At 61.4% G+C, this 55,520-nt stretch carries 54 protein-coding genes, 1 pseudogene and 1 riboswitch; of the genes and pseudogenes, 23 read left to right on the forward strand and 32 right to left on the reverse strand.

The annotated features are described in order from the left end of the window. Positions 1–72: 72 nt before the first annotated feature. Positions 73–352, forward strand: a pseudogene (locus RCCGE510_RS34660) (transposase); the annotation flags it as partial. Positions 353–1,119: 767 nt separating this feature from the next. Here the strand turns inward: RCCGE510_RS34660 and RCCGE510_RS04485 are convergent. Beyond that, positions 1,120–2,901 (reverse strand): hypothetical protein, encoded by a 1,782-nt coding sequence (locus RCCGE510_RS04485; RefSeq protein ID WP_007627561.1) that lies wholly within the window; start codon positions 2,899–2,901, stop codon positions 1,120–1,122. A gap of 80 nt (positions 2,902–2,981) precedes the next feature. Between RCCGE510_RS04485 and RCCGE510_RS04490 the strand changes: the two genes are divergently transcribed. Then, positions 2,982–3,494 carry a hypothetical protein gene (locus RCCGE510_RS04490; RefSeq protein ID WP_037077776.1) on the forward strand — a complete coding sequence of 171 codons (513 nt, stop codon included), beginning with the start codon at positions 2,982–2,984 and terminating at the stop codon, positions 3,492–3,494. Positions 3,495–3,733: 239 nt separating this feature from the next. Here the strand turns inward: RCCGE510_RS04490 and RCCGE510_RS04495 are convergent, their stop codons facing one another. After that, complete coding sequence (locus RCCGE510_RS04495; RefSeq protein ID WP_007627563.1) at positions 3,734–4,921, reverse strand: acyl-CoA dehydrogenase; 1,188 nt, start codon at positions 4,919–4,921, stop codon at positions 3,734–3,736. Between the two features lie 175 nt (positions 4,922–5,096). Here RCCGE510_RS04495 and RCCGE510_RS04500 point away from each other — a divergent pair, with 175 nt between their 5' ends. Beyond that, entirely contained in the window at positions 5,097–5,435 is a 339-nt protein-coding gene (locus RCCGE510_RS04500; protein WP_007627567.1) for a cupin domain-containing protein, read from the forward strand. On the opposite strand, the gene RCCGE510_RS04505 is transcribed toward RCCGE510_RS04500, so the two are convergent. Beyond that, positions 5,436–6,389 carry a LysR family transcriptional regulator gene (locus tag RCCGE510_RS04505; protein ID WP_007627569.1) on the reverse strand — a complete coding sequence of 318 codons (954 nt, stop codon included), beginning with the start codon at positions 6,387–6,389 and terminating at the stop codon, positions 5,436–5,438. Positions 6,390–6,563: 174 nt separating this feature from the next. On the opposite strand from RCCGE510_RS04505, the gene RCCGE510_RS04510 reads away from it, so the two are divergent. From RCCGE510_RS04510 to mmsB, 7 genes are all read left to right on the forward strand, one after another. Further along, the gene (locus RCCGE510_RS04510) at positions 6,564–7,769 is read left to right on the forward strand and encodes an ABC transporter substrate-binding protein (protein WP_007627571.1); all 1,206 of its coding nucleotides are present in this window, start codon (positions 6,564–6,566) and stop codon (positions 7,767–7,769) included. A 5-nt stretch (positions 7,770–7,774) separates the two neighbouring features. Then, on the forward strand, positions 7,775–8,557 hold the full coding sequence (locus RCCGE510_RS04515) for an ABC transporter ATP-binding protein (RefSeq protein ID WP_007627573.1): 783 nt from the start codon (positions 7,775–7,777) through the stop codon (positions 8,555–8,557). Next, on the forward strand, positions 8,557–9,258 hold the full coding sequence (locus tag RCCGE510_RS04520) for an ABC transporter ATP-binding protein (RefSeq protein WP_007627575.1): 702 nt from the start codon (positions 8,557–8,559) through the stop codon (positions 9,256–9,258). The genes RCCGE510_RS04515 and RCCGE510_RS04520 overlap by 1 nt, the downstream gene beginning before the upstream one ends. 211 nt (positions 9,259–9,469) lie before the next feature. Next, the gene (locus tag RCCGE510_RS04530) at positions 9,470–10,357 is read left to right on the forward strand and encodes a branched-chain amino acid ABC transporter permease (RefSeq protein ID WP_007627578.1); all 888 of its coding nucleotides are present in this window, start codon (positions 9,470–9,472) and stop codon (positions 10,355–10,357) included. A 1-nt stretch (position 10,358) separates the two neighbouring features. Beyond that, positions 10,359–11,348 (forward strand): branched-chain amino acid ABC transporter permease, encoded by a 990-nt coding sequence (locus tag RCCGE510_RS04535; RefSeq protein WP_007627580.1) that lies wholly within the window; start codon positions 10,359–10,361, stop codon positions 11,346–11,348. Positions 11,349–11,413: 65 nt separating this feature from the next. Further along, complete coding sequence (locus RCCGE510_RS04540; protein WP_007627581.1) at positions 11,414–13,009, forward strand: GMC family oxidoreductase N-terminal domain-containing protein; 1,596 nt, start codon at positions 11,414–11,416, stop codon at positions 13,007–13,009. Positions 13,010–13,018: 9 nt separating this feature from the next. Continuing rightward, positions 13,019–13,900, forward strand: coding sequence for a 3-hydroxyisobutyrate dehydrogenase (mmsB, locus tag RCCGE510_RS04545; protein ID WP_007627582.1), 882 nt, complete (start codon positions 13,019–13,021; stop codon positions 13,898–13,900). Positions 13,901–13,906: 6 nt separating this feature from the next. Here the strand turns inward: mmsB and RCCGE510_RS04550 are convergent, their stop codons facing one another. The 9 genes from RCCGE510_RS04550 to RCCGE510_RS04590 all read right to left on the reverse strand — a co-directional run bounded on the left by RCCGE510_RS04550 (position 13,907) and on the right by RCCGE510_RS04590 (position 22,859). Then, positions 13,907–14,686, reverse strand: coding sequence for an ATP-binding cassette domain-containing protein (locus RCCGE510_RS04550; protein ID WP_007627583.1), 780 nt, complete (start codon positions 14,684–14,686; stop codon positions 13,907–13,909). Positions 14,687–14,791: 105 nt separating this feature from the next. Next, complete coding sequence (locus tag RCCGE510_RS04555; protein ID WP_007627584.1) at positions 14,792–15,550, reverse strand: fumarylacetoacetate hydrolase family protein; 759 nt, start codon at positions 15,548–15,550, stop codon at positions 14,792–14,794. Between the two features lie 89 nt (positions 15,551–15,639). Beyond that, positions 15,640–17,019 carry an FGGY-family carbohydrate kinase gene (locus tag RCCGE510_RS04560; protein WP_007627585.1) on the reverse strand — a complete coding sequence of 460 codons (1,380 nt, stop codon included), beginning with the start codon at positions 17,017–17,019 and terminating at the stop codon, positions 15,640–15,642. After that, on the reverse strand, positions 17,016–17,336 hold the full coding sequence (gene rhaM / locus RCCGE510_RS04565; RefSeq protein WP_007627586.1) for an L-rhamnose mutarotase: 321 nt from the start codon (positions 17,334–17,336) through the stop codon (positions 17,016–17,018). The genes RCCGE510_RS04560 and rhaM overlap by 4 nt, the downstream gene beginning before the upstream one ends. Continuing rightward, positions 17,333–18,340: an ABC transporter permease gene (locus tag RCCGE510_RS04570; RefSeq protein ID WP_007627587.1), complete on the reverse strand. Its 1,008-nt coding sequence runs from the start codon at positions 18,338–18,340 to the stop codon at positions 17,333–17,335. Before RCCGE510_RS04570 ends, rhaM begins: the two co-directional genes overlap by 4 nt. After that, a complete protein-coding gene (locus RCCGE510_RS04575; protein ID WP_007627588.1) occupies positions 18,337–19,353 on the reverse strand; it encodes an ABC transporter permease in 1,017 nt (338 codons plus the stop codon). Before RCCGE510_RS04575 ends, RCCGE510_RS04570 begins: the two co-directional genes overlap by 4 nt. A 42-nt stretch (positions 19,354–19,395) precedes the next feature. After that, positions 19,396–20,931, reverse strand: a complete 1,536-nt coding sequence (locus RCCGE510_RS04580; RefSeq protein WP_007627589.1) for a sugar ABC transporter ATP-binding protein — start codon at positions 20,929–20,931, stop codon at positions 19,396–19,398. A 73-nt stretch (positions 20,932–21,004) separates the two neighbouring features. Then, positions 21,005–22,000, reverse strand: a complete 996-nt coding sequence (gene rhaS, locus RCCGE510_RS04585) for a rhamnose ABC transporter substrate-binding protein (RefSeq protein ID WP_007627590.1) — start codon at positions 21,998–22,000, stop codon at positions 21,005–21,007. A 46-nt stretch (positions 22,001–22,046) separates the two neighbouring features. Next, the gene (locus tag RCCGE510_RS04590) at positions 22,047–22,859 is read right to left on the reverse strand and encodes a DeoR/GlpR family DNA-binding transcription regulator (RefSeq protein WP_007627591.1); all 813 of its coding nucleotides are present in this window, start codon (positions 22,857–22,859) and stop codon (positions 22,047–22,049) included. 197 nt (positions 22,860–23,056) lie between these two features. On the opposite strand from RCCGE510_RS04590, the gene RCCGE510_RS04595 reads away from it, so the two are divergent. Together RCCGE510_RS04595 and rhaI are read left to right on the forward strand one after the other, a co-directional pair. After that, positions 23,057–25,153 (forward strand): bifunctional rhamnulose-1-phosphate aldolase/short-chain dehydrogenase, encoded by a 2,097-nt coding sequence (locus RCCGE510_RS04595; RefSeq protein ID WP_007627593.1) that lies wholly within the window; start codon positions 23,057–23,059, stop codon positions 25,151–25,153. 211 nt (positions 25,154–25,364) lie between these two features. Next, on the forward strand, positions 25,365–26,657 hold the full coding sequence (gene rhaI / locus RCCGE510_RS04600) for an L-rhamnose catabolism isomerase (protein WP_007627595.1): 1,293 nt from the start codon (positions 25,365–25,367) through the stop codon (positions 26,655–26,657). 160 nt (positions 26,658–26,817) lie between these two features. On the opposite strand, the gene RCCGE510_RS04605 is transcribed toward rhaI, so the two are convergent. Next, positions 26,818–27,276, reverse strand: coding sequence for a carboxymuconolactone decarboxylase family protein (locus RCCGE510_RS04605; protein WP_007627597.1), 459 nt, complete (start codon positions 27,274–27,276; stop codon positions 26,818–26,820). Between the two features lie 127 nt (positions 27,277–27,403). Between RCCGE510_RS04605 and RCCGE510_RS04610 the strand changes: the two genes are divergently transcribed. Both RCCGE510_RS04610 and RCCGE510_RS04615 read left to right on the forward strand, forming a co-directional pair. Further along, complete coding sequence (locus tag RCCGE510_RS04610; protein WP_007627599.1) at positions 27,404–28,273, forward strand: sigma-70 family RNA polymerase sigma factor; 870 nt, start codon at positions 27,404–27,406, stop codon at positions 28,271–28,273. A gap of 171 nt (positions 28,274–28,444) precedes the next feature. Then, positions 28,445–29,653, forward strand: coding sequence for an amidohydrolase/deacetylase family metallohydrolase (locus tag RCCGE510_RS04615; protein ID WP_037077793.1), 1,209 nt, complete (start codon positions 28,445–28,447; stop codon positions 29,651–29,653). Between the two features lie 22 nt (positions 29,654–29,675). Here RCCGE510_RS04615 and RCCGE510_RS04620 read toward each other — a convergent pair whose 3' ends face one another. The 3 genes from RCCGE510_RS04620 to RCCGE510_RS04630 form a co-directional block, all read right to left on the reverse strand. Continuing rightward, positions 29,676–30,515, reverse strand: coding sequence for an IclR family transcriptional regulator (locus RCCGE510_RS04620; protein ID WP_007627601.1), 840 nt, complete (start codon positions 30,513–30,515; stop codon positions 29,676–29,678). Positions 30,516–30,675: 160 nt separating this feature from the next. Further along, positions 30,676–31,098, reverse strand: coding sequence for a type II toxin-antitoxin system VapC family toxin (locus tag RCCGE510_RS04625; RefSeq protein WP_007627602.1), 423 nt, complete (start codon positions 31,096–31,098; stop codon positions 30,676–30,678). Between the two features lie 7 nt (positions 31,099–31,105). After that, the gene (locus RCCGE510_RS04630; RefSeq protein ID WP_037077777.1) at positions 31,106–31,354 is read right to left on the reverse strand and encodes a type II toxin-antitoxin system prevent-host-death family antitoxin; all 249 of its coding nucleotides are present in this window, start codon (positions 31,352–31,354) and stop codon (positions 31,106–31,108) included. Between the two features lie 115 nt (positions 31,355–31,469). On the opposite strand from RCCGE510_RS04630, the gene RCCGE510_RS04635 reads away from it, so the two are divergent. Beyond that, entirely contained in the window at positions 31,470–32,327 is an 858-nt protein-coding gene (locus RCCGE510_RS04635; RefSeq protein WP_007627605.1) for an SDR family oxidoreductase, read from the forward strand. 78 nt (positions 32,328–32,405) lie between these two features. On the opposite strand, the gene RCCGE510_RS04640 is transcribed toward RCCGE510_RS04635, so the two are convergent. Beyond that, positions 32,406–36,017 (reverse strand): hydantoinase B/oxoprolinase family protein, encoded by a 3,612-nt coding sequence (locus RCCGE510_RS04640; protein WP_007627607.1) that lies wholly within the window; start codon positions 36,015–36,017, stop codon positions 32,406–32,408. Between the two features lie 87 nt (positions 36,018–36,104). Between RCCGE510_RS04640 and RCCGE510_RS04645 the strand changes: the two genes are divergently transcribed. Next, positions 36,105–36,632, forward strand: a complete 528-nt coding sequence (locus RCCGE510_RS04645; RefSeq protein WP_007627614.1) for a winged helix DNA-binding protein — start codon at positions 36,105–36,107, stop codon at positions 36,630–36,632. A 55-nt stretch (positions 36,633–36,687) separates the two neighbouring features. Here the strand turns inward: RCCGE510_RS04645 and RCCGE510_RS04650 are convergent, their stop codons facing one another. Further along, the gene (locus RCCGE510_RS04650; RefSeq protein WP_007627616.1) at positions 36,688–36,903 is read right to left on the reverse strand and encodes a hypothetical protein; all 216 of its coding nucleotides are present in this window, start codon (positions 36,901–36,903) and stop codon (positions 36,688–36,690) included. Between the two features lie 127 nt (positions 36,904–37,030). On the opposite strand from RCCGE510_RS04650, the gene RCCGE510_RS04655 reads away from it, so the two are divergent. Next, positions 37,031–37,654, forward strand: a complete 624-nt coding sequence (locus RCCGE510_RS04655) for a TetR/AcrR family transcriptional regulator (RefSeq protein ID WP_007627618.1) — start codon at positions 37,031–37,033, stop codon at positions 37,652–37,654. A 70-nt stretch (positions 37,655–37,724) separates the two neighbouring features. Continuing rightward, on the forward strand, positions 37,725–37,919 hold the full coding sequence (locus RCCGE510_RS04660; protein WP_007627621.1) for a hypothetical protein: 195 nt from the start codon (positions 37,725–37,727) through the stop codon (positions 37,917–37,919). A 1-nt stretch (position 37,920) separates the two neighbouring features. On the opposite strand, the gene RCCGE510_RS04665 is transcribed toward RCCGE510_RS04660, so the two are convergent. Together RCCGE510_RS04665 and RCCGE510_RS04670 are read right to left on the reverse strand one after the other, a co-directional pair. Next, positions 37,921–38,352 (reverse strand): DUF1810 domain-containing protein, encoded by a 432-nt coding sequence (locus RCCGE510_RS04665; protein WP_007627623.1) that lies wholly within the window; start codon positions 38,350–38,352, stop codon positions 37,921–37,923. Between the two features lie 93 nt (positions 38,353–38,445). Further along, the gene (locus tag RCCGE510_RS04670) at positions 38,446–38,724 is read right to left on the reverse strand and encodes a hypothetical protein (RefSeq protein ID WP_192815275.1); all 279 of its coding nucleotides are present in this window, start codon (positions 38,722–38,724) and stop codon (positions 38,446–38,448) included. A gap of 273 nt (positions 38,725–38,997) precedes the next feature. On the opposite strand from RCCGE510_RS04670, the gene RCCGE510_RS04675 reads away from it, so the two are divergent. Next, a complete protein-coding gene (locus RCCGE510_RS04675) occupies positions 38,998–40,380 on the forward strand; it encodes an amidase (protein ID WP_007627627.1) in 1,383 nt (460 codons plus the stop codon). Between the two features lie 53 nt (positions 40,381–40,433). After that, positions 40,434–41,294: a TIM barrel protein gene (locus RCCGE510_RS04680; protein WP_007627633.1), complete on the forward strand. Its 861-nt coding sequence runs from the start codon at positions 40,434–40,436 to the stop codon at positions 41,292–41,294. 9 nt (positions 41,295–41,303) lie between these two features. On the opposite strand, the gene betC is transcribed toward RCCGE510_RS04680, so the two are convergent. Beyond that, positions 41,304–42,818: a choline-sulfatase gene (betC, locus tag RCCGE510_RS04685; RefSeq protein ID WP_007627634.1), complete on the reverse strand. Its 1,515-nt coding sequence runs from the start codon at positions 42,816–42,818 to the stop codon at positions 41,304–41,306. A gap of 94 nt (positions 42,819–42,912) precedes the next feature. Between betC and RCCGE510_RS04690 the strand changes: the two genes are divergently transcribed. The 3 genes from RCCGE510_RS04690 (at position 42,913) to RCCGE510_RS04700 (ending at position 45,074) form a co-directional block, all read left to right on the forward strand. Further along, positions 42,913–43,818 carry a LysR family transcriptional regulator gene (locus RCCGE510_RS04690; protein WP_007627635.1) on the forward strand — a complete coding sequence of 302 codons (906 nt, stop codon included), beginning with the start codon at positions 42,913–42,915 and terminating at the stop codon, positions 43,816–43,818. Positions 43,819–44,021: 203 nt separating this feature from the next. Next, positions 44,022–44,222, forward strand: a complete 201-nt coding sequence (locus RCCGE510_RS04695) for a hypothetical protein (RefSeq protein ID WP_007627636.1) — start codon at positions 44,022–44,024, stop codon at positions 44,220–44,222. Between the two features lie 60 nt (positions 44,223–44,282). Continuing rightward, the gene (locus RCCGE510_RS04700; RefSeq protein WP_007627637.1) at positions 44,283–45,074 is read left to right on the forward strand and encodes an aldolase/citrate lyase family protein; all 792 of its coding nucleotides are present in this window, start codon (positions 44,283–44,285) and stop codon (positions 45,072–45,074) included. Between the two features lie 3 nt (positions 45,075–45,077). Here RCCGE510_RS04700 and RCCGE510_RS04705 read toward each other — a convergent pair whose 3' ends face one another. The 11 genes from RCCGE510_RS04705 to thiM form a co-directional block, all read right to left on the reverse strand. Beyond that, positions 45,078–45,758 (reverse strand): spermidine synthase, encoded by a 681-nt coding sequence (locus RCCGE510_RS04705; protein WP_007627640.1) that lies wholly within the window; start codon positions 45,756–45,758, stop codon positions 45,078–45,080. Positions 45,759–45,828: 70 nt separating this feature from the next. Continuing rightward, on the reverse strand, positions 45,829–46,728 hold the full coding sequence (locus tag RCCGE510_RS04710) for an ATP-binding cassette domain-containing protein (protein WP_007627641.1): 900 nt from the start codon (positions 46,726–46,728) through the stop codon (positions 45,829–45,831). After that, a complete protein-coding gene (locus RCCGE510_RS04715) occupies positions 46,725–47,528 on the reverse strand; it encodes an ABC transporter ATP-binding protein (protein WP_007627642.1) in 804 nt (267 codons plus the stop codon). The genes RCCGE510_RS04710 and RCCGE510_RS04715 overlap by 4 nt, the downstream gene beginning before the upstream one ends. Then, a complete protein-coding gene (locus RCCGE510_RS04720) occupies positions 47,525–48,403 on the reverse strand; it encodes an ABC transporter permease (protein WP_007627643.1) in 879 nt (292 codons plus the stop codon). Before RCCGE510_RS04720 ends, RCCGE510_RS04715 begins: the two co-directional genes overlap by 4 nt. A 1-nt stretch (position 48,404) precedes the next feature. After that, positions 48,405–49,382, reverse strand: coding sequence for an ABC transporter permease (locus RCCGE510_RS04725; RefSeq protein WP_007627644.1), 978 nt, complete (start codon positions 49,380–49,382; stop codon positions 48,405–48,407). Between the two features lie 57 nt (positions 49,383–49,439). Beyond that, positions 49,440–51,086 (reverse strand): ABC transporter substrate-binding protein, encoded by a 1,647-nt coding sequence (locus tag RCCGE510_RS04730; protein WP_007627645.1) that lies wholly within the window; start codon positions 51,084–51,086, stop codon positions 49,440–49,442. Between the two features lie 42 nt (positions 51,087–51,128). Further along, positions 51,129–52,151, reverse strand: a complete 1,023-nt coding sequence (locus RCCGE510_RS04735; protein ID WP_007627646.1) for a glycoside hydrolase family 3 N-terminal domain-containing protein — start codon at positions 52,149–52,151, stop codon at positions 51,129–51,131. A 24-nt stretch (positions 52,152–52,175) separates the two neighbouring features. Beyond that, positions 52,176–52,655 (reverse strand): GNAT family N-acetyltransferase, encoded by a 480-nt coding sequence (locus tag RCCGE510_RS04740; protein WP_007627647.1) that lies wholly within the window; start codon positions 52,653–52,655, stop codon positions 52,176–52,178. Between the two features lie 219 nt (positions 52,656–52,874). Then, on the reverse strand, positions 52,875–53,708 hold the full coding sequence (gene thiD, locus RCCGE510_RS04745) for a bifunctional hydroxymethylpyrimidine kinase/phosphomethylpyrimidine kinase (RefSeq protein ID WP_007627648.1): 834 nt from the start codon (positions 53,706–53,708) through the stop codon (positions 52,875–52,877). Beyond that, positions 53,705–54,340: a thiamine phosphate synthase gene (thiE, locus tag RCCGE510_RS04750; protein ID WP_007627650.1), complete on the reverse strand. Its 636-nt coding sequence runs from the start codon at positions 54,338–54,340 to the stop codon at positions 53,705–53,707. The genes thiD and thiE overlap by 4 nt, the downstream gene beginning before the upstream one ends. Next, positions 54,337–55,140 (reverse strand): hydroxyethylthiazole kinase, encoded by an 804-nt coding sequence (gene thiM / locus RCCGE510_RS04755; RefSeq protein WP_037077780.1) that lies wholly within the window; start codon positions 55,138–55,140, stop codon positions 54,337–54,339. The genes thiE and thiM overlap by 4 nt, the downstream gene beginning before the upstream one ends. Positions 55,141–55,190: 50 nt before the next feature. Further along, a riboswitch (TPP riboswitch) is annotated at positions 55,191–55,287 on the reverse strand. Positions 55,288–55,520 lie beyond the last annotated feature (233 nt).

Consider the following 55,520-nt stretch of genomic DNA (forward strand, 5'->3'; position numbering starts at 1 on the left):
TCCGTGCACTCATGCACCGGTTCACATACGCGGATGATTTTGATCCACTAGGGTTTGATTTGGAGACCTCGGATGACGCGTCGCCGGTTCGACCTGACGGATTTCGAATGGAGTATTATCCAGCCACTTCTTCCGCCAAGCCTCGGAGTGTCCCCGCGTTGATGAGCGACGTGTGATCAACGGATTTCACACCGGCTCACCGTGGGTCGATCTTCCTGAGCGATATGGCCCTTATACGATCTGCTACAATCGTTTCGTCAGGTGGCGAAAGGCAGACGATGCCGATAGCAGATCGATCGTTGGTCGACAGTGCATACGATACCAACATTCCTCGAGACTTCGCAAAAGAGAACATTCCCGCAAAGCGAAACCGCAAGGAAGGCTTCTCCTTCAGCCTGAGTTTATCGCCGGCATAACCTCGTGGAGCGCTTCTTCAACAAACTCAAATAGTTCAGGGATATTGCGACTCGCTGAACTTTCTTGCCGCATCAAGCTTCTCGCAACCCGTATCTGGATCAAATCGCTATGAGTCTACCGTCTAGTATTTAACGCTTTGCGCGCAACTGCCGCACACTAGCCTCAGCACCCATGTAACTGCTTTCAGTGTCATAAAATTGGAGTAGCAGTTGAGAAAAATAAATTATCCAGTCATTTGGAGTAAGGTCCACCGGCATGTACGCCACCCCGCATTCAGGGCACCGTTTTCTAATGCACGATATCATATCTGCGGTTGGAGAGCAGACGGAAAGTTCCAATATTCCCTCAAAACCGCGGGGCATTCCTTTGAGAACGCGCTCGAACGGAAGCATTCCGCCACGAAATTCAATTGAGAAGATGTTGTGATGAGAGAAGAGGACGACTGCTCTTCTCTTTCGGAAAGCGATACGAAAATCCCGAATGGAAGCATGTCTATATATAAGTAGACCATGATGTTCCATCGGTATTATAAGTTCATCGAACGCGTCGATCACTTTTGTTCTGTAATCTTCCCAATTATTAAATTGGGAGCAGAACTCGCTCCAGGCGTGGAACCGTTCAAATGAGAGACGGTCTGACGGAAACGCAAACACGAATGCCCATTCCGTCAACCGAAGATTTGCTCTCCAAATGGAGCTCACGCTATAAACCTCCGCTAGTCGCTATCACAAATTTTGGCGAAGACATCGGAAAAATCTCGACATAGCGCCGGCTTGAAAGGACGCTGTCCAGATTAAATTCAACTATCGCGGCGTCCGGAGGTAGTGTTGTAATATTTCTTTCGACTTTTTCTTGATTTATGCGTTTCTGGATATGTCTATTGATAGATTCCTCAAGGTCATCGCGGGACATAGTAGATGCGCCTGGCTCATCTTTTGCATCTTCAACGCCGATGCTCATCGCAGCAAGTAGTGATTGCCACTTGCTTACAACGAAAGCTGAGACAGATATACTTATCTCGCCGCGATTTAAAAATTTAAGCAACTTCGAACGTTTTCCGCTAGCGTAATATGCTATTGGCAGATCATCAGGCGTTTTTTCGGAGTAGTTCCATCCCCCTCCGCCGCCTGGTGGAAAATCGTCCGGCAATCCAACAAACGCTAGGGGCACTTTCGCGCCACCGCCACCTGCGTCAGTTGTTAGTACGGTCATCTGAACCGCGTCGAAGTCACGTTGTTGGCCATCCCCAATCAAAATCACCTGAGGCGATCGGCTGTCGTCAGCTGCTATGCCAACTTCGCGGATACGAATGCCGACTTCGTTTAAATTATGATTGCCTTCCACGTAGAGAGCCGAGTGGTCTGAGGAGAACAATATGTAATTTGAAAGGCCGTCGACAAGAACGCGTTGAAGGGAGAACAGCCGTCCATCGGATGAGTTTTGACCTTTGAGCACTGTCCACTGTGCTAACTTGGCGCTATCTTCAATATGGTTGCGAACCCTATACACTTGTTCCGCTGAAAGCCCGGCCTCCGCCAATTCGACCGCTGCGTCGATATGAGTTTGAATTAATTTTACCTCATCGACGGTCCATCCCACTCGCGCCAGCCGTGCGGCCTGCGGAACGTTGTTCTCGACGGATTTTACGTCCTCGCGTGTCCAGCCAGTCATCGCTAAATCAGCGACCGTGTTGATGTCGTCTTTTAGTCCTTCTATCTCATCTTTGGTCCATTGCGCTCTTGTGAGCCCTATAATAGGCAGAAGGCTTCCCGAAAAGTTTTTTATAGAATCTTTATCCCACCCAAGCTCGCTGAGCGCCATAGCCAGCCGAATTTCATCACCTAATGAAATGATTTCATTCTTCGTCCATCCTGCGTCATGGAGTGGCAGTATATCTTCCGCCGAGAAGCCACCATCTAGGACTTCAGCAAACTCTTGGTCTTGCCACCCGTAGTGCGTCAGTCGTGCCTGATGCGTGGTCTCCCAAAGCTGGTCCTGTGAAAACGACGGGTTTTGCTGATTAATTAAGTCTAGATTTGTTAAATCGTCTGTTTTGGAGAAGTCCTGAGGCGCAATCACACTTGTGGATGCAATATTAATTGTCAAAGGTTGCGAGACAAGGCTTGTTACTGCCACGCTTCCGTGACTTCCATCGCCGTGTAATTCTAAGATATTTTTATCGATTGCTTCTTGCAGTGGAATAAACGGCGCCCCGCCTACCTTGACTGTTGCAGAGCCCAAATTGCCGGGAGCTTTAGAAAATTGATCCTCGGGCTGTGGATTGTCACGGTAGCTGTCAAGACACATCGCATGTATCTTGTTTGTCCCCCCAGCGCCGACGGTTATCGAGCCCCCATCTGGTAACAACAGCATTCTCTGCGCAGCCGCATCTGCATCACCGCAAGATTGCATGAAGATAATCGCGATGAAAAACAATGCGATAAATATCTTGCCTCGCTGAATAACCCAAATAAGCAAAGACATATCTGCGCCCCCCCTTGAATGATGACGTGCAATACTACACTGTTACCCCATAAAATTGAACCATGTATTTGGAGGGCGGAATGGATCGCAATGTCATTACTGCAAAAGATGCGTTGAAAGCTAACGCGCGTGCAAGAGCCGCTGTGGATGAAAAAAGGAAGGCCGAGGGTCTGTCAGAACGCAACCCAAGGATGGGCGCACTACCACCTTCAGTGAAGCCAGATCAAGCTCTCGCACGCTTGGTAAAGTTTATTCCCGCAGAGGCTTTAAGCCTTTATATGGCTTTAGCCGGAATAGCTGCTACTGCTCAGCCAGCTGAAAATCAGGCATTGTACTGGCTAACATTTCTGTTGTTCGTCACGGCGATTTTCAATGCTCTTTACCTGTACATAATATGGAATGTGCGAAGAGGTTCACAGATATTCGTGTCAACTATCTCATTGATTGTTTACGCGGTGGCTACCAATGGCCCCCTTGTACAGCAGCTAAAGTTTCCTCCAATTGGATCGACGCTCGCGCTTACGCTGGTGACGGCTTTCCTCTGCTTCTTCCAGCCACCAGAAGATGCACGCGAAAAAATTCCAAAAAGATGAGGACCTGAATATTGATGCCGTCCGTTTAAACTTTTCTACACGCTGCCGTCCGTGCACTCATGCACCGGTTCACATACGCGGATGATTTGATCCAGCCTGAGTTTATCGCCAGCATAACCTCGTGGAGCGCTTCTTCAACAAACTCAAATAGTTCAGGGATATTGCGACTCGCTGAACTTTCTTGCCGCGTCAAGCTTCTCGCAACCCGTATCTGGATCAAATCGCTATGAGTCTACCGTCTAGTTCGCAAAGGCGGCGATGCCGGTGATCGCCCGACCGATGATCAGCGCGTGGATGTCGTGTGTGCCCTCATAGGTGTTGACCACTTCGAGGTTGACGAGATGACGGGCGATGCCGAATTCGTCGGAGATGCCGTTGCCGCCGAGCATGTCGCGGGCCGCCCGCGCGATCTCCAGCGCCTTGCCGCAGCTGTTGCGCTTGAGGATCGAGGTCAGTTCCACCGGCGGATGGCCTTCCTCTTTTATGCGGCCAAGCCGCAGGCAGCCCTGAAGGCCGAGCGAGATTTCCGCCGCCATGTCGGCGAGTTTCTTCTGGATGAGCTGGTTGGCAGCAAGCGGCCGGCCGAACTGCTTGCGCTCGAGCGTGTATTGCCGGGCTCTTGCATAACAATCCTCGGCTGCACCGAGTGCGCCCCAGGCGATGCCGAAACGGGCCGAGTTGAGGCAGGTGAACGGTCCCTTGAGGCCGGTTACATCAGGCAGAAGGTTTTCCTCAGGCACGAAGACCCCGTCCATCACCACTTCGCCGGTGATCGAGGCGCGCAAGCCCACCTTGCCGTGAATGGCGGGAGCCGAAAGCCCCTTCCAGCCCTTTTCGAGGATGAAGCCGCGGATGAGGCCGTCCTCGGTCTTTGCCCAGACGACGAAGACATCGGCGATCGGGGCGTTGGAGATCCAAGTCTTCGAGCCGGTGAGGCTGTAGCCGCCGTCGACCTTTTTGGCGCGTGTCGCCATCGAGCCGGGGTCGGAGCCGTGATCGGGTTCGGTCAGGCCGAAGCAGCCGATCCATTCGCCGCTGGCAAGTTTCGGCAGGTATTTCAGTTTCTGCGCCTGCGACCCGAAGGTGTCGATCGGCACCATGACCAGCGACGACTGCACGCTCATCATCGAGCGGTAACCGCTATCGACCCGTTCGACTTCACGGGCGATCAGGCCGTAGGCGGTGTAACCGAGGCCGGCCCCGCCATACTCAGGCGAAATTGTCGGGCCGAGCAGGCCGAGTTCGCCCATTTCGCGGAAGATTTCGGGATCGGTCTTTTCATTGCGGAAGGCGTCGAGAACGCGGGGCGCAAGCTTCTCCTGCGCATAGGCATGGGCCGTATCCTGCACCATGCGCTCCTCGCTGGTGAGCTGCTCCACCAGGCGGAACGGGTCGGCCCAGTCGAAAACCTCGCGCGTATGCTGCATGTCGGCGTCTCCTCACCCACGATTCAAGCTTGCCTCGCTCAAGGTCGCATAGACCCGCCAGCCGATTGCGTCAACAGAAGGCGGCCGTATCGAAAAGACAGCGCCCGCCATCTTTTCAAAAGCGTCGGCATGATCCACTTTGGCCCGCGATCGATTCTGGAACGAGGAGACGGAAATGTCGTCAAGCGATCTGTTCGTATCGGCCGAAGGCGCCGAATGGGTCAACCCCGAGCCTGGCGTCGTCAGGCGCATCATGACTTATCTGCCTGAGATGATGATGGTGGAAGTGACCTTCGAAAGCGGCGCCGTCGGTGCTGCCCATTCGCATCCGCACATTCAGGCAAGTTATGTCGCCGAGGGCAGCTTCGAAGTGACGATCGACGGCCGGACCGAGGTGCTGCGCCAGGGCGGCAGCTTCATCGTGCCGCCCAACCTCGTCCACGGCGTCAAGGCGCTGGAAAAGGGCCGGCTGATCGATGCATTCACCCCGCACAGGGCCGAGTTTCTCAAATAGTCAGGTTGCGGCTTCTGGCCGGCGCGGTGCGCCCGCTGGAGTGACATAGGGCGGCACGAAGCGCGCATCCTCACCGCGCACCGCCTGACGCAGGAAGTCGATGACGGCGCGTACGCGCGGCGCCTGTTTCAGGTCGCGATGGCAGGTGATCCAGTATTGGCGCTTGAGGTCGATTTCTTCGGGCAGCACCCGCACCAGCTCGGGATATCGGCTGGCGAAGAAGTAGGGCAGGATGCAGAGGCCGAGGCCATTTCGGGTGGCGGTGAGCTGCGCGAAGATGCTGGAACTCTGGAACTGCGGTTTGATTCGCGGATGCACATCGCTCAGATAATCCAGGCCCGGCGCGAAGATCATCTCCTCGATATAGCTGACGAAGGGATGCTCAAGCAGGTCCTCGCGGCAGGTGATCTCAGGCGCCTTTGCCAGATAGTCGCGCGAGCCGTAGATCTGCAGGTGATAGTCGGTCAGCTTCTCGGCGAAATAGGGCCCGCCCTTCGGCTCGTCGAGCACGACGGAAAGATCGGCCTCCTTTCGCGACAGCGACATGATCTGCTGGATCGTCACCAGCTCCAGCGCCAGGTGCGGATGCTGGGCGGCAAACCGGTGCAGCACGGTCGCGAAGAAGAAATTGGCAAAGCCTTCCGGCGCGCTCAGACGCACCAGGCCGCGCTGCGCCATCGAGCCGTCGGCGAGATCGGCGCGCAGGCGCTCGGTCTCCTGCTCCATCCGCTCGGCCGTCTCGACGAAACGCGTGCCCATGGCGGTCAGCACATAACCGCGCGGATTGCGCTCGAACAGCTTGACCTTGAGTGTGAATTCCAGCCGGTCGATGCGCCGCGAGACCGTGGGATGGCTGGAGCGCAGCTGGCGGGCCGCCGTCGACAGCTGTCCCGTGCGGGCGACGGCTAGAAAAAACTGCAGATCGTCCCAAGTAAACTGCGGTGGATTGTTCATGGCGATCCCCTCTGTTCAAAAATGAACAGATACTGTTTGGAATTAGTTGTAAATCACCCGTTGCCTCAAGGCGGAATTTCCTTGATCGTAAGCTAAGGGTCGGCCGCTCTGAGGAGTGCGGCTGGCCAAATCTGAACAGATCCGCAAACTGGCCAATCTCTGGGAGGAGAGAATATGCGTAAGAATCTCATTGCATCAGTTGCATTTCTGCTTGCAAGCAGCACTGCGGTGCTCGCGCAGAGCGCGACCGACGGCAAGGTCAAGATCGGTATCCTGAACGACCAGTCGGGTGTTTATGCCGATTTCGGCGGCAAGTCTTCCGTCGAGGCCGCCAAGATGGCGGTCGAGGATTTCGGCGGCAAGGTGCTTGATGTGCCGATCGAGATCGTCGATGCCGACCACCAGAACAAGCCGGATATTGCCTCCAACATCGCCCGCCAATGGTACGACACCGAGCAGGTGGATGCGATCATGGAATTGACGACCTCGTCGGTGGCGCTTGCCGTGCAGGCGATCGCCAAGGAGAAGAAGAAGATCGACATCGTCACCGGTGCGGCGACGACCGATCTCACCGGCAAGGCCTGCTCGCCTTACGGCTTCCATTGGGCCTATGACACGCATGCGCTCGCCGTCGGCACTGGCGGCGCCCTCGTCAAGCAGGGCGGCGACAGCTGGTTCTTCCTGACCGCCGACTATGCCTTCGGCTATTCGCTGGAGCAGCAGACCAGCGACTACGTCAAGTCGAGCGGCGGCAAGGTCGTCGGCGCCGTCCGCCATCCGCTGTCGACCCAGGACTTCTCGTCCTTCCTGCTGCAGGCGCAATCCTCAGGCGCCAAGGTGATCGGTCTCGCCAATGCCGGCCTCGATACCTCGAACGCCATCAAGCAGGCGGCCGAATTCGGCATCACCCAGGGCGGCCAGCATCTGGCAGCGCTGCTCTTCACGCTCGCCGAAGTCCATGGTCTTGGCCTCGAGGCGGCACAGGGGCTGACGCTGACGGAAGGTTTTTACTGGAACCGCGACGACGAAAGCCGCGCCTTCGCTAAGAAGTTCTTCGCCCGTACCGGCAAGATGCCGAACATGATCCACACCGGCACTTATTCGGCGGTGACGCAATATCTGAAGGCGGTGCAGAAGGCCGGCACCGACGAGACGGAAGCCGTCGCCAAACAGCTGCATGAAATGCCGGTTGATGACGTCTTCGGCCGCGGTGGCACGGTCGGCGCCAATGGCCGCATGATCCACGACATGTATCTGCTGCAGGTCAAGAAGCCGGCCGAAAGCAAGGAGCCGTGGGATTACTTCAACGTGCTTGCCAGCATTCCCGGCAAGGAAGCCTATATCGATCCCGCCAAGAGCGGCTGCGATCTGGTGAAGTGAGCGCAATGGCGGTTTCCGCAATTGAAACGCAGGAAAAGCCGCGGGTGGTCTTGTCCGCCCGCGGCCTGCGTCGCGATTTCGGCGGCTTCACGGCCGTCAAGAACGTCGACCTCGACGTGTACGACGCGAGCGTGCATGCGCTGATCGGCCCGAACGGCGCCGGCAAGACGACGGTTTTCAACCTTTTGACCAAGTTCCTGCAGCCGACATCGGGCACGATCACACTGATGGGCACCGATATCACCAGGACACCGCCCGACAGGGTGGCGCGCATGGGGTTGGTGCGCTCCTTCCAGATCTCGGCGGTCTTCCCTCATCTGTCCGTGCTCGACAACGTCCGCGTGGCGCTGCAGCGGCCGAACAATCTCTCTACCCAGTTCTGGCGACCGCTCTCGGCGCTCGACCGGCTGAACGCGCGCGCCGAGCAATTGCTTGCCAGCGTCGGGCTTTCCAAGGAGCGCGATCAGATCGCCGCCGATCTCTCCTATGGCCGCAAGCGCGTGCTGGAGATCGCCACGACGCTGGCGCTCGATCCCAAGGTGCTGCTGCTCGACGAGCCGATGGCGGGCATGGGGCTTGAGGATGTCGCCGTCGTCTCGTCCATCATCCGCGACGTCGCCCGTGACCGGGCGGTGCTGATGGTCGAGCACAATCTCTCCGTCGTCGCCAATATCTGCCAGCATGTCACCGTGCTGCAGCGCGGCGAGATCCTCGCCGAGGGCGACTACGCCACAGTCAGCCAGGACGAGCGCGTGCGCGTCGCCTATATGGGCACGGAGGAGCATTGATGGCCGCTCTCCTCGAAGTCCAGGGACTGAACGCCTGGTACGGCGAAAGCCACGTCCTGCACGGTGTCGACATGCGGGTCGGCGAAGGCGAGACGATTACCCTTCTCGGCCGTAACGGCGTCGGCAAGACGACGACATTGCGCACCATCACCGGCATCGTGCGGTCCCGCAAGGGCAGGATCAGCTTTGCCGGCAGCGACATGATGCAGGTGCCGCTGCACAAGACGGCCCACCGCGGCATCGGTTTCGTGCCGGAGGAGCGCGGCATCTTCTCGACGCTGACCGTCTCGGAAAACCTGCTGCTGCCGCCTGTCGTGGCGAAGGGCGGCATGACGCTCGACGAAATCTACGAACTCTTCCCCAATCTCTATGAGCGCCGCGGCAGCCCCGGCACCAAACTTTCCGGCGGCGAGCAGCAAATGCTGGCGATCGCCCGGATCCTGCGCACCGGCGTCCGGCTGCTTATTCTCGACGAACCGACGGAAGGGCTTGCCCCCGTCATCGTCCAGCGTATCGGCGAGGTGCTGCAGACCCTGAAAGGCCGCGGCATGACGATCCTGCTGGTCGAGCAGAACTTCCGTTTCGCCAGCCGTATTGCCGATCGCTTCTATCTGATGGATCATGGGCAGATGGTGTCGGAATTCCCGGTCGGCGAACTGCCGCAGCGCATGGATACGCTGCACAAGGTTCTGGGGGTTTAGATATGACCAGGACTAGCAATTTAGGCCGCAACGTTTCCTCCCTCATCCCTGTGCTCGTCACAGGGATCCAGCAGCGCCGCGTCTGCGGCGCGGAGGAGTCATTTCGGCCCAAGGACTTGGGCCGGCTGGATTCCTGTGACGAGCACAGGAATGAGGGCGGTGGAAAGCGTGGCTGCGTAGACGGAACCAATCTCTTCCAGAGGAGGATGCCATGACGATGATCTTCGGCATTCCCCTGCAGGCGCTGCTCGGCCAGCTGCTGATCGGCCTGATCAATGGCTCGTTCTATGCGCTGCTCAGCCTCGGCCTTGCCATCATTTTCGGCCTGCTTCGGGTGATCAATTTCGCCCATGGCGCGCAATATATGCTCGGCGCCTTCGTCGCCTATCTGCTCTTGACCTATGCCGGCATCGGCTATTGGCCGTCGCTGATCCTGGCGCCTGTGATCGTCGGGCTTGCCGGCGCCATCATCGAGCGGCTGTTCCTGCGACGGCTCTACGATCTCGATCCGCTCTACGGCCTGCTCTTCACCTTCGGGCTGGCGCTGGCCGTCGAGGGCACCTTCCGCTATCTCTACGGCTCCTCCGGCCAGCCCTATGCAACGCCGGCAGCGCTTGCCGGCGGGGCAAATCTCGGCTTCATGTTCTTGCCGATCTATCGCGGCTGGGTGGTCGTCGTCTCGCTTGTCGTCTGCCTCGGCACATGGCTGCTGATCGAAAAGACCAAGCTCGGCGCCTATCTCCGCGCCGCCACCGAAAACGCGGTGCTGGTGCAGGTCTTTGGCGTTAACGTGCCGGTGCTGTTGACGCTCACCTATGCGCTCGGGGCCGGTCTCGCGGCCTTTGCCGGCGTGCTGGCCGCGCCGATCTACCAGGTCTCGCCGCTGATGGGCTCGAACATGATCATCGTTGTCTTTGCCGTGGTCGTCGTCGGCGGCATGGGATCGATCATGGGCGCGATCATCACCGGTTACTTCCTCGGCATCGCCGAGGGACTGACCAAGGTCTTCTATCCCGAAGCGTCCAACATCGTCATCTTCGTCATCATGGCGATCGTGCTTCTCATCAGGCCCGCGGGCCTCTTCGGCCGGGATGCCTGACATGACCGACATCACCGACACCATCCAAACGGAAAAAAATCGAACCGCCCTTTCGGTGCAGGCGGGCTTCCTCGCCGTTGGGCTTCTGCTCCTGGTGCTCGCGCCGTTCTTCTTCTATCCGATCTTCCTGATGAAGCTGCTGTGCTTCGCGCTGTTTGCCTGCGCCTTCAACCTGCTGCTCGGTTATACCGGCCTGCTGTCTTTCGGCCATGCCACCTTCTTCGGCGGCGCAGCTTATTTCACCGCCTATACGGTGAAGGAATGGGGGTTGCCGCCGGAGCTCGGCATCTTGATCGGCGTGGCGGGTGCGGCGTTTCTCGGCCTGGTGATGGGCTTTTTCGCCATCCGCCGCCAGGGCATCTATTTCGCGATGATCACGCTGGCGCTGTCGCAGATGTTCTTTTTCTTCTGCCTGCAAGCAAAGTTCACCGAGGGCGAGGACGGCATCCAGTCGGTGCCACGCGGCCATCTCTTCGGCTTCATCGATCTGAACAGCTCGACCAACATGTATTATTTCGTGCTGGCGGTGTTCATCATCGGCGTGCTGATCATCTGGCGTTTCATCAACTCACCCTTCGGCATGATCCTGAAATCGATCCGCGAGAACGAAAATCGGGCGGTCTCACTCGGCTATTCCGTCGCGCGTTACAAACTCGGCGCCTTCGTCATGTCGGCAGCGCTTGCGGGGCTGGCGGGCGCGGTGAAATCGATCGTCTTCCAGTTCGCGACCTTGACCGACGTCGCCTGGCAGATGTCGGGCGAGGTGATCCTGATGACACTGCTCGGCGGCATCAGCACGCTGATCGGCCCGCTCTTCGGCGCCGGGCTGGTGGTGGCGCTGGAAAACTACCTTGCGACCTCGGAATTTCCGGTGACGATCATCACCGGCATCGTCTTCATGGTCTGCGTGCTGATCTTCCGCCGCGGCATCATCGGCGAATTCTACGCCTCGCGGCTGGGGCGCAAACTTGGCTTCGTCTATCGCCGCTGAACCGGCGCACCTCCCTTCGGGAGGAGAGACGGCGGCACAAGCATCAGAAGTTTCGTGTGGGGCAGATGGATCGATACGACTATATCATCATCGGGGCAGGCAGCGCCGGTTGCGTGCTGGCCAACCGGTTGTCGGCCGATGGCAGGAGCCGGGTGCTGCTGCTCGAAGCCGGCGGCAGCGACAACTACCACTGGATCCATATTCCGGTCGGTTATCTCTATTGCATCAACAATCCGCGTACCGACTGGTGTTTCACCACGGCGCCCGAGGCCGGGTTGAATGGTCGGGCGCTGAGCTATCCGCGCGGCAAGGTGCTCGGTGGCTCCTCTTCGATCAACGGCATGATCTACATGCGCGGTCAGGCGCGCGACTACGACCTCTGGCGACAGATGGGCTGCGGCGGCTGGGGCTGGGACGATGTTCTACCCTTCTTCCGCAAGTCCGAGGATTTTTATCACGGCGAAGATGAGATGCATGGGGCCGGCGGCGAATGGCGCATCGAGAAAGCGCGCGTGCGCTGGGCCGTGCTCGATGCTTTTCAGCAGGCGGCGAGGGAAGCGGGCATTCCGGAAACCGCCGATTTCAACCGCGGCAGCAATGAAGGCTCCGGCTATTTCGACGTCAACCAGCGTTCCGGCATTCGCTGGAACACCTCGAAGGCCTTCCTGCGCCCGGCGATGCGACGCTCCAACCTGACCGTTCTCATCAAGGCGCAGGTCCGGCGGCTGCTGGTCGAGGAGGGGGCCGTCGCCGGCGTCGAATTCCAGCACAATGGTGTGGCGAAACGCGCCTATGCGGACAAGGAAACCATTCTGTCGGCCGGTTCGATCGGCTCGCCGCATATCCTGGAACTGTCCGGCATCGGCAAGGGCGAGGTTCTCCGGCAGGCGGGCGTCGATGTCGTCGTGGACGTGAAAGGTGTCGGCGAAAACCTGCAGGACCATCTGCAACTGCGTCTGGCCTATAAGGTGACCGGTGTTCCGACGCTGAACGAGAAGGCGACGAAGCTGATCGGCAAGGCGGCGATCGGGCTCGAATATCTCGTTCGCCGCTCCGGGCCGATGGCGATGGCGCCGAGCCAGCTCGGCATCTTCACCCGCTCGGGCCCGGACCGGGAAACGCCGGATCTGCAATATCACGTGCAGCCGGTATCGCTGGAGAAGTTCGGCGATCCCGTCCATCCTTTCCCGGCGATCACCGCGAGCGTCTGCAATCTGAGGCCGGAAAGCCGCGGTTCGGTGCACCTGTCGAGCCCGGATTTTGCCGCCCAGCCGACGATCAGCCCGAAATACCTCTCGACACAGCGCGATCGTGAGATAGCTGTCCGTTCGATACGGTTGACGCGCAGGATCGTCGCGCAGCCTTCCTTCGCCCGGTTCAGGCCGGAGGAATTCAAGCCGGGACCCAGCTATCAGACCGAGGCCGATCTGGAGCGGGCGGCGGGCGAAATCGGCACGACGATCTTCCATCCTGTCGGCACCTGCCGCATGGGCGCCGACAGGGACAGCGTCGTCGATCCCCGGCTGAGATTCCGGGCGCTCGGCAAGCTCAGGATCGCCGACGCCTCGGTGATGCCGTCGATCACCTCGGGCAACACCAATTCGCCGACGATCATGATCGCCGAAAAGGCGGCAGCGATGATCCTCGAAGACAATCGATAGGAGAAGACCATGGCAAGGATCGCATTCATCGGGCTTGGCAATATGGGCGGGCCGATGGCGGCCAATCTGGTCAAAGCGGGTCATGAGGTTCTCGGCTTCGATCTCGCGGCCTCCGTGTTGAAGGCGGCCGAGGACAGCGGCGTCAAACCGGCAAGCCATGCCAGCCAGGCGGTCAAGGACGCGGAGATCGTCATCACGATGCTGCCGCAGGGGCGGCACGTGCTGACGGCCTGGAGCGACATCCTGCAGACCGCGGCGCAGGGCACGCTGGTCATCGATTGCTCCACCATCGATGTCGACAGCAGCCGCAAGGCGCATGAGATGGCCAAGGCCGCAAGCTGCCTGTCGCTCGACGCGCCGGTCTCCGGCGGCACCGGCGGAGCGAGCGCCGGCACGCTGACTTTCATGGCCGGCGGCTCGGATGCGGCCTTTGCGAAGGCGAAGCCGATCCTCGAGGCGATGGGAAAGAAGATCGTCCATTGCGGCGAGGCCGGCGCCGGCCAGGCGGCGAAGATCTGCAACAACATGATCCTCGGCATTTCGATGGTCGGCGTCTGCGAGGCCTTCGTACTCGCCGAAAAACTCGGTCTCTCGCATCAGGCGCTGTTCGACGTTGCTTCGACCTCATCCGGCCAATGCTGGTCGATCAATACCTATTGCCCGGTGCCCGGCCCCGTGCCGACCTCGCCCGCCAACAACGACTACAAACCCGGTTTTGCCGCCGCCCTGATGCTGAAGGATCTGAGACTCTCGCAGGAGGCGGCGCTGGCAAGCGGCGCTTCCACGCCGATGGGTGCGGAGGCCGCGCAGCTTTTTGCGCTCTTCGAAAAACAGGGTAACGGCGGGCGGGACTTTTCCGCCATCATCGAGATGTTCCGCGAAAAGGCGTGAGCGATACTATAGGAGATAGCTGACAGGTTCGTTTCGGACCGGATGCGGAAAGACGCCCATACCGACGCCGAATATCGACTGCAGCGTTTCGGCCTGCATGAGCTCGGCGGGCGTGCCTTCGGCAGTGATCCGGCCGCGATTGAGGGCGATGATCGCGTCGCAATAGCGTGCGGCGAGGTTGATGTCGTGCAGCACGATGATGACGGTCAGCCCGCGCTCGTGGCTGAGTTCCTGCACCAGTGAAAGGACGCTTGCCTGATGGGCAAGGTCGAGCGCCGATGTCGGTTCGTCGAGCAGCAGGCAGCGGGCGTCCTGGGCGAGCATCATGGCGATCCAGGCCCGCTGGCGCTCGCCGCCGGACATGTCGGCGACGAGACGATCGGCGAAATCCTCGAGCTCGGTGCGGACAATTGCCTCCTCGACCTTGCTGCGATCCGTCGCGGTAAAGCGGCCGAGCGTGCCGTGCCAGGGAAAACGGCCGAGCGCCACCAGTTCCCGTACGGTCATGCCGTCGGTCGCCGGCGTGAATTGCGGCATGTAGGCGACGTGCCGGGCAAATTCCCGGGCGCCCCAGTCACTTGCCCCCTTGCCGCCGAAGGCGATTGCGCCGGATTTGGACGCGACCTGGCGGGCGATGATCTTCAAAAGCGTACTCTTGCCGGAGCCGTTCGGCCCCACCAAGCCGTAGATGCGGCCTTGGTCGAGCGTCAGGTCGATGCCATGCAGGATAGATTTCGGCCCGATGGCATAGGTGATTGCCGACAGGGCAAGGAAAGGCGAAGGCATGATCTGCTCCAGGTTCGGTGTCGCAGGGTTCGGGAGAGCGAGCCCTCCCTTTTCCTGCAAAACTAAACCGGGACTGTCAACTTAAGCTTTCTGCTCAGCTTCCAATCAACCCTTCGACACCGAGAAACTGAGCCTGGTGTCGCCAAACAGGATGTCGATCTCACCGGGTTCGGTCAGTTCGACCGCGCCGCTCAACGTGCCCGTCGTGATCAGCGCGCCTGATTTCAGCGATGCCTCCGGGCGCAGACCGTCATTGGCGTAGTCGACGAGCCAGGTGAGAACGTCGCCCTTCGGATGCTGCGCCGGGCCATCATAAATCGAGCGGCCGGCATGGGTGACCTTGAGCGGTGTACCGCCGGCGGTGTCGACCACGCTTTTTTCGAGCTTCGGGCCGAGCACATAACCGCTATTGCCGAGGCGGTCGGCAACGAACAGCAGGAAGGAAACGCTGCCGCTTTCCCTGATGGCGCTGACCAGCAGTTCGGCGCCGAGATAGGCAGCGGAGATCGCCTCGACCACCTCGGCGCGGCTATAGGGAGCACCGGTGCGGATCGGCAGGTCCTTGCCGAGACGGACAGCGATCTCGGTTTCGAATTTCAGGCCCGGATACCAAGGGATGCTGGCGCCGGCGGCGGCCTCGGCATAGGGATGCAGGGGAGCGGTCACCGCCTGGCCCGCAGGCGAGACCGTCACTTTCCAGGCATTGCTGCCGATACCGTCTGCGGCGGCGAGCAAATTCTGCGTCTCCATCGCCTGATGCAGATCGGCCGGCAGGGTGAAACTGCCGGTTTCCTCTTGCCTGCCGGCCTGGCGTAGGCTGTGAAGCCTGGCTGCGAGCCCGCGCGGATCGAATGTCTCTGTCATGCTGTCTCCTCGAATTGATTTTCGAGGGGCACACTAACTGCAAGGCAGGGGCGAGCAAGACCGTTCTTGGGCCGTATTTGGAAAAGCTCTTATTCCATCGCCGCGTACCAGCGATCGCGATAGGCTGCCAGTCCTGGGATTTCGGTCGGCGGAACATGCGTCTCGGCACCCGACAACGGCCGGATGCCGGTGAGAAGGGCCGCGCCCTGGCTGGTGCCGGTTGTGCCGGGAACGGCCTTGACCTCGCGGCCGGCAAGGGCGGCAAGCAGCTTGAGATAGGTCTCGTTGAGGGCAAACGGCCCTTCGACGATAATGGGGCCTTTGGCGCCGATCAGGCCGAGGCAGGCGTCGGTCATCAAAGCGAGATAGAGGCAGGCCGTGGCATAACGCTCCTCGCGGCTTGCCTGTCCGGCGCCGATCCAGCGGCTCGCCTCTCCCGGAAACGGCCCGGAACCGGCGGCGATGTTGGGCAGCAGCATCATGCCTTTGCCGATGACCGGGCCAATCGCCGCCTGGGCGGCTTTTTCGTCGACAGGACCGATTTCGGCCGAAAGGATTTCGAATTCCCGCCCGCCCATGAAACGCGAGGAGGGAACGGCCCGGCCATAGGCATCGACATTGGCGAGCGCGTCGCGTTTTTGATCGAGATGATCGAGATCGCCGCCGACGCCGAAATTGATGACCCAGGTGCCTGTGGAGACGACGGCAAAGGGTGCTTGCCGATGGACCAGATGCGGCAGCAACGAGGCGTTGGAATCGTGAATGCCGCAATAGACCGGCACCGGTGCGGCAAGGCCGAGCCCTGCTGCGATCTCGGGCAGGACCGGGCCGAGCGCGTCGAAGGCGGAGCGGATCGGCGCCATCAGCGGGCGAATGCCGAGCCTATCCACAAGTGAGGAATAGTCGCCGGTCTTCGGGTTCCAGAGGTCGGTGTGGCAGCCGAGCGAGGTCAACTCGTTGGCGGCGATACCGGTCAGCAGCGCCGTCCAATATTGCGCATAGGTGAGGACGGTCAGTACCCCAGCGAATTCCTCGGGAAAGGCGGTTTTCTGATAGTGCAGCTGCGCCCCGACATTGAGGCCCATAGCGAGGCGTGGGGAGAAGGTTTCGTCGAAGGCGGGACGCAGTGCCGTATAGGCATCACGGATTTCTTCGGGATATTCGTGTTCGTAGTCGATCACCGGCATGGCGAGCGTGCCGTCCTCGCCGAGCAGCGCGGCAGCGGCGCCATGGGTGGTGACCGAGATGGCATCGAAACCCGTTTCCCCCGCCAGCCTCTTCAGCGCATCGAGCGCAAACGACCAGAGCGCTTCAATGTCGTAATGCGGGTAGGGACCGGTTTTGATCGCCACGTTCGGCCGTTTCAGGACGGCGATCTCGGCGCCCGTTTCGCTGTCGAGCACGACGACCTTGGCATTGGTCTTGCCGATGTCGAGAACGGCGATGCGGCGATAGGAGGTGGCGTTCATGGCATATGGAAGAGAGTGACGAGGTCGCTTTGCACCGGCGAATTGTCCGGATTTACAGCCATGATATCGGCCATGTGTGCCCACCATTTCTTCATGACCGGATGCTCCGGCAGGCTCGCCATGGTGTGGTCGGCCGGCCGCGTCAACACGCCGAACAGTGTGTTGGTCTGGCGGTCGAGATGGATGGAATAGTCGCTGGCGCCCGATTGATGCAGGAGATCGACCAGTTCCGGCCAGATTTCGTCATGCCGCTTGCGGTATTCGGCTTCCATGCCGGGATTGAGCTGCATCTTGAAGGCGTGTTTTTCTCTGGTCATCGGGAGCTCATGAGCTTGACGCGGCGGGCGATGATCGGGATGGCAATGGTGATGATCAAAAGCAGGCCGATGAAGATCGACATGACGATGCCGGGAACGTTCAACAGGCCAAGGCCGAAGGTGACGAGGCCCATGACGAAGGCGGCGATGACGACGCCGCCGATCGTGCCGGAGCCGCCGAGGATCGAGATGCCGCCGAGCACGACCATGGTGACGACCTCGAGCTCCCAGCCCTGGGCGATCGATGGCCGGGTCGAGCCGAGGCGCGAGGTCAGGCAGACGGCGGCGACACCGCTCATGATGCCGGTCAGCAGGAAAAGGATGAATTTGACGCGCTCGACCGGGATGCCGGAGAAGCGGGCGGCGAAATCATTGTTGCCGATTGCATAGACCTGCCGGCCGAAATTCGTTGCGTGCAGCAGGATGGCAAAAAGGATCGCCAGCACGAAGAACAGCACAAATTCGAAGGAGAATACCCAGAAGACATAGCCCTGGCCGAAATAGGCGAAATCGGCGGGATATTTTCCATAGGCCTGGTCGCCGAGCACGATATAGGAAATGCCGCGGAAAAGGCTCATCGTGCCGATGGTGACGACGATCGACGGCAGTTTCAGCACCGAGACCAGCACGCCGTTGAAGGTGCCGCAGGCAAGGCCGGTGCCGATGCCGATCAGCACCAGGCCGGGTGTGCCGACGCCAAGCTGAGCTGCTGCCCCCATCGCCGTCGAGGCGAGCGCGATGATTGCCGCAACCGAGAGGTCGATCTCGCCCGATATGACCAGCAGCGCCATGGCAAAGGCGATCATTGCCTTTTCGGTGAAGTTAAAGGTGGCGTCCGAAAGGTTCCAAGCGTCGAGGAAATAGGGCGAGGCCAGGGAATTGAAGATCAAGATCAGGATCGCGACGGCAAAGAGCAGCACTTCCCAGCTCGCGGCGATGCGGCGGAACGGCGTGCCGAGACGATCGGGAATGATCCGCTTTTCGCGTGTGGGTACGGTGCTCATGCTGCGGCCCCCGTTTTGATCTGGGCTGGTCTGATCTCGGCTGCGGCGCGGTCGCGCAGGATGATGCGGCCGCGGTTGCGCTCGCGCCGGGCGTTGAAGGCGACGGCGAGAATGATGACGGTTCCGGAGATCGCCATCTGGGTGAAGGGAGAAATGCCGATGACCGGCAGCGCATTCTTGATGACCCCGAGGAAGAGTGCGCCGAGCACGGTGCCGGCGACCGAGCCGACGCCGCCGGCAATCGAGATGCCGCCGATGACGCAGGCCGCGACGCTGTCGAGTTCGAAGCCGTTGGCGATATCGACATAGGCGACGGCATAACGCGACACCCAGAGATAGCTTGAAAGCCCGGCGAGGGCGCCTGACAGGACGAAGGCGAGGAATTTCGTCCAGCCCGTATCGATGCCGGCATAGACGGCCGCGGTCGGATTGCCGCCGGTCGCATAGGCCGAGCGGCCGAACTGGGTATATCGAAGCAGCACATACATCAGCAGAACGATGACGATGCCGACCCAGCCGAGGACAGGCAGGCCGAGGATCGGCGTGCGCGGCACCGACAGGAAGACCGGCGTCATCTGATGGGCGTTGACCCAGGCGCCGCCCGAGAGCACGAAGGCCATGCCGCGATAAATGGTGAGCGTGCCGAGGGTGACGACGATCGGCGGGATTTCCAGCGCCCAGACGAGAAAGCCGTTGATGGCGCCGAGGCAGGCGCCGATGACGATCGCCGCAAGGATGAGGACGACAAGCGGCAGATCGGGATAAGCGGCATTCATCATCGCGATCGCCATGCCGGTGAAGGCGAGGTTGGCGGCAACCGACAGGTCGATCGACTTCGTCAGGATCACCGTCATCTGCGCCAGCGCCAGGATGATCAGGATCGAGGTATCGTTGAAAATGCCGGCGAGATTGTCCGGCGTTGCGAAATCCGCTGCCCGCGTCGAAAAGATCGCAATCATCACCACAATGATGAGGAACAGCAGGGTTTCGCGTTTTCTGATCAGTCTTGCCATGCTCTTACCTTGTGAATTGCTGGGCCTTATGCATTGTCGGCCTCATGCATTGCCGGTGGCGGCGCGCACCAGCGCTTCCGGCGTCAGCTCGGCGCGTTCGAAAATCCCGGCGGCCAGCCCTTCCTTCATCACCAGAACCCGGTCCGACATGCCGATGATCTCCGGCAGTTCCGACGAGACCATGATGATCGACAGGCCTTCGGCGGCGAGTTCGCTGATAAAACCGTGCACGGCGGCCTTCGAGCCGATGTCGATGCCTTTTGTGGGTTCATCGAGGATGATGACCTTCGGCGACGTCGCCAGCCACTTGCCGATGACCACCTTCTGCTGGTTGCCGCCCGACAGCGTGCCGACCGGCACGGAAAGGGCAGCAGCCCGCAGATCCAACCGCTCGGCATATTTGCGCGCTAGCGCAAATTCTTCTGCCGCCCGGAGAAAGCCGCGGCGTGAGGTGCGGGCAAGCGAGGGCAGCGTCATGTTCTGGAAGATCGGCATCGGCAGCGCCAGCCCGTGGCGGCCGCGCTCTTCCGGCACGTAGACGATGCCTGCCCGTATGGCATCCTGCGGCGAATGGATGGCGACCTCGCGGCCTTCGAGCATCATCGTGCCGGAGAGCGGCCGGGTAATGCCGAACAGCGATTGGGAGAGTTCCGAACGGCCGGCGCCGATCAGGCCGTATATGCCGAGAATCTCGCCCTTGCGCAGCGTGAAGGATATGTCGCGGAATTCGGTGCGATGGCTGTAGTTGCGGATCTCCAGCACCGGGCCGCCGATGGCGACATCGATCTTCGGAAAAGCGTTCTCGACGTCGCGGCCGACCATCATCCGGACGATCTCGTCTTGCGGCGTCTCCTTGAGACGGCCCTGGCCGATGGCGCGGCCGTCACGGAAGACGACGAAATCGTCGGCGATTTCGTAAACCTCGTCGAACTTGTGGCTGATGAAGAGGATCGCCTTGCCCTGTTCCTTCAGGCCCCGGACGATGCGGAAGAGATCGTCGATCTCCTTGCGGGAAAGGGCTGCCGTCGGCTCGTCCATGATGACGATGCGGGCCTCGATCGACAGAGCACGCGCAATCGCCACCAGATGGCGCTGCGCAATCGAGAGGTCTTTGAGCCGGATCGTCGGATCGATATTGCTTTCGAGCGCGATGAGCAGCGCCTTCGCGCGGCTGTTCATCGCCTGCCAGTCGATGGTGCGCAGCCGCGTGCGCGGCGCATGGCCGAGGAAGATGTTTTCGGCAACCGTCAACTCGTCGAAAAGCACGGTTTCCTGATGGATGGCGGTGACGCCGGCATCGATCGCCGCCTGGGCGCTGGCAAAGGTCACCGGACGGCCGTCGACGAGGATCTCGCCTTCGTTCGGCCGGTAGATGCCGGTCAGGATCTTGACGAGCGTCGATTTGCCAGCGCCGTTTTCGCCGATCAGCGCGGTCACCGTGCCGGGGTGGAGGGCGATGCTGACATTGTCGAGCGCCTTCACGCCAGGGAAGATCTGGGAGATGCCGCGCATTTCCAGAATGGCGGGCGCATCGCCGGTTTTGCTGTCCGTGGCGGTTTGTTGAAAGGCGGCGTTCATCAGATTTCTACCAGTGTCGAATGGGAAATCCCGGCGGCTTGAGGCCGCCGGGTTTTTCTATGGTTGCTCCGGATCAGAAGACCTTGGAGAACTGGTCGATGTTCGAGGCATTGTAGACGAAGGGATCAGCCATGGCGGCTTCGCCGTTGTCGCCGATCTTGATCTTGCCCATGCGGCCGGCAGTGATTTCGCTGCCCGGCTTGCCGTCGGCGTCACCCTTGACCAGGTGATAAGCGATCTGGGCTGCGGAATAGCCGAGGTCGATCGGGTTCCAGATGGCGAATTCCTTGGTAGCGCCCGACTTGATCGCGCCGGCCATTTCGGACGGCAGGCCGAGACCGGTGACGTAGACCTTACCGACAAGGCCCTTGTCTTCGACGACCTTCGAAGCGGCGAGAACGCCGACCGTCGTCGGAGCGACGATGACCTTGACGTTCGGGTTCGACTTCAGCAGGCCTTCGGCTTCACGATAGGACTTGTCCGAGAGGTCGTCGCCGTAAACCGTGGTGACGAGGTTGAGGCCCGGGAAATCCTTGAGCTGCTTCTTCATCTGGTCGATCCAGATGTTCTGGTTGGTCGAGGTGGTCGTTGCCGACAGGATGGCGAAGTCGCCCTTGCCGCCGTCGAGGTGGTCCTTGACGAGTGTCAGGCACATTTTGCCAATCAACTCGTTGGACGACGGGTTGAGCTGCAGGATACGGCCTTCAGGTGCGACGCCGGAATCCCAGGAGATGACCTTGATGCCGCGCTGGGCAGCCTTCTTCAGCGCCGGAACGAGCGCGTCGGGATCGTTGGCCGAGACGGCGATGGCGTCGACGCCCTGGGCGATCAGCGAGTTGATGACTTCGATCTGGCCTTCGGCCGTCGTCGACGTCGGACCGGTGTAAATGACTTCTACGCCGCCGAGTTCCTTGGCGGCTTCCTGGGCGCCCTTGTTGGCGGCGTCGAAGAAGCCGTTGCCGAGCGACTTCACGACCAGACCGATCTTGATGTCCTTGGCGCTTGCAGTGCCGGCCATCATGGCGACGGCGAGCGCTACACTGAGCGCAAGTGTCTTTGCGAGTTTCATGTACTTTCCTCCCTTAAAGATTAGCCTTCCACACCTCGGCGGCGCCTCATGCGACCGACGAGGAATCCTCCCTCACAACCTGGGCCACCGGGCTGGCGACAACGAGCCGGACGCCGGCATTCTCGACCATGCGAGCTGCCTCGTCCGAGATCGCGTCATCAGTGATGATCACAGAAACGCGGTCGAGCGCGCAGAGAATGAGGCTCGACCGGCGATTGAATTTGCTTGAATCGGCCATGACGATGAGTTCGTCGGCCTGGTGCATCAGCTTCTGCTCACTCTGAATGATGAGCGCATCCGCCTCCATGATGCCGAGCGGGCCGACGCCTTGGGCGCCGATGAACATGCGCCGCGCATAGAAATTGCGGATTGCGTCATTGTCGAAAGGCGACAGGATCAGGCTCTGCTCGCGATAGATCGCGCCGCCCGGCACCGTGACCGTGTTTTTGGAATGTTTCACCAGATGTTCGGCGATCGCGAAAGAATTGGTCATTACCTGCAAGCGATGGCCCGCCATGTAGTGCACCATCTGGAAGGTTGTCGTGCCGCCATTGATGATGATGGCGTCGCCCGCTTCGCAGAGATCGACGGCCGCACGTGCAATTGCACGCTTTTTATCGATGTTGACTGATTCTGAAACCCGGAAGGGGCGGCCGGCAAGATTGCCGAGCTGCGGCGGATGCACGGCCTCCGCACCGCCGCGGACACGCCGGATCTTGCCCTGTACATGAAGAGCCGCAATGTCGCGCCGGATTGTCGCTTCAGAAGCTTCCGTCAATTCGGAAATGTCCTGGATCGTCACGACGGACTTTTCCTGAACGGCGCTTAAGATAATGCGGTGACGTTCGCGTTCGTGCATTGGGCTCCTCCTCTGGCCATATTTATTTCGCATCCGTTAATGCCTGTCAATCACAAACGATCATAAATTTTCATATTGCGATGCAGCATAATCGATTTTGATCGTTTTCGATTGACAAGCGCACTTTTGATGCGCGATACCGTGAGCGAAAGGGTGCGCTGATCGCGGCGCCTCACAAGCCTTTATGGGAGGATGACATGGCGGCGAACGTCCGGCTTCTGGATAACCGGTGGGATGATGCTTATGCGGCAGGCCTCGATGAGCCCGGCAAGCTGCTCTATCGCTCCAACCTGCTCGGCGCCGACAAGCGCATCACCAATTACGGCGGCGGCAATACCTCGGCGAAGGTGATGGAAACCGACCCGCTGACCGGCGGCACGGCGAAGGTTCTCTGGGTGAAGGGCTCGGGCGGTGACGTCGGCACGATCAAGCTCGACGGTTTCGCCACCCTCTACCAGGACAAGCTGGAATCGCTGAAAGGCATCTATAAGGGTGTCGAGGACGAAGACCGCATGGTCGGTTTCCTGCCGCATTGCACCTTCAATCTGAATGGCCGCGCCGCCTCGATCGACACGCCGCTGCACGGTTTCGTGCCGTTCACCCATGTCGACCATATGCATCCCGATGCGATCATCGCGATTGCCGCCTCGAAGAATTCCAGAGAATTGACGCAGCAGGTGTTCGGTGACGAGATCGGCTGGCTGCCATGGCGTCGCCCGGGCTTCCAGCTCGGCCTCGACCTTGGCGCTTTCGTCGCTGCGAACCCGAATGCCAAGGGCGTTGTGCTCGAAAGCCACGGCCTCTTTACCTGGGCAAACGACGCCAAGGCCTGCTACGAGCTGACGCTCGAGATCATCAACAAGGCGATCGTCTGGTTTGCCGAGAAGACCGAGGGCAAGACGATTTTCGGCGGCGCCGTCGCGCAAAGCCTGGCCGTTGGCGAACGCCGCGCCATCGCAGCCCGGCTGATGCCGGAAATTCGCGGTCGCATCGGCAAGCAGGAGCGCAAACTCGGACATTTCGACGACCAGGACGCCGTGCTCGAATTCGTCAATTCCAGCGATCTGCGCTCGCTCGGCGCGCTCGGCACCAGCTGCCCCGATCATTTCCTGCGCACCAAGATCCGCCCGCTGATCGTCGATTTCGACCCTGAAAAGCCGGATGTCGAAGCGATTGTTGCCGGCCTCGACCAGGCGCTGGAGGATTACCGCGCCGATTACGCCCGCTATTATAACGACTGCAAGCATGACAATTCGCCCGCTATGCGCGACGCCAATCCGGTGATCTTTCTCGTTCCCGGCGTCGGCATGCTGTCCTTTGCCCGCGACAAGGCGACGGCCCGCATCGCCAGCGAATTTTATGTCAACGCCATCAACGTCATGCGCGGCGCCTCGACGGTCTCGGAATATCAGGGCCTGCCGGAACAGGAAGCCTTCGATATCGAATATTGGCTGCTTGAAGAGGCCAAGCTGCAGCGCATGCCGAAGCCGAAGAGCCTTGCCGGCCGGGTGGCCTTCGTCACCGGTGGCGCCGGCGGCATCGGCCGGGCGACGGCCGCACGTCTCGTCAGTGAGGGCGCCTGCGTCGTGCTTGCCGATATCGACCAGGCGGCGCTTGAGGGCACCGAAGCCGATTTCGTCAAGAAGTTTGGCGCCGATGCGGTGCGCAGCGTTCGCCTCGACGTTACCAAGGAGGACGCGGTGATCGCCTCCTTCGCGGAAGCCTGCGTCGAATTCGGCGGCATCGACATTCTCGTCTCGAATGCCGGCATTGCCTCGTCCGCGCCGATCGAAGCCACCGAGCTTGCGACCTGGAACCGCAATATCGATATTCTGGCGACCGGCTATTTCCTGGTTTCGCGCGAAGCCTTCCGCCTGTTCCGCCGTCAGGCACTCGGCGGCAACATCGTCTTCGTCGCGTCGAAAAACGGTCTCGCGGCTTCGCCGAATGCCGCTGCCTATTGCACGGCAAAGGCTGCCGAAATCCATCTCGCCCGCTGCCTGGCCCTGGAAGGTGCCGATGCCGGCATCCGCGTCAATACCGTCAACCCCGATGCGGTGCTGCGGGGTTCGAAGATCTGGAGCGGCGAATGGCGCGAACAGCGCGCTGCCTCGTCCAAGATCGAAGTGGACGATCTCGAGGAACATTACCGGAAGCGTTCGATGCTGAAACTCAATGTGTTTCCGGAGGATATCGCCGAGGCGATCTACTTCCTGGCATCGGACCTTTCGGCGAAATCGACCGGCAACATCATCAACGTCGATGCCGGCAACGTGCAGAGTTTTACGCGGTAATATCTAATCGGCGGCGGATGTGTCTGCCCCTCACCCTAACCCTCTCCCCGTTCAGACGGGGAGAGGGGACTTGCCCAACGAGTTGGAGTGGAACGGAGACGGTGCGGCATGTCCCCTTCTCCCCGTTTGAACGGGGAGAAGGTGCCGGCAGGCGGATGAGGGGCGGCCCACGGCAGTCCCAATGTAGAAATTGCATAATCGGGAGGTAGGAATGGCCGAGTTCAGGATCGCGCAGGATCTGGTCGCGACAGAAAACGACAAGCGGGCGACCGCACTGAAAGCCGATTACGAGGCGCTGGGTGCGAACCTTGCCCGCCGCGGCATCGATATCGAAACGATCACCCGCAAGGTGGCGGAATTCTTCGTCGCCGTTCCCTCCTGGGGTGTCGGCACCGGCGGCACGCGGTTTGCCCGCTTCCCCGGCACCGGCGAGCCGCGCGGCATCTTCGATAAGCTCGACGATTGCGCAGTCATCAACCAGCTGACGCAGGCGACACCAAACGTCTCGCTGCATATTCCCTGGGACAAGGCGGATGTGAGCGAATTGAAGGCCAAGGGCAATGCGCTCGGCCTCGGCTTCGATGCGATGAATTCGAACACCTTTTCCGATGCGCCGGGCCAGGCCCATTCCTACAAATATGGTTCGCTCAGCCATACCGATGCGGCAACGCGGGCGCAGGCGGTCGAGCACAATCTCGAATGCATCGAGATCGGCAACGCGCTCGGCTCCAAGGCGCTGACGGTCTGGATCGGCGATGGCTCGAACTTCCCCGGCCAGAGCAATTTCACCAGGGCTTTCGAACGTTACCTCGCCTCGATGGCTGATATCTACAAGGCGCTGCCCGACGATTGGAAGCTGTTCTCCGAGCACAAGATGTATGAGCCGGCCTTCTATTCCACCATCGTGCAGGATTGGGGCACCAATTACCTGATCGCCCAGACGCTCGGGCCGAAGGCCCATTGCCTCGTCGACCTCGGCCACCATGCACCGAACACCAATATCGAGATGATCGTCGCCCGCTTGATCCAGTTCGGCAAGCTCGGCGGCTTCCACTTCAACGATTCCAAGTATGGCGACGACGATCTCGACGCCGGCGCGATCGATCCCTACCGGCTATTCCTTGTCTTCAACGAGCTGGTCGACGCTGAACAGCGTGGGGTCAACGACTTCAACCCGGCCCATATGATCGACCAGTCGCACAATGTCACCGACCCGATCGAAAGCCTGATCAACAGCGCCAACGAAATCCGACGCGCCTATGCGCAGGCGCTGCTCGTCGATCGCAAGGCGCTGTCCAGCTATCAGGACGACAATGACGCGCTGATGGCGTCGGAAACCTTGAAGCGCGCCTATCGCGCCGATGTCGAGCCGATCCTCGCCGAAGCTCGGCGCCGGGCCGGCGGCGCGATCGACCCGATCGCCGCCTATCGCGCCAGCGGTTACCGCAGACAAGTGGCGGCCGAGCGCCCAGCCTCCGCTGCCGGCGGCGGCGGCATCATCTAAGCTTCTCAACTGAATAGATTTGCCGGCAGCGCGGGGTGACGCGCTGCCGGCAATTGCCGTTTAGAGCAATTCCAGCAAAAGTGTGAAGCGGTTTTGCGTCCGGAATTGCGTGGAAAAAGGGATAGAGCATTTTCGTGATTCGAAGAAAAACGGAAAGGCTCTACGGCTTCCAGCCCCCGGCGATCTGGCGGGTGGCGATGTTCAGCCGGTTCCAGACATTGATATTGGCGATGGCGATGACGAGCGCCGCAAGGCTCCTGCCGTCATAATGCCGGGTCGCCTCGTCCCAGATATCGTCAGGCACCGGGTCGGCGCGGTCGCTGACGCGGGTCACCGCCTCGGTCAGCGAAAGGGCCGCCCGTTCGGCATCGCTGAAATAGGGCGAGTCGCGCCAGGCGCTGACGGCAAACAGCCGTTCGTCCGTCTCTCCGAGTTTCTTTGCGATGCGGGGATGGCCGTCGACACATGCGCTGCAGCCGTTGATCTGGCTGGCCCTCAGATAGACGAGTTCGAGCAGCTTCGGCGACAGACCGGTCTCGGTCGGCACCTTGCCGAGGGCAGCCAGTGCCTGCATGGCTTCGGGAATGACGAGGGCGGGATTTCCCATTCTCTCCTGCATGACCACTCTTTCCTGCATGATATGTCTCCTTGATGTGTTTGTCGTTCGACGGCTCCGCCGGCGCTGTCACATCGGCCGGGTTTCGTTCGTCATGGCTTTGACGGAATGCAGCGAAGGAATGTGACGGATGGACGAGAAAAAATGGCTGGCCGATGAATTCGAGGCGAACACGGCGCATCTGAGGGCCGCTGCCTATCGCATGCTCGGCTCGCGCAGCGAGGCTGATGATGCCGTTCAGGAGGCCTGGCTGCGGCTGAGCCGTACGGATACGACCGATGTCGGCAATCTCGGCGGCTGGCTGACGACGGTGGTGGCGCGCATCTGCCTCGACATGCTGCGCACGCGCAAGACCCGCCGCGAGCAGCCGCTGGAGATGCCGGTTCATGCTGCGATCGCCGATCCGGCAGGCGATCCGGAGCGCGATGCAGCCTTCGCCGAATCGGTTGGCGTGGCGTTGCTCGTCGTGCTGCAGACGTTGGCGCCGGCCGAACGTGTCGCCTTCGTGCTGCACGATATGTTCGATCTGCCCTTCGACGAGATCGCGCCGATCATCGGCCGGTCGTCTGCCGGTGCCCGGCAACTTGCAAGCCGCGCCAGCCGCCGGGTGCAAGGGGCAGACGAAGCGCCTGATATTGATTTCGGCCGCAAACGCACAATCGCGGAGGCTTTTTTGACGGCATCGCGCAACGGCGATCTTGAGGCCTTGCTTGCCGTGCTTGCCCCCGATGTCGTCTTCCGGCCGGATGCGACGGCGGCGCGATTCGGCACCATCGGCGAAATGCGCGGCGCGGCCGATGTGGCCGCAGCCTTCAAGGGGCGGGCGCAGGCGGCAGAAATTGCCCTCGTCGACGGCGAGCTCGGATTTGTCGTGCAGATCGGCGGCCAGCTGCGCGTTGTCGGGGTGCTGACGATCGCTGATGACAGGATCGCTGCGATCGACGCCATTGCCGATCCAGATCACCTCCAACGGCTTGACTACTCAATCCTCCGGGATTGAAAATAAACGCTGATTTGCCGGATCCTGGCAACAGGCGCGCGTTGGAACGAGCGCGCCATCGACGTTTCCTCAGCGCCGGATTCCGCGTCATTGTCCTTGACAGCAGCGTCTTCAGCTTTATTCTATTATAAAGATTTATATAGCATAACTATGGAATTCAGCGATATGAACATGTCAAGCGACCAGGCTCGGAAGCCGCTTCTCCTCACCAATGTCAAACCAGTGGCTTTCGGCGCGGGCGCAGTCGAGGAGGCGATCGACATTCTCGTTAATGCCGATGGCAGGATCACCAAGATCGGTCCGTCGCTCGCGGTCTCTGAGGATGTGACGCGCATCGACGGCAAGGGCGCCTTCGTCTCGCCGGGCTGGGTCGACCTTCACGTGCATATCTGGCACGGCGGTACCGACATTTCTATTCGCCCCTCCGAATGCGGCGTCGAGCGCGGCGTCACCACGCTGGTTGATGCCGGTTCGGCCGGCGAGGCGAATTTCCATGGCTTCCGCGAATATATCATCGAGCCCGCGCGTGAGCGCATCAAGGCCTTCCTGAATCTTGGCTCGATCGGCCTCGTCGCCTGCAACCGTGTTGCCGAACTCAGGGATATAAGAGATATCGATCTCGACCGCATTCTCGAAGTCTATGCCGAAAACAGCGAGCACATCGTCGGCATCAAGGTGCGTGCCAGCCATGTGATCACCGGCTCCTGGGGTGTGACCCCCGTCAAGCTCGGCAAGAAGATCGCCAAGATCCTGAAAGTGCCGATGATGGTGCATGTCGGCGAGCCGCCGGCGCTCTATGACGAAGTGCTCGAAATCCTCGGCCCCGGCGACGTCGTCACCCATTGCTTCAACGGCAAGGCCGGTTCGAGCATCATGGAGGACGAGGATCTCTTCAATCTCGCCGAGCGCTGCGCCTCCGAGGGCATCCGCCTCGACATCGGCCATGGCGGCGCTTCCTTCTCCTTCAAGGTGGCGGAAGCGGCGATCGCGCGCGGGCTTCTGCCGTTCTCGATCTCCACCGACCTGCACGGCCATTCGATGAATTTCCCGGTCTGGGACCTGGCGACGACCATGTCGAAGCTGCTCAGCGTCGGCATGCCCTTCGACAAGGTGGTGGAGGCCGTCACCCACGCGCCGGCATCGGTCATCAAGCTGTCGATGGAGAACCGGCTTTCGGTCGGCGCGCAGGCCGAATTCACGATCTTCGACCTCGTCGATTCCGACCTTGAGGCGACGGATTCCAACGGCGACGTCTCCGTCCTCAGCAAGCTGTTCCAGCCGCGTTACGCGGTGATCGGCGCCGATGCCTTTGCCGCCAGCCGTTATGTACCGCGAGCACGCAAGCTGGTGCGCCACAGCCACGGTTACTCCTACCGGTAGGATCCGCCGCTGAGCGAAGCGCTCAGCGGTTGCGCCAGCCCATCAGCTTTTCGATCCGCTCCGCCGAACTGCGCACATGCGCGGTATAGTGGTTCTCGTCGGAAAAGGCCTTCTGTTCCGGCAGCACGATGGAAATGGTGGCGACGCACTGGCCGTCACGATCGCAGATCGGCGAGGCGATGCAGGCAACCGCATAATCCGATTCCCCCGCCTGGATCGACAAGCGCGCCTCGAAGGCCTTGCCGGCGGCTTCCGACAGGGTGCTCGGATCGATCTCGGCGCGGCCGGTCGGTGACGAGCGGGCGCAGCGCTTGAACAGCTCGATGCGCTCCTCCTGCGGCAAGTGGCCGGCGAGCAGGCGGCCAGACGCCGTCCAGTTCAGCGGCACTCGGGTGCCGACGCGGGACGCCACCTGGAAATGGCTCGGGCCATCGGCCATGGCGAGCACCAGCATATAGTCGCCGTCTCGGCCGCAGACCTGCACGGTTTCGCCGGCCTGGCGGCAAAGGTCGTGCATTTCATGGGTGGCGATGCTCATGAAATCCAGCGACCGGGCATAGGCAAGGCCGTAATGATAAAGCCGGGCACCGAGCCAGATGGAGCCATCCGCCTGGCGCGTCAGCATGTTTTTCTCGACCAGATCGTCGACGATGACGTAAACGGTCGACAGCGGCGCCTTCACCGCCTTGGCGATCGCATAGACGCCGGCGGGCAAGCCGGTCTCATAGAGATGATCGATCACTTGAAGCGCACGGTCGATGCCGCTGACGCGGGCGCGACGCGCGCCCTTGCCGGCGACCTCGTCGGCGTGGGCCTCATCTTCGCTGTAAACTGCGGGTGATGTTGTTCCGTCCAATTCCATGAACCTCGTTAAAACTGCGATCATGTTACATTACTATGGGATAGTCGTCGCTGTGGCAAATCGCAACATTTTGTAGGTTGATCGTGCGGGAGGAGCGACAGCGGCGGTATCATGGAGCCGCGTGATACCGGACATCCGTCCGCCACGAATACCTTCGGCTTCACAGCAATCGATGACGCGCGCCGACGATGCTGCAGGCTTTTGCCAGCCCTTTGTCCAGCGTGATGAGGGTCGCGCCGCTACCGACCGCGATAGCGAGGTGGAGCGCATCGCCGGCGCGAAGACCGATTTCGAATTGATCGGTCATGCGGGCTGCATCCACGAAATGTGCGCGCGATATCGGCAAGAACTCGAAGGTCGTTGGGCACAGTTCATTGAACATTGCTAAAGCCTTGCCGCGATCGGCTTGATCGATCTGTCCGTTTCTTGTTTTGAGCGCGATGGCGCTTGAAAATTCGGCGATCGTCCAGCCGCTCACGGCCATCTCTCGAGAGGCATGTTTCGCCAGCCATTGCTGCACGTCGGCCGTGCGGGTCTCGACGGTCCAAGCGGCGACGAGCACTGATGTGTCGATGTAAAGCATGGGCAATTCAATAACGATCGGTATCGCGCATATCGCGGACAAAGGTCATGGAATCGACCGGTTCGGCCGGCGGTTTCATTGAGGCAGTCATTGCCCTCAACCGCTCGACATCGAGTGGCTTTTTCGGCGTCTTCACCGGCACGAGCTGTGCCACAGGCTTGCCATGTCGCAATATCTCGACGGTCTCGCCAGCTTCGACGCGATTGAGTAATTCGCTGAGATGAGCTTTTGCTTCCGCTAGGTTGACAGTTGCCATCATGTATCCAACCTGACCAATTTTCTGGTCATTTTAGTCGCAAAGTCATTCGGCTGCAATGCCGCTGGAACAACAAGCCGCAGCCTGAGTTTGATCCCGAACCCAGGAGATCATGATGACGAATTATCCGACACCGCCTTTCCCATCCCAGAAACAGCCGATGCCCGGTTTCACCGCGCAGATGGACCCGGTTCCCGATCATGGCGAAAAGAGCTATCGCGGTTCAGAGCGGCTCAAGGGCAAGCGGGCGATCATCACCGGCGGCGATAGCGGCATCGGCCGGGCAGTGGCGATCGCCTATGCCAGGGAAGGCGCCGACCTGCTGATCTCCTATCTCGATGAGGACGAGGACGCCGACGAGACGAAACGGCTCGTCGAGCAGGCCGGGCGCAAAGCTATCCTCGTCAGCGGCGACATTCAGGATCCTGCCCACTGCAGGCAGATCGTTGAAATGGCGGTGAAGGAGCTTGGCGGGATCGACATTCTGGTCAACAACGCCGCGCATCAGGCAAGCTTCAAGAGCATTGATGAGATCAGCGACGAGGAGTGGGAACTGACCTTCAAGGTCAATATCCATTCGATGTTCTATCTGACGAAGGCAGCCGTCGCCCATATGAAGCCCGGTAGCGCCATCATCAACACGGCCTCGATCAACTCAGATAGTCCGAACCCGACCCTGCTTGCCTATGCGACAACCAAGGGTGCGATCCAGAATTTCACCGCCGGGCTCGCCCAGCTTCTCGCCGAAAAAGGCATTCGCGCCAATGCGGTGGCGCCGGGGCCGATATGGACGCCGCTCATTCCTTCGACCCTGCCTGAGGAAAGCGTCAGCAATTTCGGCAAACAAGTGCCGATGAAACGGCCGGGCCAGCCGGCCGAGCTGGCAACGACCTATGTGATGTTGGCCGATCCCTTGTCGAGCTATGTCTCCGGCGCGACAATCGCGGTCACCGGCGGCAAACCAATTCTCTAGCGCATCGGCCCGAGAATCGGAATCGATTTTCGGAAAGCATGATGCGCAGATTCGAAGTGTTAGAGCGTCCTTTGTGCTCTAAACCGGTTTGCCGTAACCACCGCCGGTCGGCGTGGTGACGATCACGGCGTCGCCGGCGGCGAGCATTGTCTGGTCAGCGCCCTCAAGCCTTTCGACCTTGCCGTCCGCCCGACGGATCTCGGTTTTTCCCAATTGCCCGTCTTCCCCGCCGAAGAGGGCGAACGGCCGGATCGTGCGATGCGAGGAGAGGATGCTGCAATCCATCGTCTCCAGGAAGCGGATGGTGCGCTCGGTTCCGCCGCCGGAGCTATACCGCCCCTTGCCGCCGGAGCCGCGGCGGATGTGGAAATCCTCGAGCACGACGGGAAAACGGAATTCCAGCACTTCCGGATCGGTCAGGCGCGAATTGGTCATATGCGTGTGCACGCCATCGGCGCCGCTGAAACCGGTGCCATCGTTAAGGAGGCCGGCGGGGCCGCCGGCGCAGATCGTCTCGTAATATTGATAAACGGCGTTGCCGAAGGTCAGATTGTTCATCGAGCCTTGCGCTGCCGCCAGCGTTCCGAGCGCCCCGAACAGCGCATTGGTCACATGCTGGCTAGTCTCGACATTGCCGGCGACGACGGCGGCCGGATAGGCCGGGCGCAGCATCGAACCATCGGGCACGATGATCCGGATCGGCCTGAGGCAGCCGGCATTCATCGGGATCGGTTGTTCGACCATGACGCGGAAGACATAAAGCACGGCGGCGCGCGTCACCGGTTCCGGCGCATTGAAATTGGTCGGCTGCTGCGCGCTGGTGCCGGTGAAATCGACCGTCGCCTCACGCGCTTTTCTGTCGACGGTGATCTTCACCTTGATGACGGCGCCCTGGTCGGTGGGATAGGTGAATTCGCTGTCGCTCAGCCGGGCGATCACTCGGCGCACGCTTTCCTCGGCATTGTCCTGCACGTGGCCCATATAGGCTTCGACGACGTCGAGCCCGAAATGGGCAACCATCTTGCGCAATTCCTGCACGCCCTTTTCGTTGGCGGCGATCTGCGCCTTGACGTCGGCAAGGTTCTGGGCCGGATTACGGGCCGGGTAGGGATGGTCAGTCAGCATCGCTGCGAAGTCACCCTCACGGAAACGGCCTTCGTCGACCAGCAGGAAATTGTCGATCAGCACACCTTCCTCGTCGACCTTCGTCGCCCGCGGCGTCATCGAGCCCGGCGCCTTGCCGCCGATATCGGCATGATGACCGCGCGAGGCGACGTAAAACAGGATCACCTCGCCGGCATCGTCGAAAACCGGCGTGACGACGGTGATGTCGGGCAGATGCGTGCCGCCATTATAGGGAGCGTTGAGCGCGAAGACGTCACCCGGGCGGATGCGGCCTTCATTGAGGCGGATGATGGTTTCGACCGATCGATCCATCGAGCCGAGATGCACCGGCATATGCGGTGCATTGGCGACGAGTGCGCCGGTGCGGTCGAAGACGGCGCAGGAGAAATCGAGCCGCTCCTTGATGTTGACCGAATGCGCCGTGTTCTGCAGCGTCACGCCCATCTGCTCGGCGATCGCCATGAACAGATTGTTGAAGACTTCGAGCATGACCGGGTCAGCGCTGGTACCGATCGCCGTACTGCGAGACAGCGGGATCTCGCGGGTGAGAACGATATGGTCGTGGCCAGTGAGCCGTGCCTGCCAGCCGGCTTCGACGACGATTGTCTGATGTGGTTCGATAATGAGGGCAGGCCCCTTGAGGACGGCGCCCGGCTTCAGCCCGTCGCGCGTGAAAATGCCGGCCTCGCGCCATGTTCCGCCGGAATAGAAGCGGGTGGTGCGCAGGGCTTCCGGCTCGGAGGCTTCCGCCTGTATGTCCGCCTCCTTGATGTCGGCGCCGCCGCCGATGCCCTCGACTTCGATGGAATCGACGACGATAGGCCGGTCTTCGAAGATGAAGCCGAACTGCTTCTTATGGGCGACGGCAAAGGCCTGCGCCATTTCCTCCTGCGGTCCGAAGGCGACGGGCAGGGCGGTGTCCGTGCCCTTGTATTGCAGGTGCAGGCGGGTGACGATCTCCATATCGGCAGCCTCGACACCCTGCAGCGTCAATTCCTTGCGCACTTCCTCGGCCAAGCCGGCCCTGATATCGGCGATCGTCGTCAACGCCGCGGCGAGCTCCGTCAGCACCGCGCGCTGGCGCGTGGCGCGGATATCGGCAAGACCCATGCCATAGGCCGAGAGAATGCCGGAGAAGGGGTGGATCAGCACGGTCTTCATGCCGAGGCTGTCGGCGACGAGGCAGGCATGCTGGCCGCCGGCGCCGCCGAAACAGGTGAGCGCATAGCCGGAAACGTCATAACCGCGCTGAACCGAGATCTTCTTGATGGCATTGGCCATATTCTCGACGGCGATGGCGAGAAAACCGTCGGCGGCATCCTCAGCCGTCCGCCCGCCACCGATCGTCTGCGCCATGTCTGCGAAGGCGGCGCGCACTGTCTCGGCATCGAGCGGCAGGTCCTGCCCCGGCCCGAAGATTTCAGGGAAGAACTCCGGCAGCAGCTTGCCGGCCATGATGTTGGCGTCGGTCACGGTGAGCGGGCCGCCGCGGCGATAGGATTTCGGGCCGGGCGTGGCGCCGGCCGATTCAGGGCCGACGCGGAAGCGTGAACCGTCATAGCTCAAGATCGAACCGCCACCGGCGGCGACGGTATGGATCTTCATCATCGGCGCGCGCATCCGCACGCCGGCGACTTCGGTCTCGAAGGCGCGTTCCAGTTCACCGTCATAGTGCGAGACGTCGGTTGAGGTGCCGCCCATGTCGAAGCCGATCATCCTGTTGAAACCGGCGATGCGCGAGACCTCGACCGCGCCGACCACGCCGCCGGCAGGGCCGGAGAGGATCGCGTCCTTGCCCTGAAAGAGATGCGCGTCGGTCAACCCGCCGGAGGACTGCATGAACATCAGCTTCGGGCCTTCTCCCTCGACAGTACCGAGTTCGGCGGCGACCTGATCGACATACCGGCGAAGAACCGGGGACAGATAGGCATCGACGACGGCGGTGTCGCCGCGGCCGACGAGCTTGATCAGCGGTGAAACCACGTGCGAGGGCGAGATCTGCGTGAAGCCGATGGCGCGCGCGATGGCGGCGGCCTGCTGCTCGTGCTGGGGGTAGCGATAGGCATGCATGAAGACGATGGCGACGGCGCGCAGGCCCTTGCTGTAGGCGGCTTCCAGTGCTTGCCGCAAGACATGTTCGTCGAGGCCGCGTTCCACCGTGCCGTCCGCCAGCACGCGCTCGTCGGCTTCGATAACCTCGGCATAGAGCAGTTCCGGTTTGACGATTTTTTTGGCGAAGATATCGGCGCGCGCCTGGTAGCCGATCTCCAGCGCATCGCGGAAGCCCTTGGTGGTTACCAGCAGCGTCGGATCGCCCTTGCGTTCCAACAGCGCATTGGTGGCGACCGTCGTTCCCATCTTCACCGCACCGATAAGCTCGGAAGGGATTGGCTGGCCGGCTGTCACACCAAGCAGTTCACGGATCCCGTGCACCGCCGGGTCGCGATAGGCTTCCGGATTTTCCGAGAGCAGCTTGTGGGCGACGAGCGAACCGTTCGGACGGCGCGCGACGATATCGGTGAATGTGCCGCCGCGATCGACCCAGAAATCCCACTGTCTGCCCATCATCCGGCCTCCCTTTGAACTGAAAATTTATTGACGATTTATCGATAAAATGTCAACGTTATCTTCTCGAAATCATGGAGGGGCGGCATGGCAGATCAGCGCGGGCGACAGGAAATCGGGCCGATCGTCTCTTCCGCGCATCTGGCAGATGGAGCGCTGCCGGCTCTTTCAGAGCTGGAATTCGGCCTGATTCTAGCCGGCAATGCCTTCGATCGCTGGATGGTCCGCTGCATGACGGCGGCGGGCGAGCCCGGCTGCGCCGCAATCGAGGTGCTGGTGCTGCATTCGGTGGCCCATAGGCAGCGGCCGAAGCGGCTCGGCGATCTCTGCAGCGTGCTCGGCGTCGAGGATACACATGTGGTGATCTACGCGATCAAGAAGCTGGAAAAGCGCGGCCTCGTGACAAGCGCACGGGCAGGCAAAGAGAAGCTGATCGCCGCCACCGAAAAAGGTGTTGAAACCTGCCTGAAATACCGGGCGGTGCGCGAGGCGTTGCTGGTGGAGTCTATGAAGGGGCTCGGGCTCGATACCGCGGCGACATCGGCCGTGGCGGCCATGCTCCGGGCGCTTTCCGGGCATTACGATCAAGCGGCAAGGGCCGCCGCCTCTTTGTGACGGCAGCCCTTGACGGGGGCAGGGAAAGATCCCCCGAAATTTTCAGGCGGCGTATTCAGCCGAAGCAGGGCATCGCCGGCAGATTGGCGCGGCTAGCGAGCGCGCCGATCATGTTGCCGACTGAGGTCGAACGCGGTTCGCGTTTGCCGGCGGCCGTCTCCAGGAGTTGCTTGAAATCTTCAAGCTTCACGCCGTCGGCGCGCAACACCATGGCGATCAGGGGGTCGCGAAGGGCTTCGGATATCGTCAGGTCGTCTCTGGTCTTTCTCATGGTTGTCCTCCTTTCGTGGGCGGTCGCCCGTGTTCCACTTTCCGCTGCCGTGTTCTCGACATTGACTTTCGCGTTTTGTGGTGTTACCGGTAAGTAACAATGCATTTGTTACCGATCGGTCACATTGATGTCAAGGACTACGTCCGCAAAAAAATCAGAAACGTCGAATGAAATCTCCGCAGCCGTTCCAGTAGACCGCATCCCGCCGAGGGAGCGTATCGTCTCGACCGCATCGGAGCTTTTCCGCGAGCGCGGCATCCGCGGCATCGGCGTCGATGCCATCGCCGACGCGGCTCTGACCAACAAGATGACGCTCTACCGGCATTTCGGCTCGAAGGACGAACTCGTCTGCGAGACGCTGCGCCGCGCCTCGGAAAAGGCGGGTGCGATCTGGCGCGAGCTGGAGGCCGCCTATCCCGGCAATCCCCGCGCCCAGCTCTATGCTTGGGTGGAAACGCGGGCGCAATGTCTGAACGGCGAGCCCGCCGGCTGCGATCTCGCCAATGCCGCCATCGAACTGAAGGGCGAGGGCCATCCCGCCCACGAAATGATCGAACGGTACAAGGCCGAACAGCGCGATCGCCTGGCGGCGCTCTGTTCGGCGGCCGATGCGCGCGAGCCTGAGCTTCTTGCCGATACGTTGACGTTGCTGCTCGAAGGGGCGCGTGTCAGCCGCCAGGCCATGGGAGCTGCCGGCTGTTGCGGTCATTTCGCCAAAGCCTGCAATGCGGCGATCGCGTCTTTCGCCTGAACAATCCTTCGGGAACCTTACCGCTTCCATACCGTTCTTCCATAACCGGAGGACAAGTGGAGACCGGGAGATGAACCACGTCTATCTCAAGCGCCTATATGTCAAACGCGCCGAGCTCGAAGCCCAGCTGGAGCTTCACGACGCCCGCTATTGTTTCGGCGAGGAAGAAGTCGATGACGGCACCGACAGCGATCTGCGTCAGCGGCTGAGCGAAATCTCCGACGAAATAGCTGCGCTGGAAGCAGGCCGGGCCGCCAGAGCATGATCTAGGTCCCGAGGATTTCCATTGTCCGTTCGTCGAATTTCCCTTGGTAGAAATGCTCGATCACCCGGTGGAAGGGCGAGCCATGGTCGCTGATTGCGGCAAACAAGGTCATCGAGGAGCGCAGCTTCAGGTCGTCGGGTGAACCGAGGATCTGATGCGCCGATCGGCCGTCTACCGAAAGGATCGCCTCGACGCAGCGCAGCAGCCGGCTTGAGAGAATGGGATCGGCAAGATAGGCGGCGGCTTCCTCGGCCGAGCGGATCGCATATTTTTCGGCCATTGCCGATATCCCGAGACCTGATATCTGCGGGAAGATGAACCACATCCAATGGGACGTCTTGAGCCCGGCTTTCAGCTCGGAAAGCGCTTGTTCGTAAATGCCGTTCTGAGCATCAATGAAGCGTTCGAGATTGTAATCGATATCACCGGCCATGGTCCTTTTCCCTTTTTCTGCTGTCGACGCAGCCTGGGCCAAGGTCTCCATGCCCGGCAAAACGCGTTTCTGCCCGGCGAAATAAGCCTGCTGTCAGCAGACCCTCTCAGCATAGGGGCTGCTCTCACGGCAGTGGCCGTAGGGCTGATGATGCGGCGTGTTGTCGTCCGCAGGGGCGGCAATGGCCGATGTCGTCATTGGGTCCGTATCGCCGGAAGAGTATGCGGCAAAACCCGCAAAGCTCAACAGAACCAATGCGCCGACGACGACCAGGCGTTCGATGGCCGACAGCTTCTGAGCGCTGACATGGTCAACATAGTCGCGCTCGCCTGCGCCGGCGGTTTCGTCCTCTTTCACATGATGGGTCACCATATCCTGGCGACGGCTCAAAGTTTCACAATCTGTCATTTCTAAATACTCCTGCAACACATGCGTGGCCGGTTCCGAAGTGTAAACTCTCACCCTCGGGCCGAACCTGCTCCGCATGCGTGCAGCATGTGTGTCTTCGATCGTGGCAATTGAAGGGGCATTCTGCAAACTCAGTGTTCAGAAAATCGCACTAATAAAATGCAAAGCAACGGGAAGCTCTGGTTCGCTGGAATGATCCGGGGTAGTCCAGGGGCTCATCTTTCTGTGGATCGTCCCATGAGCAAATCTTTCGGCGCGATGTCGGTCGCGCAGCTTTCCGTCCTTATTCAAAGTGGTGCTGCCGATCCGGTCGATGTGGCCGGCGCGATTTTCGAATCCATCGCGAATTATACCGATAAGGCGGTTTTCACCGCGCTGCTGGAAGACCGGGCGATGGAGGAGGCGCGCGCCTCTTCCAAGCGCCTGCGGGATGGGCGCTCGCTCGGATTGCTCGACGGCATTCCCATCGCCTGGAAGGATCTGTTCGACGTCGAAGGCCTGCCGACGACGGCAGGTTCCGTCGTCCTTGCCGACGAAAAGCCGGCCAAGCGCGATGCGGCGGTCGTCGATTTGCTCAGGCAGGCGGGCATGGTCGCTATTGGCCGCACCAATATGAGCGAATTCGCCTTTTCCGGCCTCGGCATCAATCCGCACTACGGCACGCCGGTCAATCCGCGTAGCAACGACCTCCCGCGCATTCCGGGCGGCTCGTCTTCCGGCGCCGGTGTTGCGGTCGCCGCCGGGCTGGTGCCGGTCGCCATGGGCACGGATACCGGCGGCTCGGTGCGCATTCCGGCCGCCCTCAACGGCATCATCGGTTACAAGGCGACCCGCGGCCGTCATGCGATGGCGGGCGTCTATCCGCTGGCAAAGAGCCTGGATTCGCTGGGGCCGCTCTGCCGTAGCGTCAGGGATGCGGTCTGGATCGATGCGGCGATGCGCGGGCTGACCGCACCTGACGTCGGTGAGCGTCCGCTGCAGGGGCTGCAATTGCTCGTGCCCGAGAATGTCGTTTTCGACGGGGCCGAACCTGAAGTGATCGCGGCGTTCGAGGCGGCTTTGGACCGTCTTCAAAAGGCCGGCGTCCATGTTGCCCGCGCCGTCATTCCCGCCTTCGACGAGATTTTCGATCTGATGACGAGATATGGTCCGCTGGTGACGGCGGAGGCTTTCGCGCTTCACCATGAACGCTTGGCGGGACCGGACGCGGACAGGATGGATCACCGCGTCGTCATGCGGACCCGCTTGGGAAGCAGGACGACACTGGCCGATTACCTGGCGATCCTCGATGCGCGCAGCCGCCTGATCGCCGATGTCGAGCGCCTTGTCGGCGACCGGCTGATCGCTTTTCCGACTGTCGCCCATGTCGCTCCGCCGATCGGTCCGCTGGAGCAGGACGACGAGCTGTTCTTCGCGACGAACAACAAGACGTTGAGGAACACCGCTCTCGGCAATTTCCTCGACTGGTGCGGCGTCTCCATTCCCTGCGGTACGGGAGAGGCGGGCATGCCGGTGGGCCTGCTGCTTTCGGCCACGGCCCGTCGCGACGAAGCGCTTCTGGGAATTGCGCTTGCCGCCGAGCCGGTCATCCGCGGCGATTTCGCCTCAATCGGCAATTGAACCGAGGTGCGTTTGTTGCCATTGATGAAATAGGAGATCCAGGAGGACGGCACGTGCAGGATTTGCAAAACGGACGCTTCGCGGTTTCGACATGGTCGCTGCATCGGCTGCTCGGCGCCGTCCATGGCTACAGTCCCGATCCCGACAAAAGTGCGGCGCCGAAGGAACCCTATGGCCTTGGCGCGGCGGCGCTGATCGACATGCCGGCGGCGCTGGCGGCGCGTGGCATCAACCGGCTGGAGGTCTGTTCCTTCCATCTGCCGAGCCTCGACGCCGGCTACCTCGGCGAATTGCGCGATGCGCTGGCGTCGTCGAACGTGCTGTTTCAGACGCTGCTCGTCGAGGATGGCGATCCGAGCCATCCTGAGACGGCCGAACGCGACGTCAAATGGATGGCGGAGTGGATCGATATCGCTACAGCGCTTGGGGCGCACCGGATGCGCGTCATTGCCGGAAAACAGAAGCCGATGGAAGAAAACCTGTCCCGCGCCGCCCGTCACCTGAACTGGCTCGCAGACAAAGCGGAAGGCAGCGGCGTGCGTGTCGTCGTCGAGAACTGGTTCGACCTGCTGCCGTCGCCGGTCGAGATGAACTGGCTGCTGGACCGGCTGAACGGCAAGGTCGGCCTCAACGGCGACCTCGGCAATTGGCCAGCACCCCCGAAATATGAAGGCCTGGCCAATATCATGCGCCGTGCCGAGATCTGCCACGCCAAGGCCGACTATGGCGTTACGGGCCTTGATGCCGATGATTACCGCAAGTGCCTGGAGATGTGCGAAAGGGCCGGTTACGCCGGACCCTTCACGCTGATCTACGACTCGCCGTTCTTTCCGGATGAATGGGACGGCATCCTGCTGCAAAAGCAGTTCATCGAGGATTTCCTGCGCGACGCCCCGGCGCGCAGGACGGCTTGAACCGAAGCGTTATTCCTGGCGCGGAAACCGCTGGCTTTCCTCCAGCACGTTCAGATCCATGTGATTGCGCATATAGCGCTCCGAGGCTTTCTGCAGCGGTTGATAGTCCCAGGGATAATAGGCGCCGTTGCGCAGCGCTGCGTAGACCACCCAGCGGCGCGCCTGGCTTTCGCGCACGGCGGCGTCGAATTCGGCAAGGTTCCAACGCCGCCTGGCCTGGTCGACAAGCCTAGCCAAGGTTTCGGCATGGACCGGGTCGCCTGCCAGATTGTCCAATTCCCGCGGGTCGGCTTCGAGATCGAACAGCATCGGTGGGTCCTTCTCGCAGAGCGAGAGCTTGTATCGCCCGTCCCTGATACAGACGAGTGGCGCTTCCGACCCTTCCGCCGCATATTCCATCGGGACCGGCCCGCGGCTGCCGATACCCTCGGCAAGCGCCGTCAGATCCTCGCCTTCGGTCCATGGTTTCAATGAGGCGATATCGATGCCGGCGAGAGCCGCCAACGTCGGCGTCACGTCGAGAGTGGAGACCGGCTGATCGATGCGCTTGGGTGTCCAGCCGGGGACGGACATCATCAGCGGAACGCGGGCCGATCCTTCGAAGAAGTTCATCTTGAACCAGAGGCCACGGTCGCCGAGCATGTCGCCGTGGTCGGAAACGAAGAGGATGATGGTGTTTTCGGCCATGCGGCTGCGTTCCAGAACACCGAGAATCTCGCCGATTTTCTCGTCGACATAGGAGATATTGGCGAAGTAACCCTGCCTCGCGCGCCTGATCTCTTCCGGGCTGATGTCGAAAGCATCATGGTCGCAGGCTTTCATCAGGCGCTGCGAATGCGGGTCCTGCCGCTCGAAGGCAATCGGCGCCACTGTCGGGTCTAGCACCGGGCAGTCCTCATAAAGGTCCCAGAATTTGCGGCGCGCGACATAGGGGTCGTGCGGATGGGTGAAGCTGACGGTCAGGCACCACGGGCGTCCGTCATGGCCGCGCGCGAGATCGAACAGTTTGCGGCTGGCGTGGTAGGCGACCTCGTCGTCATATTCCATCTGGTTGGTAATTTCGGCAACGCCGGCGCCGGTGACCGAGCCCAGATTGTGATACCACCAGTCTATGCGTTCGCCGGGCTTGCTATAGTCGGGCGTCCAGCCGAAATCGGCCGGATAGATGTCCGTCGTCAGGCGCTCCTCGAATCCATGCAACTGGTCGGGGCCGACGAAATGCATCTTGCCGGATAGTGCCGTCTGGTATCCGGCGGCGCGCAGATGATGCGCGTAGGTTGGAATGTCCGAGGCAAATTCTGCCGCATTGTCATAGACGCGCGTTCGGCTCGGCAACTGCCCGGACATGAAGGACGCCCGCGCCGGTGCGCAGAGCGGGCTTGCGGTATAGGCGTTGGCGAAACGCACCGAACGTTCGGCCAATGATTTCAGATGCGGCGCATGCAGAAAATCGGCGGGACCATCGGGAAAGAAAGTCCCATTCAACTGATCGACCATCAGGATGAGAATATTCGGGCGCGCCATGTCGTTCCTCTATGCTATTTGAAGATTTTATTGAATCCCCTATTGTCGCGCCTGTAAAGCCAGCTTTTTTCGATGGCTGCCTAAAGGATTTTTTATGCCAGATCACCCGCTTGAGCTTGGATGGATGCGCATCTTCGTCGAGGTCGCAAGACTCGGGAGCTTTTCCTCGGCTGCGGCGCTGCTCGGGCTTACCCAGCCTGCCGTCAGCTACCAGATCCGCCGGCTGGAGGAGCAGCTCGGCGTCAGCCTGTTACGGCGCCAGCATCGCGGCGTGACGCTGACGGCGCAAGGCGAGCGGCTTCTCGCGGCCGCCGCCAAGGCGGTCGCCGACATCGATGCACTCGCTCGCAACTTCCGTGCCGAAACCCAAAGGCCGGTCGTCCGGCTGAGAACCGACTATGCCTTTTCGTCGCTCTGGCTGATCCCGCGCATGGACGGCTTCCGGCTTCTTCATCCGGAAACGGATATACAGATCGTCGCGACGCAACGGTTTGCGGCCGGTTTTCGCGACGAGGCGGATGTCGCGGTCGTTTTCGGCACGCGGGCGGAATTCGGCGCCATCGGCACGCTTCTGCTGCCGGAAAAGGTCGTGCCGGTCTGCACGCAGGGCTTTCTCGATCGCAATGGCCCTTTCGACGATCCGGGGCAGCTTGCCAAGGCGGTTCTGATCCATCTCGATACGCCGATGCCATCGCCCTGGTTCGATTGGCGCAGTTATCTGACCGAATTCTCCGTCCTTCGCGACATCAATGCCGGCCGCGGCGATATCAGCTTCAATACTTATTCACTGGTCGTTCAGGCTGCGCTGAGCGGGCAGGGCGTGGCGATTGGCTGGATGGGTCTCGTCGATACGCTGCTCTCCGCGCGCATGCTGGTCGAAGCCGGCCCGCCGCTGGAGGCGCAGGACCGCGGTTACTGGCTGGTGCCGCCGCGATCTCCAAGCGCGCACAGCGAAGGTCTCAGCGCCTGGCTGGTGGGCGAAGTCGGAAGGAGCGGCTAGAGCATGATGCCGAAAAGTGTCAGCGGTTTTCTTATGACATCATGCTCTAACTCACTAATGTAGAACAGGATTCAGAGTTTAGGCCGAGCGGACCTAAAATCATCCTGTTCTGGCGCCGGATTATTTCTCCGCAGCAGAAGCCTTGTCATCGGCGACGCAGCCCGACATTGTGAGATCGAATCCATAGCGAAAGTGCCGCAAGCATGCGAACGATCGGATATATCATTGGACTGCTTATGGTCCTTCTCGGGCTGATCTGGATCGGCCAGGGAAGCGGCTATTTTCCCTATCCGGCGTCCAGCTTCATGATCGCTCAAACGATCTGGATGCTTTGGGGCGCTATTCTGGCCGCAGTCGGCATTGCCGTCCTGATCATCGTATCGCGACTGCGCCGGAGAGTGTGAACCGCTGCCGCTGGCTGGCAGCAACGGCCGCTGGCAGTCTGATGAATTGAGGAGAATGGCATGGGTGCCGCTGATATCGACGGCTTTGCGGAGCGGATCAGGAACAGCCGGGATGGAATGATCTCCGCCTGGATCGGCATTCCTGACGCAACGCTTGCCAACCATCTGGTGCAGGAGGCCTTCGACACCGTCGTTCTGGATATGCAGCATGGCATGTGGGACATGCCGTCGGCGGCAAATGCCGTCGCGCAGGTAAGGCTTGCCGGCAAGCCGGCCTTAGCGCGCATTCCGGTCGGCGATTTCGCCTCCGCTTCGCGACTGCTCGACGCTGGCGCCTCCGGCATCATCGCGCCGATGATCAATTCAGCCGAAGACGCGCAAGCCTTCGTCAAGGCCACCAAATACCCGCCTGTCGGCGAGCGCAGCTGGGGACCGTCGCTGGCGCTGAACCATACCGGCCTTTCGGGCGATGATTATCTGAAAAACGCCAACGCGCTGACCGTCGCCATCGCCATGATCGAAACCCGAGCAGCGCTTGAGGCGATCGACGCCATTCTCGGCGTTACCGGCATCGACGGTATCTTCGTCGGTCCGTCCGATCTTTCTATCGCGCTGTCGAACGGCGACCAGGTGGCGCCGAACGCCGCCGAGATCGATAGCGCCATGCAGCATGCCGTCTCGCGCTGCCGCGCCCACGGCAAAGTCGCCTGCGCCTATGCCGCCGACGGCGAGCGGGCTGGCGAATTGCTGAAATTCGGCTTCGATCTGGTCATTGCCGGTGCCGAGACCACGCAACTGCGCTCCGGCGCCCGCCGCGCCATCAATGCGGCCCGCAGGATTGCGTCCGCTTGAACGTCATTTCATCGGCTTCACCGCCAGCCAGATGACGTGGCGGGCGCCGCCGCGTTTGCCGTTGGCGCGCGTATTGATCGCATCGACGGAAAAACCGCTGTCCTTGAGACGGCGGGTGAAATCCGGATCCGGACCGGACGACCAGACGGCGAGTACGCCGCCGGGGCGAAGCGCGTCGCGGGCGGCGCGAAGGCCGTTAAAATCGTAGAGCCGATCGTTGGATTTGCGGGTCAGCCCGTCCGGGCCATTGTCGACATCGAGCAGGATCGCGTCATAGGCGGCCTTGCCGGCACGGATCGCTTCGCCGACATCGCCTTGGTGGATGCCGACCCGCGGATCGTCGAGACAGCCCTTGAACACCTCGGCCATCGGTCCGCGGGCCCAGGCGACAACGGCGGGCACCAGTTCGGCGACGGTGACGCCGGCATCTTCGGGAAGGACGGCAAGGGCGGCGCGCAGGGTAAAACCCATGCCGAGCCCGCCGATCAGGAGCTTGGGCTTCGGATGCGCCTTGATCCGCTCCCAGGAAAGCGTTGCCAGGGCCTCCTCCGAGCCGCTGAGACGGCTGTTCATCAGCTCGTTGGCGCCGAGCATGATCGAGAATTCGCTGCCGCGCTGCTTCAATCGCAATTCGCCGGTTTCACCGGGAATGGTCGCGGAATCGAGCTGGATCCAGGGCAGCATGACGGTTTCGCCTCATATGAAAGGAAATGTCCCCTAGCATGAGGCGCGGGCTGAGGCCAGCAAGCCGGCATCAGACCATCCGGATGAAATGACCCGGTTCCACTTCGGCGATCTCGTCTTGCTGCACGGCCGAGCGGCGGCGGATATCGTCCACCTCGTCGGGCCTGAGACGCGCTTTCGGGTCCTCGAAGCGGATATCCGGATCGGGCACGGCCGAGAGCAGCAGCCTCGTATAGGGATGCAGCGGGTTGTCGATCACCCGGGCGGTGCTGCCCCATTCGACGATCTGGCCGGCATACATCACGGCGATGTCTTCGGCGACATAACGGGCGGTAGCGATGTCATGGGTGATGTAGAGCAGGCCGAGGCTCATCTCCTGCTTCATCTCGTTCAACAGGTTCAGCACGCCGAGGCGTACCGAAACGTCGAGCATCGAGGTCGGTTCGTCCGCCACGATCACCTCTGGCTTGACAGCAAGTGCGCGCGCTATGTTGACGCGCTGGCGCTGGCCGCCGGAGAGTTCATGCGGATATTTCGGCGCGACGAGATCGGGATCGAGCCGGACGCGCTTCAGCAGTTCGCGGACCGCGACGTCGATCTCGCTTCCTTTGATCTCCGGGCGATGCAGCTTCAGCGGCCGGTGGAGATGATGGGCGATGGTGTGGGCGGGGTTGAGCGAGGCGAAGGGGTCCTGAAAGATCATCTGCACAGAGCGGCGATAGCGGGCGATCTCGGCGGAATTCGCCGCCTCGACCGGCTGACCCTTGTAGAGAATCCGGCCCGATGTCGGCAGATATTCGCGCATCGCCATGCGGGCGCAGGTGGTCTTGCCGCTGCCGGATTCGCCGACGAGGGCCAGCGCCCGGCCGGCGCGCAGCGAAAACGAGATGGCGCGCGCCGCATGCACGGCCGCCGAACCGTGGCCAAACGTCTTGGTCACCGTGTCGAGTGCGAGGATGGCGTTACTCATTGCAGCACGCCTCCATGCAGCGAGGGGAAAGAGGCCCAGAGCTTCTTCGTGTAATCATGCTGCGGCGTCCGGTAGATCGCCGCGGCCGCGTTCTGCTCCACCAACTGACCCGACAGCATGATGCCGATCCGGTCGCAAAACTGCACCATCAGCCCGAGATCATGGGTGATGAACAGCACGGAGAAGCCGAAGCTGCGGCGCAGCTCGTTGATGCGCTGCAGGATCTCGCGCTGGACGACGACGTCGAGCGCCGTCGTCGGCTCGTCCATGACGACGAGCTTCGGATCGAGCGCCATGCAGATGGCAATGACGATGCGCTGGCGCATGCCGCCGGAAAACTGATGCGGATAGTCGCGCATGCGGTCCGGCGCGATGTCGACGAGCCTCAGCATCTCGGCGGTACGCTCGCGGGCCGCGGCACGGCTCATGCCCTTGTGGGTGCGCAGCATGTCGTAGAATTGCGCTTCGATGCGCAGCACCGGGTTCAGCGAGTTCATGGCGCTCTGGAAGACCATGGCGACCTCGCGCCAGCGGAATGCGGCAAGCGCCTTCCGGTCGAGGCCGAGCACGTCGCGACCGTCGAGCAGGATGCGGCTCTGCTTGCGGATCAGCGCCGGCGGCCTGTGCAGGCGGCTGATGGCAAAGGCGATGGTGCTCTTGCCGCAGCCGGATTCACCGGCAAGGCCGAAGACCTCGCCGGGTGCCACGTCGAAGCTGACATCGTCGACGGCGCGGAAATCCTTCTCCTCGCCGATATAGTCGATGGTGAGGTTCCTCACCGAAAGCAACGGCTGGGTCACAGGCGGCCCTCCCCGGAACGGACGAGCAGGGACCAGCGCTTCAGGTGATTGCCGGTGCGCAGCCGCGGATTGGCGATCTCGTCGACGGCGAAATTCAACAGTGACATGCCGATGCCGAGGAAGGCCAGCGCGAAGCAAGGGGTGAGAATATCCCACCAGGCGCCGACCGACAGGGCCGAGGCCTTCTGTGCATTGTAGAGCATCGTGCCCCAGGAAATCGCCCTGGGATCGCCGAGGCCGAGAAATTCAAGCGTTGCCTCGGTGATGATGGCGAAGATGACGCTGCCGATGAAATTGATGCCGACGATCGATATCACGTTGGGGAAAATCTCGAAGGTCATGATGCGCCATTGCGGCTCGCCCATCATCTCGGCCGATTTGACGAAATCCTTGTGCTTGACGGAGAGTGTTTCGGCGCGGGTGACGCGGGCGCCCCAGGCCCAGGATGTGGCGCCGAGGATGCCGGCGATGACCAGCGGGCTTGCCTGGCCGATGAAGGCGGCCAGCACCAGCAGCAGCGGCAGGTTGGGAACGACCAGCACCATATTGGTGAAGAAGCTGATGACCTCGTCGGTCTTGCCGCCGCGATAGCCGGAAATGATGCCGAGCGCGGTGCCGACGAGCGTGATCAGCAGGCCGGCGCCGAAGCCGACGGCAAGCGAGGTGCGGGCGCCGTAGATCAACCGGGCGAAGACATCCTGGCCGATGCGGGTGGTGCCGAGGATATGGTCGAGCGATGGCGGCTGGTGCGGCCGCCCGGTGCGGGCGGCGGGATCGTATTGTGTCAAAAGCGGTGCAGCGATCGCGACGATCACGATGGCGGCGATGATGACGAGGCCGATCAGCGCCTTGCGGTTTCGAAGCAGGGTCTTCATCTCACGCTCCCTTCAGCCGCGGGTCGAGCATGATATAGCTGACGTCGACGATGAAATTAGCGACCAGCATGGTTGCGGTCATGATCAGCAGTTGGCCCTGGATGACGGGATAATCGCGGGCGAGGATCGCCTGGTAGAGGATGTTGCCGAGGCCGGGGTAATTATAGACCACCTCCGTCACCAACGAGCCGCCAAGGATGGTGCCGATGGCGATGGCCAGGCTGGAGACGGTCGGCAGCAGCGCGTTGCGGGCCGCGTACCAGAGCATCACATGCCGGTCGGAAAGACCCTTGGCGCGGGCCATGACGATATAGTCTTCACCGAGCAGGTTGATCATGTTGTTGCGCATGGTGACGGTGAAGCCGCCGATCAGCACGGTGCAGAGCGTCACCATCGGCAGGATGCCGTGATAGGCGACGCTGCCGAGATATTGCAGGCTGAAGGCCGGATCGAGCGAGGGATCGGCGGCATAGCCGTTCGGAAACCAGCCGAGCGTGAAGCCGAAGATGAAGAGCACGATCAGCGAGGTGACGACCGCCGGCACCGACGTCGCGAAAATTGCGCCAACGGAAACGATAACGTCGAACCTGCTGCCGCGGCGCCAGGCGGCGGCGATGCCGAGGAGGGTGCCGAGCGCAAAACTGATGATTGTCGCTGTGCCCATCAGGCCGACGGTCCAGATAAGGGCATGACCGAGCACCGAGGTGACCGGCAGCGGGAAATACTTGATCGAGCGGCCGAGATCGCCGGTGAAGATGCTGCCGAGATAAGTGAGGTATTGTTGCCAGAGCGGGCCGTCGACGAAACCGAAGGTGAGCTTCAGCGCCTGCAGGCTTTCTGGCGGCAATTCGGTGCCGGCGCTGGAGAACATGATCTGTACCGGATCGCCCGGCATCAGCCGCGGCAGGAAGAAATTGATCGTCGCTGCGGCGATAAAGGCTGCCATGTAGAAGACGAGGCGGCGAAGCATGAAAGCCATGGGAACTCCGTCGTGACGAGAGCGGCGTTGAAAGCGCCGCTCTCGGGATCAATGCCCTTACTTGACCGGCTCGAGCGCGAGCAGGTTCAAGAGGCGTGCCGAATTGGTGCGCGAGATCGACGGATTGACGAAGGGGTTTTCCTTGGTCGACCAGCCGGTGAAACGCTTGGTGTTGTACTGATACCAGTTCGGATTGTTGAACACCGGAATCATCGGCATGTTTTCGGCGACGATGCGCTGTGCCTTGTTCATCGCGTCCTTCTGCTTGGCGAGGTCGGCGGTCTGGGTGAACTCGGTGACGAGTTTTTCGACATCAGGATTGAACCAGCGCTGCGCAGTGAAACGGGTCTTGCCCTTGTCCGAAGCGCTGAAGGCGCGCTTGTAGGGGTAATAGGGCGAGGCCGATGCCGGCAGGCTGTTGATCGCCGCATCGAAGGTGCCGTTGATCAGGTTGCCGGTCCAAACGGCTTCTTCCGGCGTTTCGATCTTGGCGTCGATGCCGACCGCCTGCATGCCCTCGACGGCGAGGTTGACGGTGTCGATCCAGTCGGTCCAGGCGCTCGGCACGATGATCGAGAAGGAGATCTTGCTGCCGTCGGGATTGTCGCGGAAGCCGTCGCCGTCCTTGTCCTTGTAGCCGGCCTCGTCGAGCAGCGCCTTGGCGGCGCCGGCGTCATAGGTTGCGAACTTGCCGAAGTCGGCCTTAACAGATGGATCCGCCCAGCTCTTGTAAAGCTCGCCCATCAGGCCGGGGTCTTCGTTCAGCGTCGGATAGCCGTAGCCGGCGACGTCGATCATCGTCTTGCGGTCGAGCGCCATCGAGACGGCACGGCGGAACTTCAGGTCGTTGAAGGCCTTCTTGTTATTCTCGTTTGCCGTTTCCAGGTTGAACAGGAAGGCGACCATGCTGCTCGGCGAATACCAGTAGTGGAAATGCGCCGGGTCCTTGGAGACATAGACATTGTCGATATCGGGAATGAAGGACACACCCCAGTCGAGCGTGCCGTCGGCCGTTGCCGTCAGCATCTGGTTGTTGTCGGCAAGCTGCGGGAAACGCATGCAATCGACCTTCAGATGTTCGTTGTCCCAGTAGTTCGGGTTGCGGCACTGGTCGTAGGTCTGGCCGGTGAAGCGCGGCACTTCCGTCAGCGGGCCGCTGCCGACCGGGGTCTCGTTGGCAAAGGTGACGGGATCGGCGACGTCCTTCCACACATGTTCCGGAACGATCGGCAGCTGCGAGATCTGCTCGGCGGCAAGCGAGCTAGGATTGGCAAGCGAGAAGCGCACCGTCTGGCCGTCGACGACCTGGATATCGGTGATGAAGCTCCAGATGCTGACGAAGTCGAGCGCCGGGAACTTCTTCAGGTAATCATAGGTGAACTTGACGTCGGCCGACGTCAGCGGCTTACCATCAGACCATTTCAGGTTCGGACGCAGCTTGAAATCGATGCTCTTCAGGTCGTCGGAGAGCTTGAAGCTTTCGGCGAGGCGATAGACCGGCTTGTTGCTGTCGAAGCGATTGAAAATAACCAGCGGCTCGTAGATGAAGTCGAGCGTCGACTGGCGCGACGAGGTCTGGTTGAACGGATTGAAGTTGCGCACCCAGGTCGTCGCCGGTTCGATATTGGCGGTCAGGATCGTCTGCGCCATGGCAGATCCCGAAAGCAGCGTCAGCGCGGCGGCGGCAAGAAAATATTTTTTCATGTTTTATTCCCCTTTTCTATGCGGTGAGAGATGGCGCGTTGGTCAGGAGAGCAGCGCGCTTGCGAACATGTCTTCGACCTCAGCATGAGCGGCGCGCACGTCGATCTTGAGATTGCCGAGGCGGGCCTTGCCGGCGGCGATCCGCTTCAGCGCCGCCTCCGTCAGCGGCCGGGCGGCTTTGGCGGCGGCTTCGCTTTCGGCAATGTCGCCGTGGCTGTGGAGCGCGATGTCGAAGCCCGCGTCGAGCACCTGTCTGACGCGTTCCGGCAGGGTGCCGGAGAGCGACTGCATGAAGATGCAGTCGGAAATCAGCACGCCGTCATAGGCCATGTCGTTGCGGATCACGTCGTGCATGACCGGTGAGACGGAGGCCGGCAGTTCCGCATCATAGGCCGAGTAGACGACATGGGCGACCATCGCCCAGGGCGTATCCTTCAGCGCGACGAAGGGTTTGAAGTCGGTTGCGACAAGCGTCTCGCGGGAGGCGTCGACCACCGGACGCTCCTTGTGGGAGTCGAGCGTCGCACGGCCATGGCCGGGAATGTGCTTGATCACAGGCATGTTGCCGGTCTCGAGCAGGCCATCGACCACCTCGCGGCCGAGGGCGGCGATGGCATCTGGATCGGGGCCGAAGGAGCGGGCGCCGATGACCGCGCTGGTCGTCTCGAAGACGAGGTCGAGCACGGGCGAGCAGCCGCTCGAAAGGCCGAGTTCCGTCATCATCGCCCCCATGGCCTGGGAGGAAAGGCGCAGTGCTTTTTTGCCAAGATCGAAATCGCGGCGCGCCAGTTCGCCGAACTGGCCGAAGCTGCGGAAGAGCGGCCAGGGGCCGGCATCGAGATGCTGGACGCGGCCGCCTTCCTGGTCGGTGAAGACAGGCGCGTCGTCGCGGCCGACAGCTTGCCGGAAGCGTTCGATCAGACGCCTGGTCTGCTCCGGTTCGCGCTGATTGCGCCGGCCGACGAAGAGGCCGAGCGGATTGGTGTCGCGAAACAGGGCGAATTCATCATCCGAAATTGTGGGGTTCGGGAGGCCGACGAAAAGGGCGAGCGGGGTCGAGGACAAAACTGGTGCTCCGGGATCAGATGGTCATTTCGGCATGCTTCTCAGCATGCCTTCGTAGATGCCCTTGTCGGGGGCGGGGATGGTGATGGCGCCGGCAGTCTTGGCGTAGAAATCGACCGGCCCGGCATCGCCGATAAAGGCATAGGCGTGGCCGAGCGTCTTCATGGTCTGCAGGCAGGCTGAAAACAAAGCGAGCCCGATGCCCCTGCCGCGCGCTTGCGGGTCGACGCCGGTCGGGCCGAAGAAGCCGCGCGCCGTCGTGTCGTAACAGGCAAAGCCGAGAAGCTTGCCGCCATCGACGGCGATCAGGCAGGCAACGGGCTGGCGGGAGAAGGCGATTGCCACTTCGCTCGCCCAGTTTTCGCTGAACTGGTCGCGAACCCAGTTGACGACGAGATGCAATTCCGGGGGGAGGGCCGGGCGGACGGAAATACCGACATCGTCGGCTTTCCGTTTCAGGTCGGCAAGCTTTGTGGAGTATAAGTTCACAAGCAGGTCTGGCACCCGTTATTCCTCCTGGTGTTCCGTTATTGAGGAACATATCCCCTTTTAGTGACATAGATTTGGCGATCTGGCTGGGCTTGTCAACAGGCATTTTTGAGATGGCTGGCAGTGCTGCCCGCCGTTACGCTCCTGCTTTCAAAGCAAGATAGCTGCCGAACGCAAAAACGGCCCGGGGAGGCCGGGCCGTTTTCGATGGAAGGCGTGCGTCGATGCGAGCGCTTATCTGTCCACTTTCCAAAGCGCATGAAAATGCTGCACTGGGCCATGGCCGGAGCCGACGGCAAGGCTTCCCGCAGCCGCGACCGCGCCGGCGAGATAATCCTTGGCGATGGCGACGGCTTCAGACACCGAGGCGCCCTTGGCAAGCTCGGCCGCCAGCGCGCTGGAGAGCGTGCAGCCGGTGCCGTGGGTGTTTTTGGTCGGCACGCGCTGAGCTTCGAACCAGTGCAGGCCGTCGGCGGTGGCAAGCACGTCGGGGCTGTCGTCGCTGTCGAGATGGCCGCCCTTGACCAGCACCGCGGCCGGGCCGAGCGCGCGCAACTGCTCGGCCTGCGCAGCCATGTGAGCCCGGTTTGTCGCCACCGGCTGGTGCAGCAGGGCGGCGGCCTCCGGCAGGTTCGGGGTCAAAAGCGTCGCCAACGGCAGCAACCTGCGGGTCAGCACATCGACGGCTTCGGGCGCGAGCAGGGCGGCCCCGCCCTTGGCGATCATCACGGGGTCGATGACGATGGGGATGTGGTGCCCATCGGCCAGCGCTGTGGCCAAGGCTGAGGAAAGCGCTGCGGCGACGGCCTCGGCGATGCCGGCATTGGCGATCATGCCGATCTTGACGGCATCGACGCGCACATCGGCAAAGACAGCGTTGATCTGATCGGCGACGAATGGAGGCGGCACCAGATGCACGCCGCTCACCCCTTGCGTGTTCTGCGCCGTCAGCGCGGTCAGCACCGCCATGCCGTAGACGCCGCGGGCGGAGAAGGCCTTGAGATCGGCCTGGATGCCGGCGCCGCCCGACGGGTCGGAGCCGGCGATGGAGAGGACGTTGCGGATCATGCGCGGGCCTTTCGAATTTCTGCGGCAATGCGGCGCGTCGCCGCTTCGGCGTCCGGCGTGCCGCAAATGGCCGAAACGACCGCAACCCCCTTGGCGCCAGCGGCAAAAACCGCGGCCACATGGTCCGCCTTGAGACCGCCGATGGCAACCGAGGGCACCGGCGAAGCCGCCACCAGCCGTGCCATGCCGGCAAAACCGATCGGCTGCTTGTGGTCGGCCTTGGTCGGCGTCGCAAACACCGGCCCGACGCCGGTATAATCGACGATGCTGGGATCGACGGCAGCGGCAAGCGCTTCTGTCTCCACCGAAAGACCGAGGATCATCCCGGGGCCGATCATCTCTCGCGCCGTGCGCGCATCCATGTCCTCCTGGCCGATATGCAGGCCGTCGGCGTCGATGGCGATGGCCGCCTCGACATCATCGTTGACGATGAGGAGGGCGCCGCTTCCATTGAGCGCCTGTTTCAAGGCGCGTCCGGTTTCGATCACTCCGGCCGTGCCGGCCTGTTTGTCGCGCAGCTGCACCATCGTCGCGCCGCCAGCAACGGCACGGCGCGCGGTTTCGACCATGCCGATCCCGGCGCAGAGATCGGGGTCGAGGACGAGATAGAGCGACAGATCGAAGAGCTTCATGCGACCGAGATCCTTGCCCGGGCATCGAGCGTTTCGCCGTCGAGCGCGTTCAGCGCGTCGAGGAAACGCCAGGCGAAGGAGCCAGGCCCGGCCGCACCGAGTGCTGCCTCTTCGCCGGCGATGGCGAAGGTTGCGAGTGCCGCGACCGTCGCGCCGAAGATATCTTCGGGTGCTGTGGCGGCAAAGGCGCCGACGAGGCAGGTCAGCGAGCAGCCGAGCGCGGTGACCCGCGGCATCAAGGCCGATCCGCCTGTGATGCGCACCGCCTTTTCACCGTCGGTGACGAAATCCACCGCACCGGTGACGGCGACGACCGCTTGCTGGCGCTCGGCCAGCCGTCGCGCCGAACCTTCGGCCTGCTCGACCGGATCGCGGCTGTCGACGCCCTGGCCGCGGCTCTCGCCGCCGGCAAGCGCGATGATTTCGGAAGCATTGCCACGGATGATCGTCGGCTTGAGCGCCAGCAGGCCGGCGACCGCATCGCGGCGGAAAGCCGTGGCATAATGGGCGACCGGATCGAGCACCCAGGGTTTGCCGGCTGAGGTCGCTGCCTTCGCCGCCGCCTGCATGCCGTCGATCCATTGCGGCGACAGCGTGCCGATATTGACGGTCAGCGCATTGGCGATGCCGGCGAATTCGCCGGCTTCCTCAGCGGCATGCACCATGGCCGGCGAGGCGCCGGCGGCCAATAGAACATTCGCGGCGATGTTCATGGCGACGTAATTGGTGATGCACTGCACGAGCGGCGGCTTTTCGCGCATCGCCTTCAGCATGGCTCCTGGTGTAGTCCTGGTCTGCATGTGGCCCCTTTCAGGCGGGGGCGGGCACGGGGCGGTTCGTGCGGGCTAAGCCGCGACCCCGAGCGACTCCCTCCGCCGGCATTATCCGGTTCAGGTTCGAAGGGTGCTTCTCAGCCCGTCTGTCGACGGGCGCCCCTGTCTCTCATCGCGCTCTTTTTCGCAGAGAACGGGGCGGATGTCATCTCGAAAATGACAGTGCTGCGACGGTGCGGGGAGAGACGGGAGGTCGCCACCGATTCGGGTGTTGACCGGGCTTTCCAGAACGCTGTCCCAATGGATTCCGGCTTGCCTTGCCGTCTCCACTTCGCTGCTACTGCCCACTCGGCCGCGGTACATCGATGCTGCAGCTCCGCGTTAACGTCGCTGCGGTTGGCTCTAAG

The sequence above is a fragment of the Rhizobium sp. CCGE 510 genome (assembly GCF_000292525.1).
Lineage (GTDB): Bacteria > Pseudomonadota > Alphaproteobacteria > Rhizobiales > Rhizobiaceae > Rhizobium.

Bases quoted from the DNA above. Each gene is read 5' to 3' on its own strand.
- RCCGE510_RS04645 (WP_007627614.1), top strand. From the start codon at position 36,105: ATGGCAGATCAGCGCGGGCGACAGGAAATCGGGCCGATCGTCTCTTCC.
- RCCGE510_RS04695 (WP_007627636.1), top strand. From the start codon at position 44,022: ATGCGAACGATCGGATATATCATTGGACTGCTTATGGTCCTTCTCGGG.
- RCCGE510_RS04705 (WP_007627640.1), bottom strand. From the start codon at position 45,758: ATGCTGCCCTGGATCCAGCTCGATTCCGCGACCATTCCCGGTGAAACC.
- RCCGE510_RS04490 (WP_037077776.1), top strand. From the start codon at position 2,982: ATGGATCGCAATGTCATTACTGCAAAAGATGCGTTGAAAGCTAACGCG.
- thiD (WP_007627648.1), bottom strand. From the start codon at position 53,708: ATGATCCGCAACGTCCTCTCCATCGCCGGCTCCGACCCGTCGGGCGGC.
- RCCGE510_RS04575 (WP_007627588.1), bottom strand. From the start codon at position 19,353: ATGGCAAGACTGATCAGAAAACGCGAAACCCTGCTGTTCCTCATCATT.
- mmsB (WP_007627582.1), top strand. From the start codon at position 13,019: ATGGCAAGGATCGCATTCATCGGGCTTGGCAATATGGGCGGGCCGATG.
- RCCGE510_RS04655 (WP_007627618.1), top strand. From the start codon at position 37,031: ATGTCAAGGACTACGTCCGCAAAAAAATCAGAAACGTCGAATGAAATC.
- RCCGE510_RS04550 (WP_007627583.1), bottom strand. From the start codon at position 14,686: ATGCCTTCGCCTTTCCTTGCCCTGTCGGCAATCACCTATGCCATCGGG.
- RCCGE510_RS04495 (WP_007627563.1), bottom strand. From the start codon at position 4,921: ATGCAGCATACGCGCGAGGTTTTCGACTGGGCCGACCCGTTCCGCCTG.
- RCCGE510_RS04710 (WP_007627641.1), bottom strand. From the start codon at position 46,728: ATGAGTAACGCCATCCTCGCACTCGACACGGTGACCAAGACGTTTGGC.
- RCCGE510_RS04725 (WP_007627644.1), bottom strand. From the start codon at position 49,382: ATGGCTTTCATGCTTCGCCGCCTCGTCTTCTACATGGCAGCCTTTATC.
- RCCGE510_RS04640 (WP_007627607.1), bottom strand. From the start codon at position 36,017: ATGGGCAGACAGTGGGATTTCTGGGTCGATCGCGGCGGCACATTCACC.
- RCCGE510_RS04510 (WP_007627571.1), top strand. From the start codon at position 6,564: ATGCGTAAGAATCTCATTGCATCAGTTGCATTTCTGCTTGCAAGCAGC.
- RCCGE510_RS04580 (WP_007627589.1), bottom strand. From the start codon at position 20,931: ATGAACGCCGCCTTTCAACAAACCGCCACGGACAGCAAAACCGGCGAT.
- RCCGE510_RS04720 (WP_007627643.1), bottom strand. From the start codon at position 48,403: ATGAAGACCCTGCTTCGAAACCGCAAGGCGCTGATCGGCCTCGTCATC.
- RCCGE510_RS04535 (WP_007627580.1), top strand. From the start codon at position 10,359: ATGACCGACATCACCGACACCATCCAAACGGAAAAAAATCGAACCGCC.
- RCCGE510_RS04610 (WP_007627599.1), top strand. From the start codon at position 27,404: ATGGACGAGAAAAAATGGCTGGCCGATGAATTCGAGGCGAACACGGCG.
- thiM (WP_037077780.1), bottom strand. From the start codon at position 55,140: ATGCAGACCAGGACTACACCAGGAGCCATGCTGAAGGCGATGCGCGAA.
- rhaI (WP_007627595.1), top strand. From the start codon at position 25,365: ATGGCCGAGTTCAGGATCGCGCAGGATCTGGTCGCGACAGAAAACGAC.
- RCCGE510_RS04555 (WP_007627584.1), bottom strand. From the start codon at position 15,550: ATGACAGAGACATTCGATCCGCGCGGGCTCGCAGCCAGGCTTCACAGC.
- RCCGE510_RS04515 (WP_007627573.1), top strand. From the start codon at position 7,775: ATGGCGGTTTCCGCAATTGAAACGCAGGAAAAGCCGCGGGTGGTCTTG.
- RCCGE510_RS04730 (WP_007627645.1), bottom strand. From the start codon at position 51,086: ATGAAAAAATATTTTCTTGCCGCCGCCGCGCTGACGCTGCTTTCGGGA.
- RCCGE510_RS04700 (WP_007627637.1), top strand. From the start codon at position 44,283: ATGGGTGCCGCTGATATCGACGGCTTTGCGGAGCGGATCAGGAACAGC.
- RCCGE510_RS04670 (WP_192815275.1), bottom strand. From the start codon at position 38,724: ATGGTGACCCATCATGTGAAAGAGGACGAAACCGCCGGCGCAGGCGAG.
- RCCGE510_RS04630 (WP_037077777.1), bottom strand. From the start codon at position 31,354: ATGGCAACTGTCAACCTAGCGGAAGCAAAAGCTCATCTCAGCGAATTA.
- RCCGE510_RS04520 (WP_007627575.1), top strand. From the start codon at position 8,557: ATGGCCGCTCTCCTCGAAGTCCAGGGACTGAACGCCTGGTACGGCGAA.
- RCCGE510_RS04530 (WP_007627578.1), top strand. From the start codon at position 9,470: ATGACGATGATCTTCGGCATTCCCCTGCAGGCGCTGCTCGGCCAGCTG.
- RCCGE510_RS04505 (WP_007627569.1), bottom strand. From the start codon at position 6,389: ATGAACAATCCACCGCAGTTTACTTGGGACGATCTGCAGTTTTTTCTA.
- RCCGE510_RS04650 (WP_007627616.1), bottom strand. From the start codon at position 36,903: ATGAGAAAGACCAGAGACGACCTGACGATATCCGAAGCCCTTCGCGAC.
- RCCGE510_RS04540 (WP_007627581.1), top strand. From the start codon at position 11,414: ATGGATCGATACGACTATATCATCATCGGGGCAGGCAGCGCCGGTTGC.
- RCCGE510_RS04660 (WP_007627621.1), top strand. From the start codon at position 37,725: ATGAACCACGTCTATCTCAAGCGCCTATATGTCAAACGCGCCGAGCTC.
- RCCGE510_RS04590 (WP_007627591.1), bottom strand. From the start codon at position 22,859: ATGCACGAACGCGAACGTCACCGCATTATCTTAAGCGCCGTTCAGGAA.
- RCCGE510_RS04665 (WP_007627623.1), bottom strand. From the start codon at position 38,352: ATGGCCGGTGATATCGATTACAATCTCGAACGCTTCATTGATGCTCAG.
- RCCGE510_RS04560 (WP_007627585.1), bottom strand. From the start codon at position 17,019: ATGAACGCCACCTCCTATCGCCGCATCGCCGTTCTCGACATCGGCAAG.
- RCCGE510_RS04615 (WP_037077793.1), top strand. From the start codon at position 28,445: ATGTCAAGCGACCAGGCTCGGAAGCCGCTTCTCCTCACCAATGTCAAA.
- RCCGE510_RS04675 (WP_007627627.1), top strand. From the start codon at position 38,998: ATGAGCAAATCTTTCGGCGCGATGTCGGTCGCGCAGCTTTCCGTCCTT.
- RCCGE510_RS04595 (WP_007627593.1), top strand. From the start codon at position 23,057: ATGGCGGCGAACGTCCGGCTTCTGGATAACCGGTGGGATGATGCTTAT.
- rhaS (WP_007627590.1), bottom strand. From the start codon at position 22,000: ATGAAACTCGCAAAGACACTTGCGCTCAGTGTAGCGCTCGCCGTCGCC.
- RCCGE510_RS04500 (WP_007627567.1), top strand. From the start codon at position 5,097: ATGTCGTCAAGCGATCTGTTCGTATCGGCCGAAGGCGCCGAATGGGTC.
- RCCGE510_RS04635 (WP_007627605.1), top strand. From the start codon at position 31,470: ATGACGAATTATCCGACACCGCCTTTCCCATCCCAGAAACAGCCGATG.
- RCCGE510_RS04625 (WP_007627602.1), bottom strand. From the start codon at position 31,098: ATGCTTTACATCGACACATCAGTGCTCGTCGCCGCTTGGACCGTCGAG.
- betC (WP_007627634.1), bottom strand. From the start codon at position 42,818: ATGGCGCGCCCGAATATTCTCATCCTGATGGTCGATCAGTTGAATGGG.
- RCCGE510_RS04570 (WP_007627587.1), bottom strand. From the start codon at position 18,340: ATGAGCACCGTACCCACACGCGAAAAGCGGATCATTCCCGATCGTCTC.
- RCCGE510_RS04605 (WP_007627597.1), bottom strand. From the start codon at position 27,276: ATGCAGGAGAGAATGGGAAATCCCGCCCTCGTCATTCCCGAAGCCATG.
- RCCGE510_RS04620 (WP_007627601.1), bottom strand. From the start codon at position 30,515: ATGGAATTGGACGGAACAACATCACCCGCAGTTTACAGCGAAGATGAG.
- RCCGE510_RS04485 (WP_007627561.1), bottom strand. From the start codon at position 2,901: ATGTCTTTGCTTATTTGGGTTATTCAGCGAGGCAAGATATTTATCGCA.
- RCCGE510_RS04690 (WP_007627635.1), top strand. From the start codon at position 42,913: ATGCCAGATCACCCGCTTGAGCTTGGATGGATGCGCATCTTCGTCGAG.
- rhaM (WP_007627586.1), bottom strand. From the start codon at position 17,336: ATGACCAGAGAAAAACACGCCTTCAAGATGCAGCTCAATCCCGGCATG.
- thiE (WP_007627650.1), bottom strand. From the start codon at position 54,340: ATGAAGCTCTTCGATCTGTCGCTCTATCTCGTCCTCGACCCCGATCTC.